Source organism: Microbispora sp. GKU 823 (assembly GCF_002027145.1).
GTDB lineage: Bacteria > Actinomycetota > Actinomycetes > Streptosporangiales > Streptosporangiaceae > Microbispora > Microbispora siamensis.
Map to the genome: position 1 here is coordinate 1 of NZ_MWJN01000048.1, position 56,073 is coordinate 56,073.

Genomic DNA, 56,073 nt, shown 5'->3' on the forward strand with positions numbered 1-56,073 from the left:
CTCGGCCCAGCGCAGCTCGCAGCCCGCCGTGACCACCGGATACCAGTCCCGCAGCGCCGCACCCCGCTCCAGTGCGCCGGCCAGCGCCTCCAGCATCGCGGCATGCGACGGCCAGCCCATCGGGCCGTCGTGCTTCAGCTTCTCCTGCCACGAGGCCTCGCCCACGCGGCCCGTACGCGGCTCGACGAACAACTCCCGGCCGCCGGCGTCACTGCCGATGGCCAGGAGGCTGCCATGCCACACCCCGTGCTCGGGGTCGGCCGCGTCCGGGTCGCCCCTCATCACCAGGTCCTCGCACTTGCTCCCGTTGACGTAGTCGATGTCGGACACCCCGAGCAGGCCGTACGACCGCGGGAGCCGGAACCCCGCCCCGAGGTTGCCGTCGGCGCCGTCATGACGCAGATAGGAGGCGTACAGGTCGTCGGGAAGGCGGCGGCCGTGCGTGGCCTCCCACCGGGCGAGGTCCTGCGGGCCGGCGCCGAACTTGAGCTGCCGCAGCGTGGCCGAGGCGTGCGCGCCCAGCCAGCGTTCGATGCGGTCCCACGCCTGGTTCACCCGCGCGGTGACCGCCGGATCGAGCGTACGAGGGGTGTACGTGGGTTCCCCGTACGCGGGTTCCGTGCTCATGGCGCCGGGCTGCCGCAGCGCATTGGACTTGGGCACGCTCCAGTCGTCCCGCCAACGGATCGGCGGGCAGCCGACCGCCTCCGCCTCCTCCGGAGTGAGCGCGTCGGCCTTGACCTTCGCTTCGAACTCGGGATCACCGCAGGACAGCGACGTAGAACCACCGAAGGATATGGACAGACACCGCACCGTGTCCTCCATCAGGTCCGGCTCGCCCACGAGTCCTGCCATCAGGAGCACGGCAACGAGCGCCGGCCGTACGACACGCGCCCACCGGAGTCCGATCACCCGCGCACTTTATCGATCTTGCTGGTCCGCTCGCAGGTGCCACTTGAGAACGCGCGCGATCCGCTCGCCCAGCGCGTCGTACGCCCGCTCGATCAGCACCGCCAGCTCGTGGCGGAGCGGCTCGGGGGGTCCCTCGTACGCGGTGGCCGCCTGCCGGTCGAGCCAGTTGCGCACGTCCGCCCGCGCCCGCTCGCGGAGCGACTCGTCCGGCCCCGCCAGCAGGATCAGGTCGGCCTTGAGGCGGTTCCACACGTGCGTCCCGGCGAGCAACCGGTAGGCCGCTCGCCGTACGTGAGGCGGGCGGTCACTGTCGAACAAGGGCCACAAGCGGCCCTCGGGCGGGGGCGCGGTGCGCAACGCCTCGGCAGCGCGGCGGACGACGATCGGCGCGGGATCGACGAGCATCGCGGTGAGGTCGGCCTGTGCCCCCAGGCGGGACGCCGCACGTACGGCATCTGCCCGCACGCGGGGGTTCTCGTCGGCCAGGTAAGGCAGGACGGTCGGGGCGTCGGCGGGAGTGCCGCACTCACCCAGCCCCGCGACCAGGTGTCGTAGTCCGTGGCCCGGTCGCTCGTTCAGCAGGTGGCGGTAGAACTCCGCCGGGTCGCCGCCGGCCCGCCGCACCGCCCACTGCGCGGTCAGCCGCACGACCGAGGAGCCGTCGCCGAGCATCCGTTCTCCGTGCTCCGGCGCGCCGAGCCGCACCAGGGCGGTCAGCGCTGTGGCGCGCACCCGGGCCGCCCGGTTCGCCAGCAGCCGCCGCAGCAGGTCGGGACGGTCCAGCCCGGCGACCGTCTCCGCGCACAGCGTCCGGCAGGTCACGTCTTCCTCGCGCTGCGCCGCGTGAATCAGGTCCGCCTCGCTGAGACGCCCGCCGTCGAGGCAGGCCCGGTAGGCGAACCGGCGCGTCGGGATGTCGGCGCTGCTCCGCAGGGCCGCGAGGACCTCGTCGCTCGCCCGCGTGATCGCGTTGCGCACCATGCGGACGACCGCTTCGCCGCGTCGCCGTCCCCCCAGCCGTACGGCGACCGGCGCGACGGTCTCCAGGGCGGCCGCGGTGGGCGCCGCGAGCGCCTGTTGCAGGACGTCCGCCGCCGCCGACCGCACCTCGGGCACCCAGTCGGCGGCCCGGATCACCAGGATCGGCAGCAGCCGCGGATCGTGACGCATGGCGGGGTGCCGGACGGCGCGCTCCCGCTCGTGGCCGTCGTGGGCGCAGGCCGCCGCCAGTACGGCGAGCGAGGTGTCCGGTACGGGGGGCTTGCGACGCAGGCGCCACAGCCCGCGCGGCTCAGGCGCCGTGGCGACTGTGGGTGCTTCGTACCACGTCGCACGCCGCGCGGGGTCGAGCTCGGACCACAGCCAGGGCGGGGCCGCCGCCAGGGCGTCGAGAGCGCGCTCGGCGTGCTCGCGATCGGCCGCCGCCCGGAGCAGTGCCGTCCACAAGTCCCACAGCACGTACAGGTGACCCGGCGCGGCCCTGGCGATGAGCGTCTCGACGGTTTCGACCACCGCACCATGATCCACGCTGTGGAGGTCCTCGCCGGCCGGGCTCGAACCGGCGCCCACCCGGGCCCGAGCCGGGCGCTCTACCGCTGAGCTACGACGAGGCCGCTCCATCGTGTGAGCCCGCCGGCCGGGCTCGAACCGGCGCCCACCCGGATGAGCCGGGCGTTCTACCTCTGAGCCGTTTTACTGCTGCGCTGCGGCGGGCCGGGTACCAGTCTGCTCGACCGTCCCCGGCCACGCCACGGATTAATTCGTCTCCACGATCGGAGGCAGGTCGCCGGTCACGACGCCGCCCTGAAGCCCGCGCAGGGCGTCCGGAGCCAGGTCGGGCCTGACGGTCCGGCCGCTGAACACCCCGGCTCGGCGCAGCAGGGCCGCCCACACCGGATCGGCGACGGCGACCCCGTGGACAAGCTCGGGGGTGGGCCGGAACACCGCGACACGGCGCTTGGGCGCGGGCGCGGTCCAGCCCGACTTCTCCGGGTCGAGCCCCGCCGTACGGCAGGCCGCCTCGACGTCCGCGCGGGTGCAGGACGCCGTGCCGTCCAGCACCTCCCACGGCGGCGGCAGCGCGGCCCAGACCCGGGTGCCGGGATCGACGTCGCCGCCGGTCGAGCGGTGCCAGGCTGCCAGGTCCGCGGCCATCAGCCGCATCGCCTTGCCGGGGCAGGACACGTCCAGCAACTCCAGGGCGTCCAGTGCGGCGAGGCATGCCAGCCACCCGGCTCGGGCGGCGTTGTAGGCCCCCGCGAGAGAGTTCCACGTGCTGGAGTCGTCGCCGGGCCGGACGATCATCGTCGTCCGGTCCATGGCCGGCCGCCAGCGCCGGCCCAGGAGCCGGGCAGTGTGCCGCATGACCGCGGACCACTGACCGAGCAGCCGTCCCCGCTCCCCGTCGGTGAGGCGGTCCAGCACGTCGCGTGTGGGCCGGACCTGCGCGATCATCCACCAGTCCGCGTCGTCTCCGCACCGGCGGAGCAGGACTTCCGCGATCTCGTCGAACGGATTGTCCCGCCCGGAGAGGCTGAACTCGCGGCGCAGTTTGCGGCGCGCCGTGTAGTACGCGACGAAGCAGGCGGCGTCCGGGTCCGCGACGAACCGCTCCAGCGGAACGCGTGCGCCGAAGCCGGTGACAGCGATCAGCAGCAGCCGCCGCTTTTCCCGCTCGACCTCGAGCGTGTCCGCCTTGGCGGCGATGCGGCGCAGCATGCGGAACCGGCGGTTGTACTGCCGCTTCGACAGGTCCATCCCGGCGCCTCCCGGGCCTCACGGTTGAGCCGGTCGGCCAGGAAGTCGGTCCGGTCGGGCGTCCACTCGATGGTGCGCCCGACCGTGCCGGCGTACGCCAGCAGGGAGTCGGGGTCGTCGGGGTCCACCTCCGCCGGAGCGCCGAACAGCCGGGTGGCCGTGGCCACCTGACGCGCTCCGCCGACAGGGCGTGCGTAGTCGCTCGACATCGAGGTGAACCACGCGGAGCCGCGCGAGGAGTGCCGGGCGGCGCGGCCCAGCACGAGGCGCTCACGGACCGACAGCCGTCCGGCCAGCGCCTCGAGGACCAGTTCGGCGACGTCCTCCGGCCGGTAGCGGCGGTCCAGCGAGCCGTGCAGCTCGACGAGCGCGTCCCGGCGGGAGCGCTCGGAACCCTTGCGGTGCTTCATGCCCGCCATGATGGCCGCGTGTCCGCCCGGGAATCGATCGGTTATCCGGCGGCCCGCGAAAAGCCGTTGGGCGTACGGGCTGGGAGGAGAGAGACTTCCACGTATGGAGACCATCTCGGCGGCGCGGCTCACGCTGTGGCCGCTGACGGCGCAGGACGCGGACGAGATGGCGGAGGTGCTGGCGGGGGAGGAGCTGTACGCCTTCATCGGCGGAGCCGCGCCCACCCCGGCGGAACTACGCGCCCGGTACGCCGCGCTCGAAGCCCGCAGGTCCCCGGACGGACGGCAGGAGTGGCTCAACTGGATCATCCGCCGCGACACCGACGGACGGGCGGTCGGCTACGTGCAGGCCACCGTGGCGGACGGCGGGCGGCGAGCCGAGGTGGCGTGGGTCGTGGGGACCGCCTGGCAGGGCCGGGGGTACGCCTCGGAGGCGGCGGCGGCCCTCGCCGAATGGTTGCGTGCGCGCGGCGTCGCCCGCATCGAGGCCCACATCCACCCCGATCATCACGCGTCCATGACGGTGGCCGGCCGGATCGGCCTGCTGCCCACCGAACATTTCGAGGACGGCGAGCGCCTGTGGACCTGGGAACGACCAGGCGGGGTGCGGCGGGAGGCCGGAGTCTGACCTTCGCGCATACGTGCGCCCATTCCGGCAGCGGGTGGCGAAATCGAGCACCCGCTCAGCGGGAACGGAGACCGTCGAGCGCTACCTCGATGTACCGCCGCCAATCGCCCGCGGCGTTGCGGATGACCGCCGCCAGGCCGCAGATGACCATGTTGACGTCCCCGGTCGTCACCTCCCGCCCAACCGTGCCGTGCGCCTGCGCCCGGTCGAGCAGCTCCCCGGCGATGGCGAGCAGCGCCTCGCGGGTCTCTTCCCGCGGCTCGCCCGAGCCCATGGCCTTCTCGATGACCTCGGACATGCCGCGATCGTCCGCCAGCACCTCGCCCACGTGGTGCAGGAGACGGGCCAGGCCGTCAGCCGGATCGTCGGCGTCGGCCAGCCGGCGTGCGGCGGCGATGATGCCGGCGGCCCGGTGCTCGGCGATGGCCTCGATCAGGGCCTCCCGGGTCGGGAACTTGCGATAGAGGGTCCCGACGCCGACGCCCGCCACTCGTGCGACCTCCGACATCTGCACGTCGTGGCCGGACTCGGCGAACAACGCGCGTGCCGCCTCCAGGACGCGATCTCGATTGCGCTCGGCGTCGGTACGCGTCCTGCGCCGCGGCTGCGGGGTTGACATCCCAAACGATCCTCTGCCTAGACTCCGATACGGAATGCGGATTCCTTATTCCGTATTATGCATGAGAGGTCGACACGATGTCGAAGGAGCGTTTCACCCTGCTCTCACCGCATCACGAGCGGTCGACGGGGCGTTCCGGCCGGGCGCTGCTGGTGTGGGGATTGCTGGTGGTGGCGGCGAACCTACGGCCGAGCTTGACCGCTGTCGGGCCGTTGCTGGAGCGCGTACAGGCCGATCTGGAACTGGCTCCGGCCGTGGCGGGCCTGCTGAGCACGCTGCCCTTGCTGGCGTTCGCGGTGATATCACCGATGGTTCCGCGGCTGGCGGCGCAGTGGGGACCCGAGCGGCTCCTCTGGGGTGCGCTCGTGGTGCTGACCCTCGGGATCGCCATCCGGTGGGCGCCGACGGCGATCGCGCTGTTCGCCGGGACCGTGCTGATCGGGTCGGGGATCGCCGTGGGCAACGTGCTGCTGCCGAGCCTGATCAAGCGCGATTTCCCCACGAGAGTGGGCCTGCTGACCAGCGCGTACGCCACGGTCATGGGGGCGGTCGCCGCGGTGGCTTCCGGAGTGGCGGTACCGATGAGCCAGGTCGCCCCTGGTGGTTGGCACACGGCGTTGGGGTGCTGGATCGTTCCCGCGTTGGTGGCTGTCGTGCTGTGGCTTCCGCAGGTGCGGACTTCGCGGCCGGCCGCTGAGACGGTTCGCGGACACCGGCTGCCGTGGAGATCGGCGCTGGCGTGGGCGGTCACGGCGTTCATGGGACTGCAGTCGCTGGGCTTCTACGTCGTCGTCACGTGGTTGCCTCAGGTGTTCCAGGACAGTGGAGTGAGCGCGGCGGCGGCGGGATGGCTGCTGTTCGTGTTCCAGGCGGTCGCGGTGGCGACCAGCCTGGCGGTGCCCGCCGCGCTGCGGTGGGCGCGTGACCAGCGTGCGGTGGCGACGGCGAGTTCGGTGGTCCTGCTCGCCGGCTACCTCGGGCTTCTGGCGGTGCCGGGATGGGCACTGCTGTGGAGCGTCGTCCTCGGACTGGGCGGCGGAGCCTGCCTGGTGCTCGCATTGGCCTTCCTCAGCCTGCGCGCCCAGGACGCGACCGTGGCGGGCGCGTTGTCGGCGATGGCGCAGTCGATCGGTTACCTGCTGGCCGCCGCAGGACCGGTGATTTTCGGGTTGCTGCACACCGTCGGCTCGGGCTGGCAGGCACCGATCATTCTGATGTGTGTCGCCGCGGCCGGCCAGGTGATCGTCGCGATGGTGGCCGGCGGGGCACGGTGCCGCCGGCCGAAGCCCCTTCGCCCGGGCGTTAACCCCGGCGCACTCCTCCTGGTTTGATGGAGGCTCCGGCGGTCCTCGGGGAGGCGGGCATGGAGACGGCGGAGTGGTACCGGTACTTCGCGGAGCGGGAGGTCAGGGGGCACAGCCCGGCCTACGAGGCGCTCGCCCTCGGGATCGCCGCCGACCCCGGGCTGCTCGAACTCATCGACGGTCTGCCGGAGCCGAAGAGACAACCGAACCTGCTGCTTGCCGCCGTGCGCTTCCTCTGCGGGCCGTACGACGAGTTCGGCCGGTTCCGCGAGTGGACCGTACGCCACTGGACCGAGGTGCGGGAGACGATGCTCGCCCGGCGGACGCAGACGAACGAGGCGGGCCGGTGTGCGAGCCTGCTGCCGGTGCTGGCGACGCTGCCGCAGCCGCTGGCCCTGGTGGAGGTGGGCGCCTCGGCGGGGCTGTGCCTCTACCCCGACCGCTACCGCTACCGGTACGACGACGGGCCCGAGATCGGACCGGCAGAAAGCCCCGTTCTGCTCACCTGCCGGACGAACGGGAAGGTGCCGGTGCCGGAGCGCCTCCCCGAGGTCGTGTGGCGGGCCGGGCTGGATCTCAACCCCATCGACGTACGCGACGACGAGGCGGTGCGCTGGCTGGAGTGCCTGGTGTGGCCGGAACAGGCGGACCGGCTCGCGCGGCTGCGCGGGGCGGTGCGGATGGCGAGGCAGGACCCGCCGCGTCTGGTGCGCGGGGACGCCGCGGCGGCCCTGCCCGATCTCGTCGCCGCCGCGCCCGCCGGGGCGACGGTCGTCGTCTTCCACAGCGCGGTTATGCCCTACCTGGACGCCGGGGCGCGGGACCGCTTCGTGGCGCTCGTACGCGGCCTTCGGGCAGGGGGCCTGCCGGTGCGGTGGATCTCCAACGAGGGCTCGCCCCGGCTGCCCTCCCTTCTTCCGAAGCTGACGGCAGACCTGCCGGAGCGGCGGCTGGCGTTCCTGCCCGCGCTCGACGGCGAGCCGCTCGCGATGGCCGGGCCGCACGGCGAGTGGCTGGACTGGCTCGCCTGAGGAACCTCACCAGGTGAGCCACAGCTCCTCCGGCCCCCTGTGGATGAGCGTGGGGGCCATGACCACCGGCCGGTCCGCCGCGAGCCGCAGCCCGGGCAGCCGCCGGGTGAGGATCTCCAGCGTGATCCGCACCTGTTCGCGCGCGAGTTGCGCCCCCGGACAGGAGTGCACGCCGTGCCCGAAGGCGAGATGGCGCCGGGCGCGCCGGGTGACGTCGAAGTCGCCGGGCCGGTCGTGCCTGGCCTCGTCCCTGTTGGCGGAGCCGTACGCGACCAGGACGGTGGCGCCTTCGGGCAGGTCGGTGCCCGCGAGCGTCACCGGCCGGGTGGTGACGCGGCGGAACGCCTGGACGGGGGCGTCGTGCCGGGCGGCCTCCTCGACCGCGTCGGGGATCAGTTCGGGCCGGGCGCACAGCAGCTCCCACTGCTCGCGATGCCGCAGCAGATGCAGCACCACGGTGCAGATCAGGGCCGTCGTGGTCAGGTGACCGGCGATCAGCAGGTTCTGCAGGTTCGACACCAGCTCCGCCCGCTGCTCCCGCGTCAGCGGCCCGGTGCCCGGCGCGAGCGCCCGGACCATCTCGGTGCACAGGTCGTCGCGGGGGTCCTCCCGCCGGCTCCGCGCGTACTCGTCGATCAGGTGCTGCAGCGCGACGACCTCGCGGGCCGCGGCGATCCGCCCCTCCTCCCCGACCGGGAGGAAGAACAGCTCCTCGGCGCGGTAGCCGGCCTCCACCGCCAGGGGGACGTGCTCGGGGTCGAGGCCCAGCAGGCGCCCGATCACCTCCCCGGGCAGCCTCCTGGCGTACGCGCCGATCAACTCGACCGGCGAGGCGAAGGCGTCCACGAGTGACTCGGCGCGTTCCCGGATGAACGGCACGACCGCGGCGACCCGGGCGGGTGACAGCCCCCGGACGAGCGGGATCCGGTAGCGCTGGTGCGCTGCCCCGTCGGAGGTGACCACGACGGGCGCGCCGCCGACGCCCTTCGCGAGCTCGGCGAGCACGGACGGCTCGGGGACGAAGTCGCCGCGCAGCGCGTTGGCCGAGGAGAAGACCTCCGGACTTCGCAGCACCTCGCGCACGTCGGCGTCCCTGGCGACCAGCCAGGCGTCCATCTCGGGAAGGAAGGTCAGCCCGGGAGTCTCGCGGGCCTTCGCGTAGACGGGGTAGGGGTCGCGAAGCAGCGCGTCGGACATGCGGGCCTCCCGTGATCGGAATCCGGTTCCTCCCGCCATACTGATCGGCTCCGGCCGGTACGTGAACGGTTCGCGGCGTACGACGCCGGATATCGGCTTCTCGTCGCCGATCTTCGAGTCCGGGCGTGGGATCCGCACCGCGGGGGGTAAGGACAGACCGGAAGGAGAAGGGCATGCCTGACCCTGCGGAAACGGAGCGGCTGCGCCAGGTCGTGGACGAGGTCTTCCACGACCGCCTCCGCGTGACGCGCCGCGACCTCTACTCCGCCGCCGCCGCGGACATCCACGTGCCGGCCGAGACCCTCGCCCTCCTGAACGAGATCGCCGAGGGCTCCTACAGCCGGCGGGAGATGCTGGAGGCGATCGAGGGGGCCGTACGGGACCGGGACGAGGCGGAGCGGGAGGCGCGGCGACCGGAGCAGATCACCGCGCTGGAGGACACGCCCGAGGCCGAGCATGCCATCGCCGACGACACCACGTTGAACGCGCTGATCCAGGAGTCCTCCGGCCCTCCGCCGGACGCGCCGCGGTTCCGGGAGCCGGGCGAGTGAGACGCCCCTGCGCACGAGAAGGCGCACGAGAAAGAGGAGGGGTGACGCGATGCGATCTGGCCCGGTGACGATGCGGGTGCGGCGCTACCTGCCCGACGGCAATCCGTTACGGCGCCGAACCGACCGCGTCGAGTCCGCGGTCGTGCTGACCTTCCTGATCCTGGCCGTGCTGAGCCTGGTCGCGGCGTTCGCCGTGGGCGCGCCGTCTATCGCGGCGGCGTGACCGAGGAGCGTTCCGGGCGGTGGGTGACGCCACCGGTCACGCGCGACGCGCCGGCGGCCACCTGGGTCGCGGTGGAGGGCACGGCCGCGCGGCTGCGCACGGGTGTCGCCTGGACGGCCCCGGACGGCCGTACGGTCACCGGGCAGGCGCCGGTCCCCTCGGCGGCCAAGGCCGGCACGCCCGTGCGGATCTGGCTGGACCGCGCCGGCAGGCCGGGCGACGGCCCGCGGAGCCGGATCGACACGGTCGCCGACGGCGTCGCGTCCGGAACGGCCACGGCGGCGCTGTCGCTGACGGCCCTGCTGGCGTGCCTCGCTCTCGTCCGCCGCCGTCTCGACCACCACAGGTACGCCGCCTGGGACGCGGGATGGCTCGCGATGAACCGGCGGCGCAAGCCCGAGGACGCGTGAGCAGACACACAGGAGGCGCGTCGTGCTGACAGTCACCGACCACGCCGTTCAGGCGATCCGCGATCTGATGGTGGGGGAGTACCTCCCCGAGGAGGCGGGCCTGCGCATCGCGGCCAAGCCGGGGGAGCCCGCCTCGCTGGAGCTCTCGCTGGTGAGCGCGCCCTTCTCGGGCGATGAGGTGATCAAGAGGGCGGACGTGCGCGTCTTCCTCGACGCGCAGGTCGCCCAGGCCGTCGGCGGCAAGACACTGGACGCCGAGACGGGTCCCGGCGGCCGCCCGACCTTCCGTCTCACCTGAGAATCACTGGTCGCCCTCGTCCTCCTCGTCGTCGGGCGGCAGGCCGGTGCCCGCCACCGTGTCGGCGAGCTGGTCGTCGTCGAGCTCTCCGGTCGGCGGCTGCCCGAACGTTCCTCCTCCGGAGGCGCCGCCGCCCGAGATTCCCTTGCCGCCGACGATGCCTGCCGCGTCCTGGTCCGCCTGCTCCACCGATCCCTGCCGGGTGGCCCGGATGCCCGGCGTCCGGTTCTTGAACCGCGGATCGTCCTGCGCGTTGGTCGCCAGCTCCTCGGCGAGCTGCTTCGGATTCATCTTCTTCTCGTCCATACGGGCGCCGTACCCGGCGGCCCGTATGCCATTCACATGTTCACAGCTCGGATGGCACCCGCTGCGCCGGAACGCTCGCCTCCTGGCGGCTGCGCAGCGCCTCCAGGCCGACCAGGTCGTCGGGCTCGGCGTCCGGGGTCTCCTGGTCGAACCTCGCCAGGGCCGGGTGACGCAGGGCCAGCGTGATCGTGAGCGCGATGGCCAGGCCGCACACGACGTACAGCAGGCCGATGCCGCGGCCCTCGCCGACCCCGATGACCTTGCCGACCGTGCCGGCCAGCGGGCCGTCGGGCCGCATCAGCGGCTCGAAGACCAGCCCCACGAGCCAGGCCTGTACGGCCAGGCCGACCGGCTGGGTCGACAGCGCGAGCATCCGGTTGATCGCGATGACGCGGGCGTGGTAGCGCTGGGGCACCTTCGAGTGGATGATCGTCAGCCAGATGCCGTCGCTGATCGTCATCATCAGCGACATGCCGAAGGCCCCGACCGTGATGAGGACGAGCGACGGGCGCAGACCGGCGATCGCGCAGAAGATCCCCAGCACACCGGCGGCCGACAGCATGCCGAACATCCGGCGGTCGCGCGGGCCGCCCCACAGCGTGATGATCAGGCCGCCGCAGACCGCCCCGATCCCGGCGAGCAGCGCCACCCGCCCGGTGTCGGCCAGCTCCCCGACCGACAGCACCAGCGGCGAGATCATGATGAACCCGGTGAACAGGAAGAAGTTCACGATGAACATCGTGAAGGCCATGGCCCGTAGGCCCCGCCGCCGCAGCAGGTAGCGGAAGCCGTTGCGGATCTCGGCGGAGACCGTCTCGCGGCGCCGCCAGGCCATCGTGGCCGGGAAGCGCACGAGCAGGGTCACGGCGAACGCGATCGCGTAGCAGACCACGTTGGCGGTCAGGATGCCCTCGATGCCGATCAACGCGAGCACGGCGACGGAGAACAGCGGGACCATGAGCTGGGCCACGGCGTTGCCGAGCTGGACGACGCCGCCGACGTGGTGCAGGTAGTGCTTGGGCGCGAGCTGCGGACCGGCCGACTGCCAGGCCACCCGTTGCAGGGTCACCGATATCGACAGCACCACCAGCAGGCCGTACAGCACGGGCATGCTCAGCACGTCGCCCGCCATCAGCGCGAGCAGCGCGGCCTGCACGGCCAGAGACATGCCGTCGGCCGCCAGCATCGCCCGCTTGCGGTCGTACCGGTCGACGAGCGCGCCGATCAGCGGCGCGAGGACGAGCCCCGGCACCAGCCCGATGATGGCGAACAGGCCGAACTGCACCAGCGAGCCGCTCTTCAGGTACGCCCAGATCGGTACGGCGAACTCGGTCATCACGGCGCCGATCATGGAGACGATCTGACCCGTCGCCACCGTGAAGAACCGGCCGAGACTGGGCTGCGGCCCGGAGACGTCGGCCCGCCGGTCGGTGGACAGCGCCTGCCGCCACCACGTCGCCGGGTCGTCGGGCGGGCGCGGCCGCCACTCCCCGGGACTTTCGACGGCGGCGTGGGTGCTCGTGACGATCGCGGCCAGCTCCTCGGTGCGGTATCGGAGGAAGTAGTGGCCGGCCTCGGCCATCACGACCAGCGCCGTGGTCTCCGAGACGCAGTGCCAGTCGCGGTAGCGCTCCTGGTAGAAGTCGGTCAGCGCGTCGCGGTCGCCGACGATCGAGATCACCGGGGCGCGCAGCTGCGGGCTCTGCCGCTCCACGAGCTCGCTGAAGTAGTCCTCGCCGGCCCGGGCGTCCACGCGCATGGTGCGGATGATGTGGTCGACCTGCTCGGGGTCGAGGTCCTGCAGGTCGGCGCCCATCGCGCGGAGCCAGTTGGCGTGCGCGTTGGCGTTGTCCAGCGCCTTGCTGCGGAAGATCCGGCCGAGCAGGCCGTTGAGGCCCTTGGTGGGGGTGGCGAACGGGAAGCTGCCGCCCATGTAGACGGCCTCGACGCGCCGCCCGGCCGCCTCAAGCCGCCGCGCGATCTCGGCGGTCAGCGCGCTGCCGACGCAGTGGCCGTACAACGCGACAGGGCCGCGCACGCGGTCGAGCACCTCGTCGCAGACCCGCTGGGCGGCCTCGTGGAAGCCGATCGTGCTCTCCTCGACGCCCAGCTCATGGCCGGGCAGGGCGACCGCGAACAGCGAGTGGCCGTCCGGGAGCGCGTCGGCCAGCGGCTGGTAGACCATCGCGCTGGCCCCGCCGTACGGGATGCAGACCAGTGACAGCGTGGGCGCCTTGACCGGCCGGGTGAGCTCGACCAGCAGGCCGCGCGGGCCGTCCTCGGCTTCCTCGGGCGCCTGCCGGGCGGCGTCGATCAGCGCGGCCAGCTCCCGCACGGTGCGGTTGGCGATCGCGTCGAGCACGGTGACCTGGTAGCCGTCGGCGGGCAGCGCCTGGCGCAGCTTGGCGACCATGCGGATGAGCAGCAGCGAGTGGCCGCCGAGCGCGTTGAAGTCGCTGTCGATCGAGACGGCCTCGATGCCGAGGACCTCCCGCCAGACCCCGGCGACCACGATCTCGGTCTCGGTCGTCGGCTCGGCCAGGTCCTCGCCCACCTTGACCACCGGATCGGGCAGCGCCTTGCGGTCCACCTTGCCGTTGGCGTTGAGCGGGATGGTCTCCAGCGGCACGAACACCGACGGGACCATGTAGTCCGGCAGCCGTTCCGCGCAGTGGTCCGCGAGCTCGGATAACTCGGGACCTGTGGGGACGTAGTAGGCGACGAGCCGCTTGTCCTCGGACGTGAACGCGTGCACGGTGACGACCGCGTCGCGCACACCGGGGTGGTCGAGGACGGCCGCCCGCACCTCGTCCAGCTCGATGCGGTAGCCGCGGATCTTCACCTGGTCGTCGAACCGGCCGAGGAAGGCCACGTTCCCGTCGCGGGTCCAGGCCACCCGGTCGCCGGTGCGGTACATCCGGCCACCCCCGTCCCCGGAAAGAGGGGTGTACGGATCCGGCAGGAACCGCTCCTCGGTCAGGTCCGGCCGGTTCATGTAGCCGCGCGTCACGCCCACGCCGCCGACGTACAGCTCGCCCGGTACGCCGACCGGCTGCAGCCGCCGGTTGGCGTCCAGGACGTACATCCGCATGTTGGGCAGCGGGCGGCCGATCGGGACGACCTCCACGAGCTGGGCGTCCCGCACGGGATAGATGCACGTGCCGACCGACGCCTCGGTGGGACCGTACTCGTTGATCAGGCGGCCCGGGCCGAGCATCTCCAGCCACCGGTTGGCCATCGAGCCGGGCAGCGCCTCACCCGCCACGACGATCTTCCCGGCGAGCGCGGCGGCCTGCCGGGCGTCGATCTGGTGGCCGAGCACCTCCAGGTGTCCGGGGGTGCACTTGATGAAGCCGTACGGCCCGCCCGCCACCAGCAGCGCGCCCAGTTCGCCCATGTCGAAGTCCTGGGGCAGCACGGTGACGCGCTGACCCGCGACGAGCGGCGCCCACAGGTTGGGCACCACCAGGTCGAACGCCACCGAGCCGAACAGCGGCGCGCCGCCGTCCCCCTGGGACGCCAGGTCCTCGACGGCCCACCAGACGTGGTTCACCAGCCCGCGGTGGGTGACCTGCACGCCCTTGGGCTTGCCCGTGGACCCCGACGTGAAGATCACATAGGCCAGCCGGTCGATGTCGTACGGCACATCGGCCGGATCGGCGGGCCGGCCGTCGAGCACCCCGCTGTCCACGTCCACGACCTCGGGGCCGTCGAACAGGTGCGCGTAGCCCGCTGAGGTCAGGACCAGCGGGGTCGCGGCGATCGACAGCATGTCGCGGACGCGCTGCGCGGGGAACTTGGGATCCATCGGCAGGTAGGCCGCGCCCGCCTTCCACACGCCCAGCAGGCAGGCGATCAGGTCCGGGCTCCGGTCGAGCAGCACGCCCACCGTGTCCTCCGGGCCGATGCCCCGCTCGCGCAGCAGGTGGGCGACCTGGTTGGCGCGGGCGTGCAGCTCGGCGTACGTGGTCGTGCGGCCCTCGAAGGAGACCGCCACCGCGCCGGAGTCCGCGTGGCGCTCCAGTAGCTCGGGCAGGGCCACGTCCGGGTAGGGCCGGGCCGAGTCGTTCCAGGCGCCCAGCACCACGTCGCGTTCGGCGTCGGTGAGCAGCTCCAGGTCGGCCAGCGGGGTGTCGGGGGCGGCGGCGATCCGCTCGGCCAGCGCCCGGTAGTGCCCGGCCATCCGGACGACGGAGTCCGCGTCGAACCGGTCCTTCTGGTAGGTCAGGTAGAGCTCGGGGTCGTCCGTGCCGTTCAGGTGCACCAGCAGCGCGAGATCGTAGGTGAAGTCGTCGACCTCGTGCTCCCACACCGACGCTTCGAGCCCGGGCCAGCGCCCGCGCTGGTCGCGGAAGACGCGCAGCGAGAAGCCGACGGTCGACAGCGAGAAGTTGCGGGCGTCCCGGTCGCTCAGCGCCCCGGCCAGCTCGGAGAATGGCAGGTGGTTGGCGAGCGCCTCGCCCAGCCTGCGCCGCACCCCGGCCGCCGCCTCCCGGAAGGAGGGGTTGCCCGACAGGTCGGCGCGCAGCGGCAGGGCGTTGACGAAGCAGCCCAGCACGGGTTCGAGCTCCACCCGGCGCCGGCCGCCGTCCACCGTGGCGATCGTCAGGTCGCCCTGCCCGGTGTAGCGCGCGAGCAGCATCGAGAAGACGGTGAGCAGGGCCACGAACGGCGTGGTCCCGGGGCCGCCGGCCTCCCGCAGCGCCCGCAGGACCTCGTCCGGCAGCGTGAACAGGTGGCAGTCGCTCCGGTTGCCCTCGGTGGCGGCCTGGCCGTCCCGCGCGATGGGAAGCTCCACCGCGCTCGCGCCGTCGAGCCGTTCGCGCCAGTACGCGAGCCGCCGCTCGCGCTGCTCGCCGGTCAGCTCACGCCGCGACCAGGCCGCGTAGTCGGCGTACTGGAGCGGGGGCGTGCCCACCTCCGGGGGACGGCCCTCGTGGGCGGTCGCGTACACGCTGGTCAGCTCGTCCACGATGATGCCGACCGACCACCCGTCGCACGCGATGTGGTGGCAGACGAACATCAGCACGTGGTCCTCGTCGGCCAGCCGGACCAGCGTCGTACGGTGGACCGGCCCGGTCTCCAGGTCGAAGCGTTCGACGGCGGCCCTGCACGTGATCTCGCGGGCCCGCTGCTCCCGCTCGGCCTCCGGCAGGTCCCGCAGGTCGACGACGTCGAGCGGCGCCGGCCCGGGGTCGAGGACGATCTGCCGGGGCTCGTGCCCGTCGCCCTCGTAGACCGTACGCAGGATCTCGTCGCGTTCGACCAGGCTGTCCAGGGCGACGGTCAGGGCCCGGGTGTCGAGCGGGCCGGTGAGCCGCAGGCCGATCGTGGCGTTCGGCGCCGGGGCGCCCTCGGCGAAGCGGGCGCCGAGCCACATCTGGGTCTGCTCGTAGGAGCAGGGGGCGGGTCCCCCGCCGCGCGGAGTGATCACGTTCGCGGCGGCCGCCCTCGCGGCTCTGGCGGCGAGGAGCCGGCGCAGCGCCTCCTGCCTGCGTGGGGAAAGCGACGCTATTAGAAGCTCGTTGTCAGTCGTCGGCGTTATCGTCACCGAGCGTTCTCCTCTCTGCGCAAACAATGCGCAGGACCAGCTGACCACGCAGAAAAGTGGTTGAACCAGAAAACGCTTGATCGTTGATTCCGCAGGACCTCGCCGCGTATCTCGCCGCCTATATCGCCGTGTTCGAGCAGAGATGCATGGGAGCGCTCCCACGAAAGTGATTATTTTACGATACGGGACGCACGCTGGGTGACGCAAGCCTCACTTTGACCTGCGGTCGAGCGCGAAGAGTATGGGGAAATCGACCTTCCGTCATCGCCTGGGGGTGGCGAACATGAGTGGTCGTCGGCATTGCCGGCGGACACAGGCGTATGTCGGATAATTTGACTGGCGGCGTCGGGATAAACCGGATGAAACATGTTTCTTGCGCGTGACCCGATTCGGGTTCTATGTTGGCCGCCGGAATCTCTTTCCGCAGGGGCGCCGCCTATTCGAGGGCCCGCCTGCCTCCTTAATTCGACTTTTCCCCGTGCTCGGCCGCGGCCGGATCCCGCGCAGAAGGAGGACGCATGGACGACTTCTGGAAGCCCCTGGAAATAACCCCGGACGGCTCCGCCGCCACACCCGGCGGACTGGTGGAACGGCTGCGCGAAACGAACGTGGGCGACCTGCTGGTCCGCGAGAAGGCGCTCGTCTTCCGGGGGTTCGGCGTCACGCCCGAGACCCTCGATCCCGTCATGGACATGCTGCTGCCCAACCGGCTGGCGTACGTGCACGGCAACTCGCCCCGCACCAAGGTGGGCGGCAACGTCTACACCTCGACCGAGTACCCGCCCGAGTACACGATCTCCATGCACAACGAGTTGTCGTACTCCGCCACCTGGCCCTCGCGGCTGCTGTTCTACTGCGAGAAGGCGGCCGAGAGCGGCGGCGCCACCCCCGTCGTGGACGGCGTGCGCTGGCTGGAGTCGCTCGACGACGAGGTCAGGGAGGCCTTCGCCAAGGGCGTGCGCTACACGCAGAACCTGCACGCCGGCCGGGGGCTCGGCAAGAGCTGGCAGGAGACGTTCGAGACCGAGGACCGCGACGAGGTGGCCGGGTTCCTCGACCGCATCGGGGCGGACTGGCAGTGGCGGCCCGACGGCGGCGTACGGATCTCCCAGGTCAGGCCCGCCACCATCCGGCACCCCGTGACCGGCGCCGAGGTGTGGTTCAACCAGGCCGACCAGTGGCACCCCGCGTCGCTGGGCGACGAGGCCGCCGCCATGCTGGCCGAACTCATGCCGCCGGAGGAGCTGCCGCAGTCGGTGACGTTCCCGGACGGCGCCCCGATCCCCGGCGAGTACGTGATCCAGGTGCGCAACCGGGGCCTGGACAACGCGGTGGACGTCGACTGGCGGGAGGGCGACCTGCTGTTGATCGACAACGTGCTGGTCGGGCACGGCCGCAGGCCCTTCACCGGCTCCCGCCGCATCCTCGTCGCCATGTCCGACTGACCGCGCTCTCGGAAGGGAAACGCCGTGAACAAGATCGGGCTCGGGGTCGCCGCGACCTTCACCGCCGAGCCGCTCGGGGACGCCCTGCGGTTCTGGCTCGCGGAACTGGACGTCGAGGGAGACGCCGAGAAGGACGTCGCCTTCGCTCCGTACGGCCAGGTCTTCCCCTCGCTCCTCGATCCGGGCAGCGTGCTCGGCCGGGCCGAGGCCGCCGTCGTGCTGGTCCGGGCCGAGGACCTGGTTGCCGAGGACCTGGTTGCCGGGGATTCGGCCGCCGGGCGGGACGGGCTCGGCGAGGTGGAGGCCGTGGCCACCGACCTCGCCGCCGCGCTGCGGACCTCGGCCCGCGCGTCCGGCAGGCCCCACGTGCTCGTCGTCTGTCCTCCCTCGCCCGAGCACGGCTCGCCCGAGGCCCACGGGCGCCTCACGTCCCGGCTGGTCCAGGCGTTCGAGGGCGATCGGGCGGTCTGCGTGCTCGCCTCCGCCGAGCCGTACGAGCCGGCGCCGGAGGCCGTCCACGACGCCTTCGCCGACCGGACCGGCAACGTGCCCTACACCGACCGCTACTTCGCCGCGCTGGCCGCCGCGGTCACCCGCCGCCTGCACGCCATGACCACCCCGCGTCCCAAGGTCGTCGTCGTGGACTGCGACGGCACGCTCTGGGACGGCGTGGTCGGCGAGGACGGCCCCGACGGCGTGGTCATCGGCCCCGAGCGGATGGAGATCTGGCGGGAGCTGGCCCGCCAGGTCGCCGCGGGCAGGCTGCTGTGCCTGTGCAGCAAGAACGAGGAGAAGGACGTCCGCGAGGTGTTCGCGCGGCATCCGGAGCTGCCGGTCGGCCTGGACGACGTCGCCGCGATGCGCGTCGGGTGGGAGGCCAAGTCGCAGGCGCTGCGCGCGCTCGCCGCCGAGCTCGACCTCGGGCTCGACTCCTTCGTCTTCCTCGACGACAGCCCGGTCGAGTGCGCCGAGGTCCGGGCCGGCTGCCCCGAGGTGCTGACCCTCCGGCTCCCGGCCGGCGCCGCGGAGGCGGCCGCCTTCCTGCGGCACTGCTGGCCCCTCGACCTGGCCGCGGTCACCGAGGCCGACCGCGAGCGCACCCGGCGCTACCAGGAGGAAAGGCGGCGCGAGCAGGCCAGGGGCGATATGTCCCTCGCCGACTTCTTCGCCACGCTCGATCTGCGGGTGACCATCACTCCGGCCGGTCCCGAGCACGAGGCCCGGGCCGCTCAGCTCGCCGAGCGGACCAACCAGTTCAACCTCTCCGGGGCGCGTCGCCTGGACGGCGACGAGAAGTTCGTCGTGGACGTCCGGGACCGCTTCGGGGACTACGGCGTCGTCGGCCTCACCGACGTACGGACGGAGGGGGACACGCTGCGCGCCGGCGCGTTCCTGCTGAGCTGCCGGGCGCTCGGGCGCGGGGTGGAGCACCGCATGCTCGCGCACCTGGGGGCGCTCGCGCGGGAGCGCGGACTGGCCCGGGTCGCCTGGCCTTCCGGGCGACCGAGCGCAACCGACCGGCCAGGGACTTCCTCGCCGCCCTGCCCGCCACGGTGGAGCCGTACGGCGAGGAGGCGGCCTGGTACGTCCTCGACGCGGGCGACGCGGCGGCCGTCGTCCACGCGCCGGGCCCTGCTGAGGAGAGGGCAGCGGGGCCCGCCCGGACCACCGGGACCACACAGGCCACCGAACCGGCGGCCGCTCCCGCGGGCTGGGCGGCCGTAGAACGGATCGCGACCCGGCTGACCGGCGTCGACGCGATCCTCGACGCCATGCGGGCCGCCCGCCCCGTGGCGGAGGTGGCCGGAGCGAGCCCCGTCGAGGCGACCGTCATGCGGATGTGGGCCGAGCTGCTCGACGCGGCGCCGGCCTCGGTGAGCGACGGCTTCTTCCAATTGGGCGGCCACTCGCTGCGGCTGGTGCAGTTCATGGCGCGGGTGCGTGCGGAGTTCGGCGTCGAGCTGCCCTTCGACACGCTCTACACCACCTCGTTCACCGTCGCAGAGGTCGCCAAGGCGATCGAGGAGCGGCAGCTCGCCGACACCGACGAGGAGGAGCTGGCCGGGCTGCTCGACGAGCTCGCGGGCCTGTCGGACGAGGAGATCGACGCGCTGCTCGACTCCGGGAACGGCTGATCCGCATGGCCACGATGCTGCTGAGCACCCACGGCACCAACGGCGACGTGCTCCCGTTCGTACGGATCGGGCGCGAGCTGGCGGAGCGCGGCCACGAGGTCATCGTGATGACGCACTCCTGGTTCGCCGACCGGATCGAGGCCGCGGGTCTCCGGCACCTGCCGATCGACACGGCGGAGGGCTACGACCGGCACCTGGACGACGCCAGGCGCTACATGCTCGATCCGCTGAAAGACCCCGACGGCGTGCTCGCGCTCTACCGGCGCAACGGCCTGTTCGAGCTGCTCGCCGACGAGGTCCGCATGATCGAGGCGCACTACCGGCCGGGGGAGACGGTGGTGGTCGCCCGGCACACCTCGGGCATCGCCGCGCTGATGGCCGCCGAGCTGCGCGGGGTCCCGGTGGCGCTGGTGTCCGTCACGCCCCACCAGTACGTATCGCTGCCGGTGCTCGGGAACCTCTTCCGGCGCGTGCTCGGGCAGGGGTACGACGAGGTCTTCCGGGCGTTCGGCCTGCGCCCGGTCCGCGACTGGGCCGCCTACCTGACGAGCGTCAAGACCCAGCTCGCGCTGTGGCCGGAATGGTTCGACGCGGCGGGCCAGCCGGCGCCGCAGCACGTCGTCCGCTGCGGGTTCGTGCTCGGGGACACGGCGGAGGGGCCGGTCCCCGACTGGGCCGAGCCGCCCGTGCTGATCACCGGTGGCACCGGGCAGGTGCTGCACGATCGGTTCTACGACGTGGCGGCCCGGGCGTGCCGGCGGATCGGAAGGAAGGCCCTGCTGGTGAACCGGCACCCGTCGTTCCTTCCCGAGTCGCTGCCCGACGGGGTGGAGTGGGTGCCCTCGGCGCCGTTCGCCTCGGTCATGCCCCATGTCGCCGCGGTCGTCCATCACGGCGGGATCGGCACGCTCGCCAGGGCGCTGTCGTCGGCTACCCCGCAGGTGCTGCTCGCGCACGGCGTCGACCGTCCGGACAACGCCGAGCGGCTGGACCGCGCGGGTGTCGCGGAGTGGCTGCCGGTGTCGCGCTGGGACGAGGACCGGGCGGCCGCCCTGCTGGTCCGGGCCCTGGACTCCGCGGCCGACGGCGGATATCGGGAGCGGATCGCGGCGCTCGCGGCCGACGCCGCGTCGGGGAACGCCGTGCGCGTCGTGGCCGAGCACGCCGAGGCGCTGATCGGCACCGACGCGGTCATGACGCGGCCGGATCCGCGCGAGCGGCTTGCGCGTCTCACCCCGGAGCAGCGCACCCGCCTGGCCGCCATGGCGCGCGCCCGCCGGGGCGTGTGAAGGAGGGACTCCCGGGTACGCCGAGTTGCCGTACCGACGGAGGGGGACCCATGGGCGGCACGGTGGCGCCGATCTCGCGCTTCGACTACGACAAGGTGGCGATCGTCACCGGGGGCGACTCGGGGATCGGGCGGGCGACCGCGGTGACGCTCGCCGCCCAGGGCTTCGACGTCGGCGTCACCTATCACCGGGACGAGAAGGGCGCGCGGGAGACCGCGGAGCAGGTAGAGGTGCGGGGCCGCCGGGCCGCGGTGCGGCGGCACGACCTGACCGACCCGGTGGCCGCGGCGGCCGTGATCGACGAGCTCGCCGACGAGCTGGGCGGCCTCGGCGTGCTGGTGAACAACGCCGGCACCGGCACGGCCGAGCCGCTGCTGGAGATCGACTACGACCGGTGGCGGTCGGTCCTCGCGGTCGACCTCGACGGGCCGTTCCTGTGCTCGCAGCGGGCCGCCCGCCGGATGATCGAACGCGGCGCAGGCGGCCGGATCGTCAACGTGACCAGCGTCCACGAGGAGTACCCCCGTCTCGGCGCCGGGCCCTACTGCGCGGCCAAGGGCGGCCTGCGGATGCTCAGCCGCACGCTCGCGATGGAGCTGGCCAGGCACGGCATCACGGTCAACACCGTGGCCCCCGGGGAGATCGCGACTCCCATGACCGGGCAGGAGGACCAGCCGCCCCGGCCCGACACCCGGCCCGGCTACCCGCTCGGCCGTCCGGGCGACGCCCGCGAGGTCGCCGCCGTCATCGCCTTCCTGGCCGGGCCGACCGCGTCGTACGTCACCGGCGCGTCGCTGTTCGTGGACGGCGGGCTCGGCCTGATGGGCCCGCAGGCCGCCGGCGACATCGACAAGGACATCTGGGCGAGCGCCTGACGCCCGTCACGCTTCGGGGAGGGCGGCGGCCAGGCCGTCGAGCACCTGCCGCAGTCCGTACGCGAAGAGCCTCTCGTTCTGGTCGGCACGGTGCGGTCCCTCGGCCTCCACCATGATTCGGATCAGCGTGGGGTGGGCGCCCGAGGCGATGATCGAGTCGCCGTACGCGCCCTGGGCGGTCAGCCACGTCTTCGCGTCGTAACCGGCGGCCCGCTGCGCGACCTCGTACGCCACCGAACCGTGCACGAAGATCTGGATCGTGCTCACGGCGGCCAGCATCGCGTCGGGGCCGAGGCCGAGCCCGTCGACCGCGCGCAGCCACGCCTCCAGCCAGCGCAGACTGCCCGGGCCGAGACCGGGCCGCGCCGCCGCGGCGGCCGGAAACCAGGGACGGCGCAGCATGAGCGCGCGCGTCCGCTCGGCGAGTTCGCGCAGGTCCGCGCGCCACTCCCCGGTGGGCTCCGGCGGCGCGTGCTCGCTCAGCACGGCGTCCACCATCAGGTCGATCAGGTCGTCCTTGCTGGACAGATAGCGGTAGAGCGAGGTCGTGCCGGTGCCCAGCTCCGCCGCGACCCTGCGCATGGACACGGCGTCGAGCCCCTCCGCGTCCGCGACCGCCACCGCCGCCCTCGCGATGTCGTCCCTGCTGTGCGCGGGGCGGGGCCCGCGGGCGGCCCGCGCCGGACGGTTCCAGATCGACTCCATTGCGAACAGTGTACGCAGTAGTCTATGATCGGCAACTGCGAACAGTGTTCCCTAGTTTTAGGGGTGATCGTGGACGTCGACGTGGTGGTGGCGGGGGCGGGCCCGGTCGGGCTGACGCTCGCCCGCGAGCTGCGGCTGGGCGGGGTGTCGGTGCTGGTCCTTGAGCGGGAGACCGAGCCCGGGGCGGCTCCACATCGTGGAGTACGGCTCTCCGCCCGCCGACAGGAGCGCGCCGGTCACCGCGGAGGAGATCGCCGGCTGCCTGCGCCGGGTCGCGGGGATCGACCCCGGCATCGTCTCGGTGCGCACCGGCACCAGGTACACCGACGCCACCCGGCAGGCCGCCACCTACCGGGCGGGCCGGGTGCTGCTGGCGGGCGACGCCGCGCACATCCATTCGCCTGCGGGCGGACAGGGCCTCAACCTCGGCATCGGCGACGCGATGAACCTCGGCTGGAAGCTCGCCGCCACCGTACGCGGATGGGCGACGCCTAGCCCGCGCTCGGGCGTCCCGACGCCCGCACGGCGGCGCTGCGGGCCGTGGTCGCCGACCTGCTCGACACCGTGCCCGGCGCGACGTACGTCATGAAGCAGATCTCCGGTGTCGGGCGGCTGCGCGGCCGCGTGGCGCCCGATCTCGTGCTCGACGACGGCAGCCTCCTCGCGGGCCACTGCCGCACCGCCCGCTTCCTGCTCGTCACGCGGGACCCCGGGCTCGCCGCGCGCGCCGAGGGCTTCGCCGACCGTCTCACCGTGCTCCCAGGCCCGGACATGCTCGTCCGCCCGGACGGGTACGTCGCGTGGGCCGGCGAGCCGCCCGCGGACCCGTTCACGCGGTGGCTCGGGCTGAGAGGGCTCGGGCTGAAAGGGCTCGGTGGCTGAGGGGCCTTGTCGCGCGGCCCGGGCGTGGGTGACGATGGCGCCTGAAGACGCGGAGAGTGAGGGCGCCGTGACCAATCCATGGCTCGCGCTTGAGTCCGGGGCCGACGCGGCGGAGCGCACGGGTGAGCTGCGCCGCGCCCATGAGCGCTTCCTGTCGGCCGGGGCGATCGACGGACCGGTACGTTCCCTCGTCGCCGACTCGTGGCGGCGCTCGGCCCGGGCCGTGGACCCGGACGCGCTCGCGCCGCTGGAACTCACCGACGCCGAACTCGAGGAGTATCGCAACGCGCACCCGCTGGTCCAGGTGCTGCCGCTGTTCCGCGACCTGCTGGGCGGCATCGCCGACGACGGGCGGCATCTGCTCGCGGTGTGCGACGCGGCCGGCCGGCTGCTGTGGGTCGAGGGGCATCGCGGGGCGCGGGCGCGGGCCGAGCGGATGAACTTCGTGGCCGGAGCCCGGTGGGACGAGTCCCACGCGGGCACCAACGCCCCCGGCGTCGCGCTCACGGTCGACCATCCGGTGCAGATCTTCGCGGCCGAGCACTTCGCCGTACCGGTGCAGCCGTGGACCTGCGCCGCCGCGCCGATCCACGACCCGCACACCGGCCGCCTGCTCGGCGCGGTCGACGTCACCGGCGGCGACAACCTGGCCAGCCCGTACAGCCTGGCCCTCGTGCAGGCGGCGGCCCGCGCGGCCGAGGCTCACCTCGCGACACTTCCGGCTCCGGCGCTCGCGCCCGCCGTGACGCTCACGGCCCTGGGCCGGGACGACGCCGTGCTCAGCGAGGGCCGCGCCGCATCAGGCTGGGCCCCCGGCACAGCGAGATCGTCGTGCTGCTGGCCTGCCATCCCGAGGGCCTGGGCAGCGACCAGCTCAGCGCGGAGCTGTACGGCGACCGCATGCTGAACCCCGTCACGCTCCGCGCGGAGCTGTCCCGGCTGCGTCATCGGCTCGCCCGCTGCTCGACTCCCGTCCGTACCGGTTGCGGGTGCCGGTGCGGGCCGACTTCCAGGAGCTCGCCGAGCACCTGGCCGCCGCCGACGCCGGCGCGCGCTGCGGGGCCTATCGGGGGGCCGCTCCTGCCCGGCTCCGACGCGCCCGGCGTCGTCTGGCAGCGCCGCCTGCTGGACGACGCGTACGCGACCTGCTGGTGGCCCCGGCGCGACCCCCGCGCTGCTCGAACGGTGGACGCGCACGCCGTGGGGGGAGGGACGACATCGTCGCCTGGCAGGCGCTGCTGGCCGCGCTGCCCGCCGGATCCCCGGCCCGGGGCGCGGGCCGCCCGGCGGGTGCGGGACCTCGACGCGGAGTACGGCCTGCCGTTCAGGTGAGATTCGTGAGCCAGCGGAGGGCGACCGCCGCCGCCAGGCGGGGCGGTACGGTGCCCGCCCCGAGCCCCACGTCGACGAGCAGGTCGAACACCTCGGTGCGGCGGGCGGCGACGGCGATCGCCGCGTCGATGAAGCCGGGGGAGCGGGCGGCCAGGCGGAGCGCGTCGGTGGTGCGCGGTGCCGCCCGAGCGCCCGGCGCAGCCCGTGCCGGTAGGCCCGTAGCGGGTCGTCCGGCGAACCGATCGCCGCCTCGGCGGCCAGCCGCCCCGACAGCAGCGCGTAGTAGATGCCTTCGCCGGTCAGCGGGTTGACGAGGCTCGCCGCGTCGCCCGCCAGCAGCACCCGGCCCGCCCCCGGCACCGGCCGCCCGCTCGACAGCGGCAGGTGATGGGCCCGCAGGTCGCGGACGGGCGACCTGATCTCGCCCAGCAGGGGCAGGAGCCGGGCCAACCGCCCGTGCAGGATCTCGCGCCCCGGCCGGCCGTCTTCTCTCAGCATGGGCAGCAGCAGACCGTAGCCCACGTTGGCCGTGCCGTCGCCCACCGGGAACGACCAGGCATACGCCGGCCAGGCCTCGCTCTGCATGACGATGACCTGCTCGTCGTCGTCCGGCGGCACGTCGGCGTACCCGCGTACCGCGATGGCGGTGTGCCGGTCCGGGCTCGGCGGGACGCCGATCAGCCGCCGTACGGCCGAGTTGGCGCCGTCGGCGGCGACGACCGTGCGGGCGACCAGATGGCCGTCGATCACGACGTGCTCGCCGAGGGCGGTCAGCGTACGCACCCGGTGGCGGCGGACCTCCACGCCCCGCGCCCGCGCCGCCTCGACCAGCCGGGCGTCGAAGACCCGGCGGGGGACCACGTGGTTGGGCCGCGCGACGACGGCCGAGACGCGGGCTCCGCCGGGCGACGTCACCGACAGCCGCGGCGTCGGCCGGTGGTCGTCGAGCAGGCCGGGCAGCCCGAGCCGCGCGAGCTCCTGCCGTGCGTGCGCCGCGATGCCGTCGCCGCAGGCCTTGTCACGCGGGAAGGCCGCCCGGTCGAGCAGCAGCACCCGGCGGCCGGGGTCGAGCTGCCTGGCCCGCAGCGCGGCGGCCGAGCCCGCCGGCCCGGCGCCGACCACCACCAGGTCCCAGACGTCGCTCACATTTACAGACCGTACGTGGAGAAGAGGTTGGTGGTGGGCCAGGACTTCACCGAGTTCGCGGCGGTGTGGAGAAGGGAGTCGATGTCCCCGTAGTTCAGCCCCGAGGCGTCGTCGCGCTGGTCGAACAGCACCACCCAGCTCAGCCCGTCGTAACGCCGGACCATGAGCGTGGAGGTGCCGGCCAGCGACCCCGTGTGCCAGGTGTTGCGGCCTCCGGTGACCGGGCGGACCTGCCAGCCGAGGCCGTAGTACCAGCCGTCGGAGTTGATTCCGATCGACGGCTTGGTGAACGCCTTGGAGATCGACGCCGAGGTCAGCACGCCGGCCGCGTCGAAGAGGGTGGTGAACTTGGCCAGGTCGACGGCTGTGGCGAGCCATCCGCCGTGGGCGGCCATGTTCTCGAGGTTGAACCCGCCGTACGGGAAGGGCACCACGGAGTTGGAGGTGTCGATCACGCTCTTGCCGGTGTACTGGGAGAAGTACGGCACCTCGCCCGATCTGCGGAGGCTCTTCGCGGTCCTGCCGAGCACCATCCGCTTGATCTTGAGGGGTGTCAGCACCTTGCTCTGGACGTAGCTCGCGTACGAGACCCCGCTCGCCTTCTCGATGATCTTCTGCAGGAGGAGGTATCCGTAGTTCGAGTACGCGTACGTCGTCCCGGGGGCGTGGTCGAGCTTGCGGCCGGTGGTGTATTTGATGATGTGCGCCTGGGTGACCGGCAGCGGGACGCCGAGTGCGGCCGCGATCGCCCTGTCGCTGAACATCGGATCGCCCGACACGTCGAGATCCCACCCGCCGAGGTGCTGCAGCAGGTGGGTCACGGTGACGTTGGCGAGGCGCGGGTCGGCGGTCGTGCTCAGCCCCAGCAGCGGCGCGACCTTGGCCGAGAGGCTGAGCTTGCCGTCCTGCGCCAGCTTCAGCACCGCGGCGGCGGTGACCGGCTTGCTCAGGCTCGCGACGCGGAACAGCGAGGTGGGGCCGGCCGCGAACGAGGTGTCCGCCGTCCAGTTGTAGCCCCTCGCGAGCACGAGCTTGCCCTTGCGGACCACGGCCAGGGACGCGTGCGGGATCGTCCGCGCCTGCATGAAGCGCTTCAGCGTGTCGTCGAAGGGCTTGAGCGACGTCGCGCTGCGGCCGGTGACGCTCCACACGCGGGCCGCCGCGCTCGCCGGGGACGCGGGCAGCCCGGTGGCCAGCCCGGCCGTCGCGCCGCCCGCCAGCAGGCGCAGGGCGGCCCTGCGGGAGACGGAAAACGTTTCCGAAGTCATGTCGCGTGATTTTAGGGGAGATTTGACCGCTCATGACCGCTGCTTTGACGGTGCTGCCCTGAGGCTGTGTGCGAAGCGTCTGGAACACGGACGCAACGTGTCGGCAACGTGCCCGCGACTAACGTCCGGGGCGTCAGACCCACACCCTGTCCGGGAGGTCCATCTCATGACCCGTTACGCCGCGCCGGGACAGCCGGACGCCCTCATGGCGTACGAGCAGCGTTACGACCACTGGATCGGCGGCGAGTACGTCCCGCCGCAGCGGGGGCAGTACTTCGAGAACCCCACGCCGGTGACCGGTCAGACCTTCACCGAGGTCGCGCGCGGCACGGCCGAGGACGTCGAGCGCGCGCTGGACGCCGCGCACGGCGCCGCCCCCGCCTGGGGCCGTACGTCCACGACCGAGCGGGCGAACATCCTCAACCGGATCGCCGACCGCATGGAGCAGAACCTGGAGCGGCTCGCCGTCGCCGAGACCTGGGAGAACGGCAAGCCGATCCGGGAGACGCTGGCCGCCGACATCCCGCTGGCCATCGACCACTTCCGCTACTTCGCGGGGGCGATCAGGGCCCAGGAGGGCAGCCTGTCGGAGATCGACGCGGACACCGTCGCCTACCACTTCCACGAGCCGCTCGGCGTCGTCGCGCAGATCATCCCGTGGAACTTCCCGATTCTCATGGCCGCCTGGAAGCTCGCGCCGGCGCTGGCCGCCGGTAACGCCGTGGTCCTGAAGCCGGCCGAGCAGACCCCGGCGTCGATCCACTACTGGATGAGCCTGGTGGCCGACCTCCTCCCGCCGGGCGTCCTCAACATCGTCAACGGATTCGGCGTCGAGGCCGGCAAGCCGCTGGCCTCCAGCGCTCGGGTCGCGAAGGTGGCGTTCACCGGGGAGACCACCACCGGGCGGCTGATCATGCAGTACGCCAGCGAGAACATCAAGCCGGTCACGCTGGAGCTCGGCGGCAAGAGCCCCAACATCTTCTTCGACGACGTGTCCTCCGCCGACGACGAGTTCTTCGACAAGGCGCTGGAGGGCTTCACGATGTTCGCGCTCAACCAGGGGGAGGTGTGCACCTGCCCCTCCCGGGCTCTCATCCAGCAGGGCCACTACCAGCGGTTCCTCGAGGCCGCGGTCGAGCGTACGGAGAAGATCGTCCGCGGGCACCCGCTGGACCAGGCCACCATGGTCGGCGCCCAGGCGTCCAACGACCAGCTGGAGAAGATCCTGTCCTACCTCGACATCGGCCGGCAGGAGGGCGCCAAGGTGCTCACCGGCGGGCACCGCGCCGACCTGGGCGGCGAGCTGTCGGGCGGCTACTACGTCGAGCCGACGATCTTCGAGGGCGCCAACCACATGCGGGTGTTCCAGGAGGAGATCTTCGGGCCGGTGGTCTCGGTGACCTCGTTCACCGACTTCGACGACGCCATCAAGATCGCCAACGACACGTTGTACGGCCTCGGGGCGGGCGTGTGGACCAGGGACGTCAACAAGGCGTACCGGGCCGGCCGGGCCATCCAGGCCGGGCGTGTGTGGACGAACTGCTACCACGCCTACCCCGCCCACGCCGCCTTCGGCGGCTACAAGCAGTCGGGCATCGGCAGGGAGACGCACAAGATGATGCTCGACCACTACCAGCAGACCAAGAACCTGCTGGTCAGCTACTCGCCCTCGAAGCTCGGCTTCTTCTGATGCCCGAGGTGTCCCGCGTGGACCTCACCCCCGCGGCCGCCGACCTCATCCGGCGGCTGCGGGCGGCCCACGGCCCGCTGATGTTCCACCAGTCCGGCGGCTGCTGCGACGGCAGCGCCCCCATGTGCTACCTGGAGGGCGAGTTCCGCACCGGCTCCTCGGACGTGCTGCTCGCCTCGCTGACCGTCGAGGGCGTCGACGAGCCGGTCACGTTCTGGATGTCGGCGAGTCAGTTCGAGCGCTGGCGGCACACCCACCTGACCGTGGACGTCGTCCCCGGCCGGGGCAGCGGCTTCTCCCTTGAGGCGCCCGAGGGCGTGCGTTTCCTGATCCGTTCCCGCCTGCTCACCGACGCCGAACGCGACGTCCTCGACGGCTGACGAACAGCCCACGCCCGCCATCACCCTCTGTGATATGGCCGACACGATGAGCGGCGACTTGATAAGTTCAATTAGCTGTTGGTGGGGCTTATCAAAAAATGCGAGAGGTGGCGCGTGGCGGGCAGAGGCAGGCCGAGCCGGACCACGGTGTACGCACGTCTGGACATGGCGCTCGCCGAACTCAACGACCGGCTCGGCGGCTTGCCCAACCCCCGGGAGGCCCAGGAGATCTGGGACGACATCTGGCATGAAGAGGCTCATCACTCTACGGCCCTCGAGGGGAACACGCTTGTGCTCCGTGAGGTTCGAGCGCTTCTCGACCAGGGCAGAGCGGTGGGAGCGAAAGCCCTCCGCGAGTACAACGAGGTACGTGGCTATGCCACGGCGGCGCAGTGGGTCTACGGACAGGCGCTGGAGCCGGATGCCTGGCACGACGGAAACCTCATCACGATCAACGAGGTCCGGAGGGTACACCATGCGGCGATGACTCCGGTATGGGACGTAGCGCCACATCCGGACGCGACGGATCGAGAGGGGCCGGGAAACTTCCGCGAGCACGACATCATGCCTTTCTCCGAAGGGATGACGCCGCCGCCCTGGCCCTTGGTGCCAGAACAGGTCGGTCAGTGGGTCGCGGACGTGTGTGCTCTAGGCAAGCGGATCGAGGCGGGTGACGAGCTTGAACATCCCCTGCCCGAGGAACTGGCCAGATTGCACAACGGCTTCGAGCGCATCCATCCTTTCCTGGATGGCAATGGTCGTACCGGACGTCTCGTTGTGAATCTCGTTCTCGTCAGGCTTCGCTACCCTCCGATCATCATTCTGAAGCGACAGCGTTCCTCCTACCTTGCGGCCCTGCGGCGAGCGGACAACGGCGACTACGGTGCGCTGGGTGAATTGATCGCACGCGCGATGGAGGACAATCTCAACCGGTTCATCGTCCCGAACATCGCCGGGCCTGCCCGTCTGGTTCCACTGGCGGCGCTCGTCGACGAGGAGTTCAGCCTCGCAGCTCTCCGGCAGGCCGCTCAGCGTGGCCGCCTCAAGGCCGTCCAGGGGTCCGATGGGATCTGGAGGTCCTCACGCAAGTCGGTCGAGGCGTACCGGGCCTCGAAGCACCAGCGGCCGGCGGGGCGCGGATAAGACGCGGTGGAGGCCGCGGCGGGGTGGCCGCGGCCTCCGGGACTTCACAGGGACGTGCCGGTACCTGTGGGTCTGGAGCTAGATCTTGCCGGTGCCCGCGTTGGTGAGGACGTTCGCCTTCACGCCGCTGGGGTTGTCCACCGTGTACGAGTACGGGATGGAGGCGACGCTGCCGGAGGTCTGCGGCGTGCCGGAGTTCACGAAGTAGTTGTTGCGGGCGACGATCGACCCGCCCGGCGACGAGCCCTCGGCGGTGTGGGTGGGCTCGGCGATGTTCTCGAAGTAGTTGCCCTCGACGAGCACACCGGCGCCGCAGGTGGAGGCGATGCCGTAGCTGTAGTCGGTGTAGGACGGGTCCTTGTAGTAGTAGTTGTTGAACACGTGGACCGGGTTGCCGAAGCGCACCCGCGGGTTGCGCTGGGCGCAGGTCTGGAACGCGTTGTGGTGGTACGTCACGCGTAGGTGCCCGGAGTCCTCGGAGCTGTTGCCGTCGCTGTGGCCGACGAGCGAGCACTTGACGTGGTCGTGCAGCTTGCTCCAGGAGACGGTGACGTAGTCGGAGCCGTGCGTGATGTCCAGCAGGCCGTCGTAGTAGTCCGTGCCGTGGCCGGTGTCGCTCGACAGGTCGTTGTGGTCGAGCCACACGCGCTTGGCGTTGTCGAGGTGGATCGCGTCGCCGTTGCCGTTGCCGGCCTGGACCTTCGAGATCTTCATGTTGCGCACGATGACGTTGCTGACGTCACGGATGTTCAGGCCGCAGCCGGTCAGCCCGGAGTTCGCGCCGACGCCGAGGACGGTGGTGTTGCCGCCCACCCGGACGTCCTCGGAGCAGGTGAAGTTGCCGTTCACCTGGACGATCTTCGCGGCGTCGCCCTTCACGGCGGTGGTGAGCGCGGTCAGGGAGGTGACCGTCGTCGTGGCGCCGCCCGCGCCGCCGGTCGTGCCGCCGCCCTGGGTCGCCCAGCCGATCAGCCCCGTGGTGGGCGGGGTGGTCGGGCCGCCCGTGGGCGTGGTGCTCGGCGTGGGCGACGGGCTTCTCGTCGGCGTGACGGTGGGGGTGGACGACGGCTGGGAACCGGCCGGCTGGAGGGTCCACTGCTTGGTGGACACCGAGTCGCAGGAGTTCTGCTGCACCAGCGCGCCCGAGGACGTGGAGTTGTCCTTGGTGTTCAGGCACTTGTCGCTGTTGGCGTTGACCACCTGGTAGTTCGAGCCCGAGGTGGTGAGCTCCCAGGTCTGGGAGGACGCTCCGGTGCACGATTCCTGCTGGACGGCCTTGCCGGCGGAGGTGGAGGCCCCGGCGACCCCGGCGCACTTGCCGCTGTTGCCGGCGGCCACGCGGAAGCCGCTGCCCTGGGACGAGAGGTTCCAGGTCTGGTTGCTCGCGCCGTTGCAACCGGACACCGTGAGCTGCACGCCGTCGGAGGTGCTGCCGCCCGGAACGGTGAGGCACAGGGCGCTCGCGCCGTTCACGATCCGGTAGGCGCCCGCACTGGGCCCCGCACTGGGCGCCGCGTTGGAGACGCCGACGAACACGCCGCCGACCAGGGCGGCGACCCCGGCGAGGGTGCCGATCACCCCGACTCCGGTTCTGGTTCTGGTTCTCAAAGCCGAGCTCCTTGCATGTCGTGCAGGACCCCTGACCGAGGGGGTGACTCCTGGTCCCGCGAAGGGGGCGTTCATCAATGCGAACAGCATTCATGAGGGGGAACAACACGCTACGGACCTGTTAAGCGCCGGTCAACGGATTCGCGCGCGCGGTTTCGAGCCGCCTCGTCGCTCACCCCGGTTGGGCAGGTGGAGGCGGACGGCGGTCCTCTGAGATCATCGTGAAACGTTCACGCCGGACCGTCGGGGGAAGGATGGGCGAGGAGGTGGCATGAGCGAGGAGCGAGGATCCGAGACGCCGTTCAGCGAGTGGCTGCGGTCGGCGAGCGAGCCGGACTGGACGGCGGTGGTCACGCATCCCTTCGCCGCGGGTATCCATGACGGCATCGCCGACATGCGCCGCTACCTTGAGCAGGACTTCCAGTTCGTGGACTCCTTCACGGCGCTGCTCGGCGCCGCGGTCGCGGCGGCCGACACCTTCGAGGCGCGGGTGGCCGTGGGCCGCTTCCTCGGGCAGACCGTCGCCGACACCGAGCACAGCTACTTCCACCGCGCGCTCGCCGAGCTCGGGGGCGAGCAGGCCCCGCCGGAGCCGGTGACGGTCGAGTTCCGGGCCCTGATGGACGAGGTGCGCCTCAGCCAGGACTATCCGCTGATCCTGGCCGTGCTGTGCGTGACCGAGTGGACCTACCTCGGCTGGGCCTCGCGGGCCATCGGGCTCCCGGATGGCTTCGTCCACCGGGAGTGGATCGAACTGCACAGCGGGCCGGAGTTCGAGGCGTGGGTGGGTTTCCTGCGCGGCGAGCTCGACCGGCTCGGCCCCGGCCTCGACGAGAACGGCCGGGCCCGGGTGCTGGACGTCTTCCGCCGGGCGACCACCCTGGAGCGCCGCTTCTTCGACATGGCGCTCGGCTAGACACACAGGGCGGCGAGGCGGCGCAGGGACACGCGCAGGAAGACCGCGCTCACCGGCCCGGCGACCCGCCAGCCGATCCGTCCGGCCAGGCCGAGGGGCACGTGGAGGTGCTCCTCCCAGACGATCCTGCTCCCGCCGCCGGGACGGGGCAGCACGTGGAACCGCCCGACGCCGCGTACGACACGGCCAGTGTGGCGGACCTCCACCTCGTGCGGCGGCCGCCAGCCGGTGACGTCCATCGTGTCCACGAACGACAGCGGGCCGATCCCGGTGGCCGCCGCCAGCCTGCTGCCCCTGCTGTGGCCGTCGCCGGCGACCACCCATGCCCGGGTCAGCAGCATCCACTCGTGCTGCCGGGGCCAGTCGGTCAGCACGGCGAAGACCCGCTCCGGGCTCGCCTGCGCGTCCACCGCCACCGAGAGGATCTCCACCCCGTACGTCCTACCCAGGTGAGCGTCCTATCCCAGGAAGCGGATGTCGCGGGCGGAGGCGTCGCCGGCCGCGAACTCCAGCAGGCGCTCGCCCTCGGCCGCCAGAGCGTCGCGGGTGGCGGCGCCGAGCGGCGCGAACGGCTCGATCTCCAGGACCGCGGTCTCCCCGGCCCGCTCGGTCCGCCGCCGCTCGATCCGCTCCCGTTCGATTCGCCACAGCCCGGCGACGAAACCGTCGACCAGGATCGTCGCGCGGATGATCCCGTTGACCGTGAAGACCCGCAGGCGATGCTCCTCGGCCATCACCCGCGTCCGGTCGGCGTGCGAGAGCAGCAGGTTGTCGAACTCGGGCAGGAACCGCACCGGCGCCTCGGCGTCCGGGCCGGGCAGCGGCGCCCCGGGCAGGTCGAACAGCTCCACCCCGTTCTCGTCCCGGTAGGTGACCAGGTCGAGGCCCTTCACCACCGAGCGCAGCCCGGTCAGGCCCGACCAGGTCTGCATGTCCTTCACCGACGCCGGTCCGAAGGCGCGCAGGTAACGCAGCACCATGTCGCCGGCGGCCGAGCCGTCGCCGAGCGGACGGCCCAGCCATGACTCCGCCGGGACGTGCCGCGCCTGGCCCGAGGCGCCCCACACGCCACGCGGCGGGACCTGCACCAGCGGCACGACCGCGCGTACGGCCTGGGCGAGCGCGTCGCGGCCCGGCCACCGCTGCCCGAGCAGCTCCTCCAGCTCCGCGAAGCTCAGCGGCCGCTCCTCCATCAGGGCGCGGGCGGCGTTCGCCACCTCGCCGAGGTCCACCCCGTCCAGCCGCCTGCCGTACGAGGTGCGCAGCAACCGGTCGAGGAGCGGCTGCATGACCGGGCGCAGGGCGAGGCAGTCGTCGGCGCTGACCAGGTGGATGGTGCCGCGCATCAGCGCGATCCGTACGGCCGCGCGGTCGGTGAGCAGCCCGGCCAGGTCCTCGTGCCGGAAGTCCAGCAGGCGGGTCCACAGGCCGACGTAGGCTGGGAGAGGAGCCTGCGACTGCATGCCCACCAGGTGCTCGATCGCGGCCAGAGCCTTGGCGTCGTGGCGGCGCAGCAGCATCTGGCGGTCGAGCAAGGCGCGGTTGAGTTCGCGTCGGGTCAGCACGCCGCAAACATAACGCCTGGCACCGACAAACCCGGGGGGTGCCGCTGATGATCACCATTGACGTCCCGCTGTGGGCCGCACGGCTGCGGGCGCTGCGCCGCGGACGCCTGTGGAGCCGCCGGGATCTGGAAGAACGGCTGACCGAAGCCGCCGGGGAGACCGAGCCCGGCCTGCCCGCGGACGCGGTGCGCGCATGGGAGGCGGGGGAGCGGCGGCCGGACCCCGGCCACGCGGAGCTGCTGTGCCGCGTGTTCGGCGTCGACGAGGCGGACCTGTTCGTCGGGCCGCAGTCGGGCACCACCCTGTGGCACCACCTGACCGGCATTCCGCTGGTGCCGGGCCTGTTCCCCGAAGAGGAGGAGGAACGGGTCGGCCGGGCCATCGAGCGCCCCTGGCGCGCCGACGCCGGCACGGTCGGCTACTTCGAGCGCGTGCTCGACGCCTGCGCCGTGCCGCACGCGCGGCCGGCCGATCTCGCGGCGGCGCTGCGGCCCGTCTTCGCGGGCATCGAGGCGTTCCGCCATGACGCCCGGCCGTCCGCGCGGGGACCGCTGCTCACGCTCGCCACCCGCGACGCGGAGCTGATCAGCGGGATGGAGCACGAGGCGGGCGACGCGCCTGGGGCACGGGCCTGGTCCGACCGGGCGATCCGCGAGGCGCGCGAGACCGGCGACCCCCTCACCGAGGTCTTCGCGTTGATCCAGCGGGCCGAGCTGGTCGACGCCGCCGAGCCGGGCGAGATCGTCGAGGCGGCCGTGGCCGCCCGGGAGCGTACGGGCGTGTCGGCCGAGGTCGGAACGCTGTCCCGGCGGCGCGAGGCCCGGGCGCACGCGCTGGCGGGCGAGGTGGAGCTGTGCCACCGCTGCCTTGAGGAGTGCCCTGAGGAGTGCTCGGAGGAGCCGGGCGAGACGCGGGCGGAGCTGTGCGCGGGCTGCCTGGTCGACCTCGGCCGGCCGGGCGACGCCATCGAGCTCCTGGAGGGCGAGCCGGCCCCGGCCACACCCGCGTACCTCGCGGCGTACGTGCTGGCCCGCAAGGCGCACGCGTACGCCGAGGCGCACGAGCGGGACCAGGCGGCCGACCTCGCCCGGCGGGCGCTCGCGCTGGCCCGCCGTGCCGGGGCCGCCCGGGCCCTGCGCGAGCTGAGCCGCGTCCATCTGCCGTCCACTCCGGAAGCGCGCAGGCACTCCTTCGTCTGACGGGCGTCAGTGGCCTGTGTGGCTGGTGTGGGCGGGGACGGTGCGGTTCACCCGGCTCTCGGTGCCTGGTTCGACGATCACGAACTGCCCCATCATGCCGGAGTCCTCGTGGCGGAGGATGTGGCAGTGGTACATGTACGGCGAGGCGGGGTCGGTGTGGCCGCCGAACTGGACCGCGAGTCGCACGACGCTCTTGGAAGGCACGTAGACGGTGTCCTTGTAGCCGGTGGCGTAGGCCGGCGGCGCGGAGCCGTCCACCTCCAGCACCTGGAAGGCGACCTCGTGGATGTGGAAGTTGTGGGAGTAGACGTTGTTCTCGATCTCCCAGATCTCGACGGCCCCGGCGGGCACGACCTCGTCGATGCGCGCCATGTCCACCCCCTTGCCGTTGATGGCGTCGTGCCCGCTGAGCTTGAAATGCCGCACCGTGGCGCCGGGGGGTGCGGTGATGGGGGTGCAGGGGGGCCAGGCGGGCGGGGACGGCAGGAGCCGGCTTGAGGTCGGCGGCGGCGACGATCTTCAGTAGGTCGAAGTCGCCCGTGCCGATGTCGACGCCGTTGTCGGCGGTGCGCAACAGCACCTGCTCCCCGGGAGCGAACGCCACGACGATCTCCGCGCGTTCGCCGGGGGTGAGGGAGATCGTCTCGACCTCGACCGGGGCGCCGAGCAGGCCGCCGTCGTTCGCGACGACGTGGAAGCGGCGCTTGTCGGCGAAGACCAGGTTGTACATCCGGGCGTTGGAACCGTTGAGCACGCGGAAGCGCACCCGCTCGGTGGTGACGGTCAGGTGGGGGTTGTAGGTGCCGTTGACGAGGATGTGGTCGCCCAGAATGCCGAAGGTGCCCTTCAGCGGGTCGCCGTCGAAGGAGCCGTCGGCCGCGAACTTCTTGTCCTGCAGGATCAGCGGGAAGTCGTCGACGCCGTAGTCGCCGGGCAGGTCGAGATCGAGGTCCTCGTCGAGGATGAACATCCCGGCCAGGCCCCGGTAGACGTGCTGAGCCGTGGTGCCGTGGGGATGCGGGTGATACCAGGAGGTGGCGGCGGGCTGGTCGATCGTCCAGTGCGGCGTCCAGACGGCGCCCGGCTCGATGGGCTGGTGCGGACCGCCGTCCATCCGGGCCGGCAGGCGCATGCCGTGCCAGTGCACGGTGCTGACCTCGGGGAGCCGGTTGTGTACGGCCATCTGGACCTTGTCGCCGCGGCCGGCGCGCAGGGTCGGGCCGAGGAAGCCTCCGTTGAAGCCCCAGGTGGGCGTCTGCTTGCCGGCGAGGATCGGCGTCCGACCCGCCTGCATGGACAGCTCGAATCGCCGTACGCCGTCCCTGCCCGGCTTGGGGTGGAGCAGCGGGGGCACCCGCAGGGGATTGCGGAAATCGAGGGCGGCCGGGCGAGACGAGGAAGTGGAGTCCGAACCGGAGCTACAGGCGGTCGCGAGGCCCGACAGGGCCGCGATCGTGAGGAATCTACGTCGATGCATGGCGAGCAAACTGTAGTGATCCATCCCGGCCAGGGTTGAATCGCCGGGGCGGGGGAGGCCTTGTTAGGTTGTGGGCGTTTCGCGTGATTCCTCCTTAAGGGGCGCCCATGCCGGCCGGATCCTCGCTGCCGCCTTCCCTGCTCCGGGCGCTGGCCCGGCCGGTCCCGCCGGGGAGTCTGGACGACGTCGAGCACGTCGTCTTCGTCATGCTGGAGAACCGCTCGTTCGACCACTACTTCGGGCGGATGCGCGGGGTGCGGGGGTTCGGGGACCGCAACGCGGTGTCCACCCGGGCCTGGCGGCCGGTCTTCGAGCAGGACGGCGTGCTGCCCTTCTCCGTACGGGAGGCGGCCGAGCGGGCGGGGGCGGACCCGATGCTGCTCGACACGCACGACCACACCTGGCTCGGCACCCAGAACGCCTGGGCCATAGGCTGGAACGACGCCTGGGTGCCCAGCAAGGGGCCCGGCTCGATGGCCTACTACGACCGGCGCGATCTGCCCTTCCACTACGAGCTGGCGGACACGTTCACGATCTGCGACGCCTATCACTGCTCGCTGCTGACCTCGACCACGCCCAACCGCAACTACCACATGACGGGTTACACGGGCTATGAGCCGGGCACCCGGCAGCGCGCGCTGGACAACGTCGCGTCCGAGGGGGCGGAGGGGCATCCGGGCTACGACTGGGGCACCGTGCCCGAGCTGCTGACGCGGGCCGGGCACACCTGGCAGGTGTACCAGGAGTGGGACAACTACGAGTGCAACAACCTCGAGTTCTTCCGGCCGTTCATGGCCGTGATGGACCGGATCGGGCTGGGCAGCATGCGCTCCTTCTACGAGAAGGTCCGGGCGGCGGAGGACCCGGCGCCGCTGCTGGCGGAGCTGGAGGCGCGGGTGGCCGCCCTGGAGCCGGCCGACCGCGACCTCTACGACCGGGCGCTGCGCCGCGCCCCCGCGGGCGGCCTGGCGGAGTGGTTCGCCGCCGACGTGGCCGCCGGGCGGCTGCCCGCGGTGTCGTACGTCGTGCCCTCGCTGGCCGACTCCGAGCACCCCGAGGGGTCGTCGGCCGTGGAGGGCGGACGGGTCGTCTACGAGCTGCTCGACGCACTGGGCTCCCATCCCGAGGTCTGGGCGCGTACCGCCCTGTTCATCACCTACGACGAGAACGACGGCTTCTTCGACCACGTCCCGCCGCCGGTGCCGCCCGACGGCACTCCGGAGGAGTTCGTCGGCGGGCGGCCGATGGGCCTCGGCGTCCGCGTTCCCATGATCGTCGTGTCGCCGTGGAGCGTGGGCGGCCACGTCTGCTCCGAGACGTTCGACCACACCTCGACCGTACGGTTCCTCGAGCGCCGGTTCGGGATCGCGGCGCCCATCGGCGAATGGCGGCGCCGGGTGGCGGGCGACCTCACCTCCGCCTTCGACTTCGCCGCCCCCATGCCCCCGCCTCCCGTGACGGCCGTCGCCGAGCCCCGGCCGGCTCCCGCCGGTGACCGGTGGTATCCGCAGGTGCCCGCCGAGCAGCGGATGCCGGTCCAGGAGCCGGGGGTCAGGCCCGCCCGCGCGCTGCCCTACCAGCCGGACGCCGAGGCGGTCGTGCGCGGGCGGTCCGTGGAGATCGCGATGCGCAACTCCGGCGCGGCCTCCGCCCACTTCATCCTGTACGGCTACCTCGGCGAACTCGCCAAGCCGATGCACTTCGACGTGCTCGGCGCGGCGGAGGAGGTGCTCTACTTCCCCTGCCCGTCGTACGACCTGGTGCTCGTCGGGCCGAACGGGTTCCGCCGGGAGTTCCGCGGCGGGACGGCCGACCCGGTGGAGGTGACCGGCGCGATCGACGCCGCCGCCCGCGCCGTCGTGATCGCCGTGGCGAACCGGAGCGCTTTCCCGGCCGAGGTGTCGGTCACCCCGCTGGCCTACGGCGGGGCGGCGCGTACGGTCGGGATCGCACCGGGAGACACCGCCCGCGTGGAGTGGCACGCGCCCACCGGCTGGTACGACCTGATGATCGGGGTGGCGGGGCACGACGGGTTCGCCCGGCGGCTGATGGGACACGTCGAGAACGGCCGCCCGAGCGTCACGGGGTGACGCCCGGGCCCGGGAAGGCAGGTCAGGCGCGCACGAGCGGCGTGTCGACGAGGTGCTCTGCGAGGAACCACGCCTGCAGTTCGCCCGTGCGGATGACCTGGGAGACGAGCAGGTCGTTGGTGCCGTCGTCGCCCATCTCGTCCGCCCGGGAGGCGGCGTCGTGCGCGGCGACCAGGATCGTCTCGTGCGCCTCCAGGAGCCGGGACAGCATGGCGGGCACCTCCTCCACGCCGTCCGGCGGCCGCGGGATCACGGTCATCTCCGCCACCTGGCGCGGATCGCCGACCGCGACGCCGCCGAGGGTCTGGATGCGTTCGGCGACCGCGTCGATGATCGGCAGCTGCTCGCTCGCATGCTTGTCGAGAAGCAGGTGAAGCTGGTAGAAGGTCGGCCCCCGCATGAGCCAGTGATGCTTCTTGTACAGGCTGTAGAGGATCTGCGTGTCGGCCAGGACCTGGTTGAGCCGCTGGCAGGAGTACTCGCGCGTCTCCCTCGGCAGCCCGACCGGGAAGTCCCGCACGGTACCGAACGCCTGTATCTCGGTGCCCCTCTGGTGGAGCCAGGGCTGGCTGCTCTCACGGACTCTGGAGGAAGGGTTGACGCTCAAGATGTCTCTCCTCGCTCGATCGGTTTATGCCCAATAGGTAGTCTTTCGCCAGCCATGACCTCTAAACACCCTTCTGGGGCCTTTGTCGCCCGGCGACTCCGTCCGGCCCGGCGCGACGGGCCATGATCGGCGGCGGGCCGGCCGGAGGTGATCTCGGTGGCCCGCGGCGCGGCGCCGTGATCGGAAAGGCGTGGCGCCGGAATTCATTCCATTGATTGGTCAAATATTTCCGACATACTAGGTTCGGGGTATTACGGCAAGGAAATACGAATGAATTCATTTGATGGGAGAATCATGGAGTCGCTGGTCGTCGAGCGGGTGGAGACGTTCGTCGTCGAATTGCCCTCCATCAGGTCGTTCAGCATTTCCGGAGGGAGCGTCACCACGGCGGGAAAGCCCGCGGAACGTGTCCTCGTCAAGGTGACGGCCGGCGGCGTGACCGGCTGGGGTGAGGCGACGCCGACGCCCTCCTGGACGTACGAGACCATGGAGTCGATCTCGACGACCATTCACCGTTACCTCGCTCCGGTATTGGTCGGACGGCCGGCGTGGGATCTGGACGGCGCCTGCGCGGCCTACGAAAAGGTGATCAACCGGGGCCTGACGATCGGCTCCCCCATCGCCAAGTCCGCGCTCGACATCGCCCTGCACGACCTGCTCGGCCGGGCCCTCGGGGTCCCCGTCGGCGTGCTCTGGGGCCAGCGCCGCCTCGACCGGATCCGGCTCGGCTGGATCGTGGCCGGGCAGGCCCCGGGCGAGGTGCGCAAGGCGGTCGAGGAGGGGCGGGCCGAGGGCTATCACGCGTACAAGGTGAAGGTGGGCCTGCACGACGAGGCGACGGACGTCTCGATCGTGGCGGCGGTCAGGGAGGCGGCGCCGGACGCGCCCATCTGGGTGGACGCCAACCAGGCCTACACCGTGGACGCCGCGCTGCGCATGGCGCGCCGGCTCGCGGAATTCGACGTGTCGGCGTTCGAGCAGCCGCTGCCCGCCAACGACGTCACCGGGCTGCGCAGGCTGCGTGACCACAGCCCGCTGCCGGTGGCGCTGGACGAGAGCCTGCGCCACCCGTCCGACCTGGCCACGTTCGTGAAGCTCGACGCGGTGGACATCGCCATCGCCAAGGTCCAGCGTTCGGGCGGGCTGACGCTCTCGCGGCGGCTGTGCCAGCTCGCCGAGGACGCGGGGCTGCGCATCATGGGGTCGGGACTGACCGACACCGATCTCGGGTTCGCCGCCTCGCTGCACCTGTTCGCGGCGTTCGGCGTCGACACCCCCGTCGATCTGAACGGACGGCAGTTCGTACGCTCGGCCTATGTCGGGGGGAGCACGGTGGAGGTCGTCGACGGCACCGCTCTGGTGCCGACCGGGCCCGGCCTCGGTGTCGAGGTGGACGAGGACGCGGTGCGCGCCCTCGCCTCGGCGCACTGGAGCGTCTGACGGCGGCTCCGGCCGGTCGCGGCCCGGGGCGGACGACCTGCCGCCCCGGGCCGAACAAACCCGGGCGCCCGGCTCAGCGCAGCCAGTCGTCCAGGTTGGCGGCGACGAAGTCGTCGTCCACCAGCCAGGGATAGGCGGCGCGCACCCGGGCGATCTCCTCGGCCTGCCCCGGGGACAGCCCCTCGCGGGTCGAGGCACCACGTGCCGGCCAGAAGGCCCTGCCCGCGCAGCACCTCGTGGACCCCGGCGATGCAGCCGTGGAAGCCGCCGGCCACGTCGAAGACGGCGCCGTTGGCGTCGGTGAGGTCGGCGGCGCGGCCCAGCAGGGAGCGCAGGACCTCCTCGTCCCCGGCCCACGCGCGCCGCACCTCCTCGAACATGAGCACGGCCGCGCGGGTCCACACCGCCCACTGGCCGAGCAGTCCGCCGACGACGCGGCGGCCCGCGATCGGCGTGAGCAGGTCGGTCAGGATGTTGTCGTCGTTGCCGGTGTAGAGCGCGATGTCGTCGGCCCGTCCGGACGCGGCGACGGCCCGGACCACGTCGACCGTACGGTAGCGGTCGAATGGCGCCATCTTGATCGCGACCAGGGACTCCTGCTCGCTGAGTGAGCGCCAGAAGGACGGGCTCAGCCTGCGGCCGCCCACCGCCTCCTGAAGGTAGAAGCCGATGACGGGCAGCACCTCGCCGACGGCCCTGGCCCGCTCCAGCAGTTCCGCCTCGCCGGCGCCCGGCACCTTCGGCGACAGCAGCACGGCGTGGTAGCCCAGCGAGGCCGCCAGCTCCGCCTCGGCGACGGCCTGGGCGGTGTCGCCGCACGCCCCGGCGACCAGGACGAACGGCCGGTCGGCCTCCTTCGCCACGACCTCGGCGGAGATCTCCAGCACCGGCCGGAGCAGCCCGACTTCGCGGATCTCGAACTGGGTCGTGTGCACGGCGACGGCCACCCCGCCCGCCCCGGAGGCGAGGTAGTAGCGGGTGAGCGCCCGCTGCCGGCGCTCGTCCAGCGTGCGCCCGGCGGTCAGCGCGAGCGGGTGGGCGGGGATGACCGTCCCCGCTCTGAGCAGGTCGAGCGACATCTCAGAACCTCCCGTCGCGCACGGCGAACTTGGTCGGCTTCCCGGACAGCGGCAGCCCCCGCGACAGCCAGCCGGCCTGCCAGGCGATCAGCGTGTCGAGCGGCACCTCCGGATAGCCGAACAGGCCGTGGCAGCGAGAGGCGTCGCTCAGCAGCGCCGTGCCGCTCTCCTCGCCGGTGAAGGTCGCCTCGACGCCGAGAGCGGCGCCGAGCCGGATCGCGATCCGCCGCACCGACGCCGTCTCCGGGCCGGTCAGGTTGAGCGTGAACGCCTCCGGAGCGCGCGCGTGCAACAGCGATCGCAGCGCGACCTCATTCGCGTACCCCTGCCACACCACGTTGACGTGCCCGGTCGTGACGTCGACCGGCTCACCCGCCGCCACCGCGGCGGCGATGTCGGCGATCACGCCGTAGCGCAGATCCACCGCGTAGTTGAGGCGCAGGATCGCGACCCGCGTACCGTACGCGGCGGCGGCGTGCTCGAACACGCGTTCCCTGCCGAGGCAGCTCATCGCGTACTCGCCGACGGGCCCCGGCTGGTCCTCCTCCGCGCAGCCGCCGGAGGCGAGGGGTGCCAGCGGGTACACGTTGCCGGTGGAGAAGGCCGCTATCGCCGAGTCGCGATAGCGCCGGGCGACCGCCGCGGGCAGCGCCGCGTTGACCGCCCACGCCTGGTACGGCGCCGCCGACGTGCCGAACTTGGCGCCGACCATGAAGACGACGTTCGCCGCGTCGGGCAGCCCGGCGAGGTCGTCGCCGCCCATCAGGTCGTGGCGCACCACGTCGACGCCCTCGTCCGCCAGCGCCCGCGCCGCCGCGTCGTCCGACCAGCGCGAGACCGCGTACACGCGGGCGGAGCCGCGTCCGGCGGCGTCCAGCGCGCGCCGGGCGAGCCGGACCAGGCTCGGCCCCATCTTGCCGCCGGCGCCGAGGACGACGAGGTCGCCGTCCAGCCGGCCGGCGTCGGCGACCAGCGCGGCCGAGGGGGTGGCCAGCCGGTCTTCGAGCTCCCGCTCAGAGGTGAACATGTCGCGCTCCTTGGTGGTGTGGCCGGCGGTAACCCACGCCCAGCCGATCGAGGAGCGGCAGGTGGGCGGTGAGCCGCCGGGTGAAGTCGCCGAGGTCCCGGCCGGAGGTCCAGGCGGCCTCGGCGACGGCGCAGAGCCGGGGGAAGGCGTTGTAGTCGAAGCGTTCCCTCGTGGGGAGGTACTCGCCCCAGAGCTGGGCCTGCATCCCGAGGACGCCTTCCCCCGCGTCGAACCCGTAGACGGTCTCCAGCGGAAGCGGCCCGGCGATGCTCACCGGCTCGCCGGGGGCGTCCGACTCGGCGTAGTCCAGGTAGGTGTGCGTGTGGGGCGCCGCGACCACGTCGTGCCCTGTTCGCAGCGCTGCCTCGATCCGGTCCACGCCCCGCCACGCCATGATCACCATGTCCTCGGGCGGGTCGTGGTCCAGCATGTCGTCCCAGGCGACGGCGCGGCGGCCGAGCCCGCGCAGGTGCCCGGCGAGGAGCCGCCCCCACCAGCCGTGCAGGGCCTCCGGGCCGGGGAGCCCGGCGTCCGCCACCCGCCGGGCCGCCTCCGGGCTGGCCGCCCACTCCTCCGTACGGACCTCGTCACCCCCGATGTGGACGAACCGGGACGGGAACACATCGCACAGCTCGTCGAGCACGTCGCGGGCGAACCCGGCGGCGCGGTCGCTCACGTTGAGCACGTGCGAGGAGATGCCCCACGAGGTGCGGACCCGCACGGGCTCGGCGGACGGGTGGCCGAGCCAGGGGCAGGCGGCGATCGCGGCCTGGGAGTGCCCGGGAAACTCGATCTCGGGGACCACGGTCACGCCCCGGGCCGCCGCGTAGTCCACCAGGTCGCGCAGCTCCCGCTGGGTGTAGAAGCCGCCGTGCGGGGTCCCGTCGAACCTGCCCTCCCGGGCGTGGCCGACCGGGGACTCGGCGCGGTGGGCGCCGACCTCCGTGAGCGGCGGGTGCGCCCGCACCTCGAAGCGCCACCCCTGGTCGTCGGTGAGGTGCAGGTGCAGCACGTTGAACTTGTGCAGCGCCAGCAGGTCCACGTACGCGCGCAGGAAGGAGACCGGGCGCCACCAGCGCGCCACGTCGATCATGACGCCGCGCCAGGCGTACCTGGGCACGTCCCGGACGGTCACGCACGGCACGGCGCCGGGCGCGCCGAGCTGGCGCAGCGTCTGGACGCCCCAGCCCAGCCCGGCGGCTCCGGCCGCGGCGATCCTGGCCGTTTCCGGGGTGACGGTGAGCGTGTACCCCTCGTCGCCCAGCGACGGGTCGTCCACGAGGTCGAGGACGATCTCCCCGGGGGCGTCGCCGTCCTCGGGGAGGCCGAGCAGCTCCCGGGCCGCGTCGGCGTGCGGGCCGCGCACCCGGGCGCCCCGGTCGAGCGGGAACCGGCCCTCGCCCGAGATGAGTGAGGTGACCTGGGGAATCACCGCCCGAGCACCTCGCGGAACGCCCCGAGCGCCTCGCCGACGGGCGGCGCGTCCGGATACCACACGCGCTCCCATTCGAGCGCGAGATATCCGGCGTATCCGATGCGGTCCAGCTCGGCGAGCACGCCGGGCACGCCCACCGCGCCCTTGCCCGGCAGCACCGGCGCCAGATCGGTGGGCGACGCCGCGTCCTTGATCTGCACGTGCCTCAGGTAGGGCGCGAGCGCGTCCGCGGTGGCCGGGGCCGCCTCGCCCGCCCGCCACGGGTTGACCACGTCCCACAGCGCGCCGACGCGCGGCGAGCCGACCCCGGCCAGGACTCCGGCGATCGCCTCGCCGGTGAGGAAGACGTCGTGGGTCTCCAGCAGCACGTCGACGCCGTTGTCCGGCAGCCGGTCCGCGACCTCCGCGAGCCTCCGAGTCGCGGCGGCGGCCGGACCGGCCTGCCCTTCGACGCCGCCGAAGACCCGCACGTACGGCGAGCCGAGCGCTTCGGCGATCTCCACGTGACGCAGCACCTCGGCCACCGGGTCGCCGTCCGGCCGCGCCACCCGGGTGTAGGAGCAGACCGCGACGATCTCGACGCCGGCGGCGGCGAACGCGCGCGCGACCTCGCGCAGCTCGCCGGCGGGCGTGTCCGGCGAGATGATCTCGCCGTCGGCGCAGCGCAGTTCCACACCCGCGCAGCCGTACCGGGAGGCCGTGGCGATGACGTCGCCGACGGGGGCGCCGGGCATGCCGAGCGTGCTGAACGCGAGAGGGTTCACAACTGTCCCTTCACAGTGATGGAGGACCCCTGACGGGATGACTCGTAGACGGCGAGGGCGACGTCCAGGACGGACAGCGCGTACTCGGGCGTGACCTCGGGTGTGCCGTTCTCCGCGCAGGCCCGCGCGAAGTCGGCGAGCTGCGCCGCGAACGCCGTGGTCATCTCGCCCGGCTCGGGGGCGGCCACCTGTGTGGCGACCCCTCTCCGGAAGGACCAGACGCCCTCGCCCCGGCTGATCCGTATCGCGCCCTCGCCGCACACGACCTCGGCCTCGTCGGTGAACGGCAGGCCGGTGCCGGTGACGGAGATGGTCGAGCGGGTGCCGTCGGCGTGCCGCGCCAGGGCGACCGCCTCGGTCTCGACCGACCCGCCCGCGGGCGCGGCGGTGTGGCCGGTGACCTCGACGATCGGCGAGCCGACGAGCATCTGGAGCTTGTCGATGCTGTGGGTGCCGACGTTGAGCACGATGCCGCCCCCGGCCATGCCGGGGTCGAGGAACCAGCGGGGTCGCGCGGGGTCGGCGTAGTCGGCGGTCCGCCGCTCCGAGGCCACCACGACGCGGCCCAGCTCGCCCGAGGCGAGGTAGGAGGCCGCGGCGCGCAGCGTCGGGACGAAGCGCAGCACGTGCCCGACCGCGAACACGACGCCGGCCGCGCGGCAGGCCTCGATCATGCGGATCGCGTCCTCGCGCGTCGGTGGCGGATCGGCTTCTCCCAGGAGGACGTGCAGTCCGGCCGCGGCCGCGTCCAACGTGATCGGGGTGTGCAGGGCGTGCGGGACGGTGATCACGACCGCGTCGAGGCCGCCCGCGTCGATCATCGCCCGGTGATCGGTGAAGACGAGGGCCCCTGCCTCCGCGGCCAGCTTCTCCGCCGCCTCGGCGCGCACGTCGCACACCGCGACGACCTGCGCCTGCCCGCCGGTGCGGCGGGCGGCGGCCACGTGGAACTCCGCGATGGTGCCCGCGCCGATGACGCCCAGGCGCAGCGTAGGCAGGCGCAGCCCGGATGTTGTTGTCACGATTTCCTTTCCGGTTCGGATGGGGCGCTTCAGCCCTTGAGTCCCGCGGACATGGTTCCGCGGACGAAATAGCGCTGGGCCAGGACGAACACCACCAGCATCGGCAGCAGGCTCATCATCGCCGCGGCCGTGACGAGCTGGTCGTTCCCGACGAACTGGCCCTTGAGGCTCAGCACGCCGACGGGCAGCGTGTAGTGCTCCGGCGAGGTGAGGTAGATCGTGGGTTCGAGCACGGCCTTCCACGACGTGGTGAACGTGAAGACCGCGAGCGTGGCCAGGGCGGGCTTGGCCAGCGGGAGGTGGATCCGCCAGAACACCTGCCAGGGGTTGGCGCCGTCGAGGCTCGCTGCCTCCTCGAAGTCCTTCGGAATGCCGAGGAAGGTCTGCCGCATCAGGAAGATCCCGATCGGGGTGGCCAGCCAGTACGGCGCGATGAGCGGCAGCAGGGTGTCCAGCCAGCCCAGCGAGCGGAAGAGCAGGAAGTTCGGGACGATCGTGATGACGGTCGGCAGCATCATGGTGCCGAGTGCCATGGTGAGCAGCGCGTCCCTGCCGGGCAGGCGCATCCTGGCGAGGGCGTGCCCGACCATGGCGCTGGTCAGCACGTTGCCGGCCACGGCGAGGGCCGCGATCACCAGGCTGTTGGTCAGGTAGAGCCCGAACGGCGTACGCCGCCACACCTCCGCGTAGTTGTCCCAGTGGACCGGGTCGGGGATCCAGCTCGGCGGCACCTGGATGTACTGCGCGAAGCTCTTGAGCGAGTTGCTGAGCGCGGCCACGAACGGCACCAGCATGACCAGCGCGCCCGCCGTGACCAGGACGTAGGAGATGGTCTTACGCATAGTGCACCCACCTGCGCTGGAGCCGGAACTGCACCAGGGTCAGCGCGAGCACCAGCACGAACAGCACCCACGCGATGGCCGAGGCGTAGCCCATCTGGAAGAACTGGAAGCCCTGCCGGTAGAGATGGAGCACGGTCAGTTCGCTCGCCCCGTGGGGACCGCCGTCGGTCATCACGAAGACCTGCTCGAACGACTGCAGCGTCTCGATCGAGGTGAGCACCAGCACCAGGAAGGTGGTGCCGGAGATGCCCGGCAGGGTGATGTAGCGGAACCGGTTCCAGGCCGACGCTCCGTCGATCTTCGCCGCCTCGTAGCGCTCCTCGGGGATGGCCTGGAGGCCCGCGAGGAAGAGCACCATCATGTAGCCGACGCCCTTCCACACCGCGACCGCCGCGAGCGTGGGGATGACCAGCGCCGGGTCCTGCAGCCAGTTCTCCGACGGCAGCCCGAGGAAGCCGAGCACCTGGTTGGCGAGGCCGGTCTGCGGGTTGAAGACGGCGTCGGCGACGTACGCGACGACCACCCAGGACGAGACGACCGGGACGAAGTAGGCCGCGCGGAACAGGGCCATGCCGCGCAGCCGCTGGTTGAGCGCGATCGCCAGGCCCAGGGCCAGGACCGTCTGGGTCGGCACGAACAGCACCGCGAAGTACGCCGTGTTGCCGAGGGTCCGCCAGAAGACCTCGTCGCCGAACAGCCGGGTGAAGTTGCCGAACCCGACGAACTTCGGCGGGGAGACCAGGTCGTAGTCGGTCATGCTGAAGAACAGCGAGGCCAGCAGGGGCCAGGCGGCCAGCGCGACCAGGTGGAGCAGGTAGGGCGAGGCGAAGGCGAACGCCCAGGCGCGCTCGCCCGCGTGCCGTCTGCCGGACGATGGCCGCGGGTCGGCGGCCACCTTCCCGGCCTTCCTCGTGAGCACCGTCACTGCGTCTGCCCCGCGTAGAAGCGGTCGATGACCTCCTGGGCCTCCTTCTGGCCGGTCGCGAGCGCGGTGTCGACGGGCGAGGCGCCCGACAGCGCCTCGCTGATCCGCTTGGACAGGGCCTCGGTGTACTCCGACCAGACGGCGTTGACGCCGAGGTCGGTGGCCGCGTCGAGCGAGTCGAGGAACGCCTGGCGGCGGTCGGCGGGCAGGGCCGTCGCGGCGACCTTCTTGTTGATCGGGATCGCCTCGCCGAGCTCGGCCCACTTGCGCTGCGGGCCCTCCCCCGAGAAGAAGGTGATCCACTTCCACGCCGCGTCGGCCTGCGCCGGCGAGGCCGACTTGCTGACCACCCACGAGTTGACGATGGCGACGTTGCCGCGGCCGGCCGGGCCCTTCGGCATCGGGGCCACGCCGAAGTCGACGCCCGCGCTCGCCGCGGGCAGGGTGCGGGCGTAGATCCCGTACGACATCGCGACCCGGCCGGTGGCGAACAGCGTGTGGACGACGCCCTTGCCGAGGCCCTCGGTGGTCGCGTAGTCGGGGGCGAACCCGTCCTTGCCCATGGCGCCGAGCATCCATTCGAGCGCGGCCTTCGACTGCGGGCTGTCGACGACCACCTTGCGGTTGCCGTCGGTGACGATGTCGCCGCCGAACGCCTTGATGATCGGCCACCAGCTCTCGGTGAAGCCCGGCGAGTAGGCGCGGAAGCCGTACGTGTCGGGCTTGCCGTCGTTGTTGGTGTCCTTGGTGAGCTTCTTGGCGGCGGCGGCCAGGTCGTCGTAGGTCCAGTCGGCGGTCGGCGCGTCGACCTTGGCCTCGGCGAACAGCTTCTTGTTGTAGAACAGCACCGGCGTCTGGGCGCCCTGCGGGAAGCCGTAGATCCGGCCCTTGGGGTCCCGGTTCAGCTCGATGCCGGAATAGTCGGCGGCGTTGACGGTCTTGACCCGGTCCGTGAGGTCGGCGAGGGCGCCGCGCGCGGCGAACTCCTGCACGAGCACGCCGTCGGACAGCCACACCTGCGGCGCCTGGCCACCGGCGATCTCGGTCCGCAGCTTCTCGAAGAACTTGACGTACGGCGCCACCTCCAGCTGCACCTTGATCGACGGGTTGGCGGCCGTGAACTCCTTGACGAGCTCCCGCATGGTCGTGTCGGCCGGGTCTCCGGCTGCGGCGTAGAAGCCGAGCTTCAAAGTGACGGCTCCCGACTCGTCGGCCGAGCCGCCGCACGCCGCCGTGGCGGCCACGGTGAGCACGGCCGTCGCGGCGGCGGCGAGCATGCGCAGTCTCATTGGGTCCTCCAGCAGGAAGAGGGGAAGGGGGTGAGGATGACGGCCGGCGTCACCGGGGGACGCGGACCTCGACGAGGCTGCCGGAGGCGGCGCCGCAGGAGGCCCGTACGGCCAGCCGTGGCTGCAGCACGACACGGCAGACGGGGGCGGCCGCGCCGAGCTCGATCCGGCGGAGCAGCAGCTCGGTCGCCATGCGGCCCACCTCCGCCTTGGGCGGCGACACCGCGGTGAGCGGCACCTCGGACAGGTCGGCGACCTCGTCGTCGTAGGCGACGACGGCGATGTCGTCGGGGACGGTCAGGCCGACCCGGCGCAGGTAGGGCAGCAGCGCGGTCGCCTCGCGGTCGCCGAGGCACACCACCGCGCGGACCTTCTCCGTCACGCAGGCGTTGGCGTACGCGAGCATGTCGGGTCCGGTCCAGACGGGCTGCCTGGCCACGGCGTCCGGGATCTCCGGCAGCCCGAGGTCGGCCACGGCCTGGCGGTATCCCGCGAACACCTGCTCGGAGGTGGCGGTGCCGATCCGGCCGAGGTAGCCGATCCGGCTCCGCCCGAGCCCGTTGAGGTGCTGGACCGCGGCGTAGCCGCCGCCGTGCACGTCGGTGCAGACGTAGGAGGTCGGGTCGGCCGGCCGGGGGTCCGGCGGCCTGCGCTCCACCAGCACGTACGGCACGGGCAGCTCGCGCAGGCGGGCCAGGTGCGCGGCGGGGTCGGCGGCGAGGTGCAGGTTGGGCACCAGCAGCAGGCCCGCGACGCCGACGTCGACGAGCTGACGGATCTGCGCGAGCTCGACGCCGGGATCGTACTCGGAGCACGCGAGCACGAGCTGGACTCCGGCGGCGGTGGCCGCCCGCTCGATGCCCTGGACGATCTGGGGGAAGTAGTAGGTGTTCGACGGGACGAGCGCGCCGATGAGCCGCGGCCTGGCACCGGTGGTGGTGGCGGCGGTCACGAAGGTGCCCGATCCCTGCCGCCGCCGGACGAGTCCCTCGTCGACCAGCAGGTCGACGGCGCGGCGCACGGTGTTGACCCCGACCGAGTAGGTCTGGGCCAGTTCGGCCTCGGTCGGCAGCCTGCCGCCGACCGGCCAGCGGCCTTGCATGATCTCCTGCCGCAGGCGTGCGGCCAGGGTGCGGAATCGGCGTCCCCTTGGGAGGGAATTCATTCCGTCAGGTGGCTCCATAACGGGATTCTTCTCGTCATATCCGGGCAATGTCAACATAAAGTTATCCCCCTTTTTAAGCTGTTATAGGGAATGAATTCATGCCTCCTTCGGCATGGGAAAGGGCCGCCTCCGGACGGGAGGCGGCCCTCGGCAGAGCCGGTGTCACCAGCGGGCGGTGACGCTCCTGTCCTTGTCGTACGCCCCGGCCCAGTAGCGGCCGGGGGCGGTCAGGCGGTGACCGGCGAACCCGACCTCACCCGTCGGCTGCTTCAGCGCCTCGGAGGTCGCGGTGGCCCAGCCGTCCGCGCCCGCCTTCACCGTCACGTAGCGCCCGGCCGAGAAGGTGAACCGGCCGCGCACGGTCGCGGCCACCGGCTCCCCGCTCTCCTTGTCGACGACCCGCAGCCGCACCCGCGCGACGCCGCCCTCCACCGTGACGGCCATCGAGTCCACCACCATCGGGCGCAGGTCCGTGGTCCCGGTCGTCACCGAGACGGGGCCGGACGCGGGCCCGCGATGCCCCGCGACGTCCACCGGCACGATCCGGTACGTGTACCTGGTGCCGGGCAGCAGCCCGGTGTCGGTGTAGGTCAGGCCGCGGGCCCGGCCCGCGAGCGTGCCCGGCCCGGGGGTGAAGCCCGGTTCGGTCGATCTGTGCACCTCGTAGTGGTCGACCTCGGTGTCGTCGTGGGCCCGGCCGTAGCTCAGATCGACGGTGGCGTGGTCGAACGCGACCGCCTCCGGCGGGGAGCCGACCCCGGTCGGCGGGCCCGAGTCGGCGGGCGGCTCGGGCCACCGCGCCGACGGGCCCCAGATCGTGGGCAGCTCCCGGTAGGAGTCGTAGTGATGCAGCGCCACCCCGGCGAAGGCCGGGCTGCCGGAGAAGGCCTGGTAGACCTTCGCCAGCTCGGCCTCCAGCGCGTCCCTGCCCTCCTCCCGGAAGGTGATGCTGGACGGGTCGCCGCTGGTCGCGATGTCGAGCGTCTCCACCCCGACCACCACCGAGAGCGGCCTGCCGAGCCGTTCGGCGTAGGCGATCTCCCCGGCCGCCTGCGCGATGATGCCGGCCCCGCCGTCCGCCTGGTCGCGGTAGTCCATGATCGCGACGTAGTCCGCCATGTCCTGGATGTGCTCGGCCATCGTCGCGGTCTTCCCGCCGTACGCGATGTCCGTGCAGCAGGCGGAGGTGTCCAGCCAGCGGGGGATGGCGGGGCCGAACAGCAGCGGCTGCCCGGACGCGTCCCGGCGTGCGATCATCGCCCGCAGCGTGTCCAGCCACTGGATCTGCACGTCCGGCTTGGCGCTGTTGAACCACGGCAGGCTGTACGGCTCGATGTCCACGTTGATCCCGTCGAAGCGCTCGGCCGGCGCCGACGAGAGGTTGTAGTCGAGCACCCGCTCCATCTCCCGGACGGCGCGGTCCCGATATCGGGCGAGCGCCCCGAGGTAGGGCGGGCGGGTCCCGGCGGCCACCGTGGCGTGCACCTTCATCCCCCGGCGGTGCGCCCAGGCCACGAGGTCGCGCAGCTCCGGGCGGGCGTCATCGATCATGTCGCGCCCCGCGTACGTGTCCACGCCCAGGTACAGCGTCGAGCCGGGCGCGAGCACGGTCTCCAGCAGGCGGCGCGACCCGGGGTTGAGCACCAGGTTGTAGGAGGCCTTCTCCCACATCCACATCGCCCGGTCCTGCCGGTGCGCCACCGGGCGCTCCTTCTTCGCCGCCCCGAGGGCCACATATGTGCTGGGCGACCTGGACACGTGGCCGCGCGCGTCGACCGCCTCGGCCTCCAGGCTCGCCATCACGTCGCCGTACTTCGCCGGGTTCACCAGCGCGACGTACCGCCCGCGGGCTCCGGCGGCGCGCTGCCACGGGCCGCCGTTGACCCGGATCCGCACCGTGCGGACGTCCGCGCCGGCGACGTTCACCCGCACGAGCGCGGGCCGGGTGAGCCGCGCCCCGTCGGCGGGCTCGGCGATCGACACCTCCGGCGCCCTGGCCCGCGGGTTGTCCACCCGCAGCGTCAGCGGCTCCGACCACGTGCCGTACCGCGTGTCGGCGGCCGTGGCCTTGGCGTAGACCTCGACCTCGCCGTCCATCCCGCTGGTGTCGAGGTCGTAGGACCACGTCCCGATGTCGTCCGCGTCCGGGTCGCTCACCCTGGCGCGCTCGATCCGCTCGCCGTTCACCACCACGTTCACGTCGTACGCGCCGGTGAAGCGCCCGGTGAGCCGGATGACGCCGGGGGAGGACTCGGAGGAGTCGATCACCACCGAGGGCGGATCCGCCGCGGCGGCCGGAACCGCCGGCATGGCCGCCAGGGCGAGCACGAGCGCGCCGGCGGTCCTCAGAAGCCCTACAGGCATGGAAGCCACCTCCAAAGGAATGAATTAATGCCGGATTACGAAACATCCGCACAGCGGAATCCGTGAGATGGCGAAACCATAGCTCCGATATAGAGCGATAAAAATGGAATGAATTGCCTCCCGCTCGCTACTGTGGACCCGTGAATCGCGTACGTCTGCGGGCTGTGTCGCCGGCGCTCGCGCTGGTGCTGGTCGCGGTGGCCGGCTGCGGGGGCGGAAGGCAGACGCTCACCGTGTTCGCCGACACCTCGCTCACCGGGACGTTCGGCTCGCTCGGCAAGGCGTTCGAGGCCGCCCACCCCGGCGTCGCCGTCCGGTTCGATTTCGGCGGCAGCCCGGCGCTGGCGCAGCGGATCGTCAGGGGAGCATCGGCCGACCTGTTCGCCGCGGCCGGCCCGGCGGCCATGCGCCGGTCGGGGGCGCCCGGCCCGCGGGTCTTCGCGCGCGACAGCCTCCAGATCGCCGTGCCGAAGGGCGACCCGGCCCACGTCACGGGCCTGAAGGACCTGGCCGCGCCCGGCGTCAGGGTGGCCCTGTGCGCCGTGCCCGCGCCGTGCGGCGCGGCCGCTCGCGCCGCGCTCGCCGCCGCCGGTGTCACCGTCACGGCGGTCGCGCGGGATCAGGACGGCGGGGCCGCGCTCACCAGGGTGCGCCTGGGCCAGGCGGACGCGGCGCTTGTCTTCCGTACGGACGTCAGGGCGGCGGCGGGAGCGGTGGAGGGCGTGGACTTCCCCGAGGCGGTTAGGGCCGCCGAGGACTATCTCATCGCGACCGTCCCCGGGACCGGGCGCCTCGCCCTGACCCGGGAGTTCGTCGACCTCGTCCTGTCCGACCAGGGCCGCAAGGTCCTCGCGAGCGCCGGCTTCACCCCCGTGACAGGGTGACCTGCGGGCTTTCCGCGAGCCTGGCCGCCGTGCGCTCGGCCGTGGCCCTGGCCCAGCGGCCGGTCGTCAGGAGGGCGACCACCAGCACGATCAGCCCGTAGAGGGCGTTGACGCGGTAGGCCGCGTGCGCGGCCGGGACGAACGCGCTGTTCGCGCCGGAAACGACGGACCCCGCGATCGCCACGCCGAGGGACTGGCCCACCTGCCTGCTGGTCGAGGCGACCGCGGCGGCCACCCCCGCCTGCGCGAGCGGCATCCCGGAGACCGCGGTGTTGGTGATCGGGGGATTGAGCATGCCGAACCCGATCCCGAAGACCAGGTAGATCCCGAGCAGCAGGGGGAGCGGCGTGGTCAGCGTCACCTGGGACAGCAGCGCCCCGGCGGCGGCCAGGCACACGCCCGCGACGATCAGCGGCACGCGCGGGCCGCGGGTGCCGACGAGCCGTCCCGACAGCGGCCCCACGATCGTCGTGGTCGCCGCGACCGGCAGCGTGCACAGCCCCGCGGCGAGGGCGGAAAGCCCGCGATGGCTCTGCAGGTAGAGCGTGTTGAGGAACAGGAACGCCCCCAGCCCGGCGAAGCCCGACACCGCCATGACGGCCGCGCCCGAGAACGGCGCGCTGCGGAAGAACCGCATGTCGATGAGTGGTTCGGGCCTGCGCAGTTCGAAGACGACCAGCGCGGCCAGGGCCGCCGCCGCGACGACGAAGCAGACGGCGCTCACGGCGGGGCCCGCGGCCCGGCCCTCGATGATCCCGTACGTGAGCGTGCCGAGCAGGACGATGACCAGCACCTGCCCGACCGGGTCGATCCTCCGCGCCGAGGGCGCCTTCGACTCCGGGACGAAGCGCCAGGTCAGGAACAGCGCGAGCAGGCCGATGGGCACGTTGATCCAGAAGATGGCCCGCCAGTTCACCGCGTCGGTGAGCAGGCCGCCGACGACCGGTCCGAGCGCCATGCTCACGCCGACCACACCGCCCCACACGCCGATCGCCTGGGCCCGCTCCCTGCGGTCGGTGAACGTGTTCGTGATGATCGACATGGCCACCGGGTTGAGCATCGACCCGCCGACGGCCTGGACGATCCGGGCGGCCACCAGCCAGCCCAGGCTCGGTGCGAGGCTGCACAGCAGCGACCCGGCCGTGAAGATCACCAGACCGGTCTGAACGTGCGGCGGCGGCCCACTCTGTCGGCCGTCGAGCCCGCCAGCATCAGCAGACTCGCGAGCGTCAGCGTGTAGGCGTCCACCGTCCACTGGAGGCCGGAGACCGGCGCGTGCAGGTCGTGCCCGAGCGACGGCAGGGCGACGTTGACGATCGTGTTGTCGAGGGACACGATCAGCAGGCTCATGCAGCAGATGAGAAGGACGAGTATCCGCCGTCGGCGGGTCATTTGCGACACCACACCACACAACCGTACAGATCCGGTCATGGGGCGCTTGCGGCAGGGCAAACCGAATGAAATTCTGCTCGCATGCGTGCGACGGCGAACGGCATCGAGATCTGTTACGAGGTTTTCGGCGAGCCCGGGGGACGTCCGGTCGTCCTCATCATGGGGCTCGGAGCGCAGATGATCAGCTGGCCCGAGGAGCTGATCGGGCTGCTGGTGGAGTCCGGCCACCGGGTCGTCCGGTTCGACAACCGGGACGCGGGCCTGTCCACCCACTTCACCCCGGCGGACGACTCCGCGCCCGCCCCGTCGTACACGCTGGACGACATGGCCGACGACACGGCCGGCCTGATGGACGTGCTGGGCTGGGAGAGCGCCCACGTGGTGGGCGCGTCGATGGGCGGCATGATCGCCCAGGCCCTCGCCATCCGCCATCCCGCCCGGGTCCGTACGCTGACCTCGATCATGTCCACGCCCGGGCCCCGCGTGGGGAGGGCGA

The 56,073-nt window shown here is 72.3% G+C and carries 49 protein-coding genes, 1 tRNA gene and 5 pseudogenes (1 of these 55 only partly in view); 25 read left to right on the plus strand and 30 right to left on the minus strand.

The window, feature by feature from the left end; translation table 11 throughout:
• The 5 genes from B1L11_RS24145 to B1L11_RS47075 form a co-directional block, all read right to left on the minus strand.
• A partial coding sequence (locus B1L11_RS24145) for an SMI1/KNR4 family protein (RefSeq protein ID WP_079316599.1) occupies window positions 1–912 on the minus strand: 912 nt, incomplete at its 3' end.
• 9 nt (window positions 913–921) lie between these two features.
• Window positions 922–2,424 (minus strand): HEAT repeat domain-containing protein, encoded by a 1,503-nt coding sequence (locus tag B1L11_RS24150; protein WP_143737497.1) that lies wholly within the window; start codon window positions 2,422–2,424, stop codon window positions 922–924.
• A gap of 26 nt (window positions 2,425–2,450) precedes the next feature.
• Window positions 2,451–2,522, minus strand: a tRNA-Pro gene (locus tag B1L11_RS24155).
• 145 nt (window positions 2,523–2,667) lie between these two features.
• On the minus strand, window positions 2,668–3,669 hold the full coding sequence (locus B1L11_RS47070) for a hypothetical protein (RefSeq protein WP_179155299.1): 1,002 nt from the start codon (window positions 3,667–3,669) through the stop codon (window positions 2,668–2,670).
• Window positions 3,561–4,079 (minus strand): hypothetical protein, encoded by a 519-nt coding sequence (locus B1L11_RS47075; RefSeq protein ID WP_179155300.1) that lies wholly within the window; start codon window positions 4,077–4,079, stop codon window positions 3,561–3,563. Before B1L11_RS47075 ends, B1L11_RS47070 begins: the two co-directional genes overlap by 109 nt.
• 103 nt (window positions 4,080–4,182) lie before the next feature.
• Between B1L11_RS47075 and B1L11_RS24175 the strand changes: the two genes are divergently transcribed.
• A complete protein-coding gene (locus B1L11_RS24175) occupies window positions 4,183–4,707 on the plus strand; it encodes a GNAT family N-acetyltransferase (protein WP_079316603.1) in 525 nt (174 codons plus the stop codon).
• Window positions 4,708–4,762: 55 nt separating this feature from the next.
• Here B1L11_RS24175 and B1L11_RS24180 read toward each other — a convergent pair whose 3' ends face one another.
• Complete coding sequence (locus B1L11_RS24180; protein WP_079316604.1) at window positions 4,763–5,326, minus strand: TetR/AcrR family transcriptional regulator; 564 nt, start codon at window positions 5,324–5,326, stop codon at window positions 4,763–4,765.
• A gap of 77 nt (window positions 5,327–5,403) precedes the next feature.
• On the opposite strand from B1L11_RS24180, the gene B1L11_RS24185 reads away from it, so the two are divergent.
• Both B1L11_RS24185 and B1L11_RS24190 read left to right on the plus strand, forming a co-directional pair.
• Window positions 5,404–6,657 carry an MFS transporter gene (locus B1L11_RS24185; protein ID WP_079316605.1) on the plus strand — a complete coding sequence of 418 codons (1,254 nt, stop codon included), beginning with the start codon at window positions 5,404–5,406 and terminating at the stop codon, window positions 6,655–6,657.
• Window positions 6,657–7,661, plus strand: coding sequence for a DUF2332 domain-containing protein (locus tag B1L11_RS24190; RefSeq protein WP_218671273.1), 1,005 nt, complete (start codon window positions 6,657–6,659; stop codon window positions 7,659–7,661). Before B1L11_RS24185 ends, B1L11_RS24190 begins: the two co-directional genes overlap by 1 nt.
• Before the next feature lie 6 nt (window positions 7,662–7,667).
• Here B1L11_RS24190 and B1L11_RS24195 read toward each other — a convergent pair whose 3' ends face one another.
• Window positions 7,668–8,858 carry a cytochrome P450 gene (locus B1L11_RS24195; protein WP_079316646.1) on the minus strand — a complete coding sequence of 397 codons (1,191 nt, stop codon included), beginning with the start codon at window positions 8,856–8,858 and terminating at the stop codon, window positions 7,668–7,670.
• Between the two features lie 173 nt (window positions 8,859–9,031).
• Between B1L11_RS24195 and B1L11_RS24200 the strand changes: the two genes are divergently transcribed.
• The 4 genes from B1L11_RS24200 to B1L11_RS24210 are packed head-to-tail and all read left to right on the plus strand — an operon-like array spanning window position 9,032 to window position 10,340.
• Window positions 9,032–9,409, plus strand: coding sequence for a hypothetical protein (locus B1L11_RS24200; RefSeq protein WP_079316606.1), 378 nt, complete (start codon window positions 9,032–9,034; stop codon window positions 9,407–9,409).
• Window positions 9,410–9,458: 49 nt separating this feature from the next.
• Window positions 9,459–9,632, plus strand: coding sequence for a hypothetical protein (locus B1L11_RS47080; RefSeq protein ID WP_179155301.1), 174 nt, complete (start codon window positions 9,459–9,461; stop codon window positions 9,630–9,632).
• The gene (locus tag B1L11_RS24205; protein WP_143737498.1) at window positions 9,629–10,042 is read left to right on the plus strand and encodes a hypothetical protein; all 414 of its coding nucleotides are present in this window, start codon (window positions 9,629–9,631) and stop codon (window positions 10,040–10,042) included. Before B1L11_RS47080 ends, B1L11_RS24205 begins: the two co-directional genes overlap by 4 nt.
• A 22-nt stretch (window positions 10,043–10,064) precedes the next feature.
• Window positions 10,065–10,340, plus strand: a complete 276-nt coding sequence (locus B1L11_RS24210; RefSeq protein WP_079316608.1) for a hypothetical protein — start codon at window positions 10,065–10,067, stop codon at window positions 10,338–10,340.
• Between the two features lie 3 nt (window positions 10,341–10,343).
• Here the strand turns inward: B1L11_RS24210 and B1L11_RS24215 are convergent, their stop codons facing one another.
• A complete protein-coding gene (locus B1L11_RS24215; protein ID WP_079316609.1) occupies window positions 10,344–10,646 on the minus strand; it encodes a hypothetical protein in 303 nt (100 codons plus the stop codon).
• 40 nt (window positions 10,647–10,686) lie between these two features.
• Window positions 10,687–16,080 (minus strand): non-ribosomal peptide synthetase/MFS transporter, encoded by a 5,394-nt coding sequence (locus B1L11_RS24220; protein ID WP_143737499.1) that lies wholly within the window; start codon window positions 16,078–16,080, stop codon window positions 10,687–10,689.
• A 635-nt stretch (window positions 16,081–16,715) separates the two neighbouring features.
• Between B1L11_RS24220 and B1L11_RS24225 the strand changes: the two genes are divergently transcribed.
• Genes B1L11_RS24225 through B1L11_RS24245 form a run of 5 tightly spaced genes read left to right on the plus strand, consistent with a single transcriptional unit; the run spans window position 16,716 to window position 21,941 of the window.
• Window positions 16,716–17,642, plus strand: a complete 927-nt coding sequence (locus tag B1L11_RS24225) for a TauD/TfdA family dioxygenase (RefSeq protein ID WP_079316611.1) — start codon at window positions 16,716–16,718, stop codon at window positions 17,640–17,642.
• Window positions 17,643–17,666: 24 nt separating this feature from the next.
• On the plus strand, window positions 17,667–19,367 hold the full coding sequence (locus B1L11_RS24230; protein WP_079316612.1) for an HAD-IIIC family phosphatase: 1,701 nt from the start codon (window positions 17,667–17,669) through the stop codon (window positions 19,365–19,367).
• 47 nt (window positions 19,368–19,414) lie between these two features.
• Window positions 19,415–19,777, plus strand: coding sequence for a phosphopantetheine-binding protein (locus B1L11_RS45555; protein WP_143737500.1), 363 nt, complete (start codon window positions 19,415–19,417; stop codon window positions 19,775–19,777).
• A 5-nt stretch (window positions 19,778–19,782) separates the two neighbouring features.
• On the plus strand, window positions 19,783–21,066 hold the full coding sequence (locus B1L11_RS24240; RefSeq protein ID WP_079316614.1) for a glycosyltransferase: 1,284 nt from the start codon (window positions 19,783–19,785) through the stop codon (window positions 21,064–21,066).
• Between the two features lie 50 nt (window positions 21,067–21,116).
• Window positions 21,117–21,941 (plus strand): SDR family oxidoreductase, encoded by an 825-nt coding sequence (locus tag B1L11_RS24245; RefSeq protein ID WP_079316615.1) that lies wholly within the window; start codon window positions 21,117–21,119, stop codon window positions 21,939–21,941.
• 6 nt (window positions 21,942–21,947) lie between these two features.
• Here B1L11_RS24245 and B1L11_RS24250 read toward each other — a convergent pair whose 3' ends face one another.
• Complete coding sequence (locus B1L11_RS24250) at window positions 21,948–22,646, minus strand: TetR/AcrR family transcriptional regulator (protein WP_079316616.1); 699 nt, start codon at window positions 22,644–22,646, stop codon at window positions 21,948–21,950.
• A gap of 24 nt (window positions 22,647–22,670) precedes the next feature.
• On the opposite strand from B1L11_RS24250, the pseudogene B1L11_RS55090 reads away from it, so the two are divergent.
• From B1L11_RS55090 to B1L11_RS51755, 4 genes and pseudogenes are all read left to right on the plus strand, one after another.
• Window positions 22,671–22,790: pseudogene (locus B1L11_RS55090) on the plus strand (hypothetical protein); the annotation flags it as partial.
• A 16-nt stretch (window positions 22,791–22,806) separates the two neighbouring features.
• A complete protein-coding gene (locus tag B1L11_RS54130) occupies window positions 22,807–23,235 on the plus strand; it encodes an FAD-dependent monooxygenase (RefSeq protein WP_079316617.1) in 429 nt (142 codons plus the stop codon).
• On the plus strand, window positions 23,187–23,528 hold the full coding sequence (locus B1L11_RS24260; RefSeq protein ID WP_079316618.1) for a hypothetical protein: 342 nt from the start codon (window positions 23,187–23,189) through the stop codon (window positions 23,526–23,528). The genes B1L11_RS54130 and B1L11_RS24260 overlap by 49 nt, the downstream gene beginning before the upstream one ends.
• A gap of 436 nt (window positions 23,529–23,964) precedes the next feature.
• Window positions 23,965–24,174 (plus strand): annotated as a pseudogene (locus B1L11_RS51755) (transcriptional regulator); the annotation flags it as partial.
• A 56-nt stretch (window positions 24,175–24,230) separates the two neighbouring features.
• Here B1L11_RS51755 and B1L11_RS51760 read toward each other — a convergent pair.
• Both B1L11_RS51760 and B1L11_RS24275 read right to left on the minus strand, forming a co-directional pair.
• On the minus strand, window positions 24,231–26,006 hold the full coding sequence (locus B1L11_RS51760; RefSeq protein ID WP_256862836.1) for an NAD(P)/FAD-dependent oxidoreductase: 1,776 nt from the start codon (window positions 26,004–26,006) through the stop codon (window positions 24,231–24,233).
• A gap of 2 nt (window positions 26,007–26,008) precedes the next feature.
• Window positions 26,009–27,274: a serine hydrolase gene (locus tag B1L11_RS24275; protein WP_079316619.1), complete on the minus strand. Its 1,266-nt coding sequence runs from the start codon at window positions 27,272–27,274 to the stop codon at window positions 26,009–26,011.
• Window positions 27,275–27,440: 166 nt separating this feature from the next.
• On the opposite strand from B1L11_RS24275, the gene adh reads away from it, so the two are divergent.
• The 3 genes from adh (at window position 27,441) to B1L11_RS24290 (ending at window position 30,487) form a co-directional block, all read left to right on the plus strand.
• Window positions 27,441–28,964: an aldehyde dehydrogenase gene (gene adh, locus B1L11_RS24280; protein ID WP_079316620.1), complete on the plus strand. Its 1,524-nt coding sequence runs from the start codon at window positions 27,441–27,443 to the stop codon at window positions 28,962–28,964.
• Window positions 28,964–29,344 (plus strand): DUF779 domain-containing protein, encoded by a 381-nt coding sequence (locus B1L11_RS24285; RefSeq protein WP_079316621.1) that lies wholly within the window; start codon window positions 28,964–28,966, stop codon window positions 29,342–29,344. The genes adh and B1L11_RS24285 overlap by 1 nt, the downstream gene beginning before the upstream one ends.
• Before the next feature lie 147 nt (window positions 29,345–29,491).
• Window positions 29,492–30,487 carry a Fic family protein gene (locus tag B1L11_RS24290; protein ID WP_256862837.1) on the plus strand — a complete coding sequence of 332 codons (996 nt, stop codon included), beginning with the start codon at window positions 29,492–29,494 and terminating at the stop codon, window positions 30,485–30,487.
• Between the two features lie 78 nt (window positions 30,488–30,565).
• Here B1L11_RS24290 and B1L11_RS24295 read toward each other — a convergent pair whose 3' ends face one another.
• On the minus strand, window positions 30,566–32,095 hold the full coding sequence (locus B1L11_RS24295) for an RICIN domain-containing protein (protein ID WP_256862838.1): 1,530 nt from the start codon (window positions 32,093–32,095) through the stop codon (window positions 30,566–30,568).
• Window positions 32,096–32,366: 271 nt separating this feature from the next.
• Here B1L11_RS24295 and B1L11_RS24300 point away from each other — a divergent pair, with 271 nt between their 5' ends.
• Window positions 32,367–33,011 carry a TenA family protein gene (locus B1L11_RS24300; protein ID WP_079316623.1) on the plus strand — a complete coding sequence of 215 codons (645 nt, stop codon included), beginning with the start codon at window positions 32,367–32,369 and terminating at the stop codon, window positions 33,009–33,011.
• Here B1L11_RS24300 and B1L11_RS24305 read toward each other — a convergent pair.
• Window positions 33,008–33,442, minus strand: a complete 435-nt coding sequence (locus B1L11_RS24305; RefSeq protein WP_079316624.1) for an SRPBCC family protein — start codon at window positions 33,440–33,442, stop codon at window positions 33,008–33,010. The genes B1L11_RS24300 and B1L11_RS24305 overlap by 4 nt on opposite strands.
• A 27-nt stretch (window positions 33,443–33,469) precedes the next feature.
• Complete coding sequence (locus B1L11_RS24310; RefSeq protein ID WP_256862839.1) at window positions 33,470–34,576, minus strand: winged helix DNA-binding domain-containing protein; 1,107 nt, start codon at window positions 34,574–34,576, stop codon at window positions 33,470–33,472.
• 47 nt (window positions 34,577–34,623) lie between these two features.
• Between B1L11_RS24310 and B1L11_RS24315 the strand changes: the two genes are divergently transcribed.
• Window positions 34,624–35,775 carry a helix-turn-helix transcriptional regulator gene (locus tag B1L11_RS24315; RefSeq protein ID WP_143737502.1) on the plus strand — a complete coding sequence of 384 codons (1,152 nt, stop codon included), beginning with the start codon at window positions 34,624–34,626 and terminating at the stop codon, window positions 35,773–35,775.
• Between the two features lie 6 nt (window positions 35,776–35,781).
• Here the strand turns inward: B1L11_RS24315 and B1L11_RS48545 are convergent, their stop codons facing one another.
• Both B1L11_RS48545 and B1L11_RS55095 read right to left on the minus strand, forming a co-directional pair.
• Entirely contained in the window at window positions 35,782–36,201 is a 420-nt protein-coding gene (locus B1L11_RS48545) for a multicopper oxidase domain-containing protein (protein WP_218671274.1), read from the minus strand.
• Between the two features lie 229 nt (window positions 36,202–36,430).
• Window positions 36,431–37,276 (minus strand): annotated as a pseudogene (locus B1L11_RS55095) (multicopper oxidase family protein); the annotation flags it as partial.
• A gap of 83 nt (window positions 37,277–37,359) precedes the next feature.
• Here B1L11_RS55095 and B1L11_RS24325 point away from each other — a divergent pair.
• Complete coding sequence (locus tag B1L11_RS24325; RefSeq protein ID WP_143737503.1) at window positions 37,360–39,342, plus strand: phosphocholine-specific phospholipase C; 1,983 nt, start codon at window positions 37,360–37,362, stop codon at window positions 39,340–39,342.
• Window positions 39,343–39,364: 22 nt separating this feature from the next.
• On the opposite strand, the gene B1L11_RS24330 is transcribed toward B1L11_RS24325, so the two are convergent.
• A complete protein-coding gene (locus tag B1L11_RS24330) occupies window positions 39,365–39,949 on the minus strand; it encodes a Dps family protein (protein WP_079316626.1) in 585 nt (194 codons plus the stop codon).
• A 270-nt stretch (window positions 39,950–40,219) separates the two neighbouring features.
• Between B1L11_RS24330 and B1L11_RS24335 the strand changes: the two genes are divergently transcribed.
• Window positions 40,220–41,389 carry a mandelate racemase/muconate lactonizing enzyme family protein gene (locus B1L11_RS24335; protein ID WP_143737504.1) on the plus strand — a complete coding sequence of 390 codons (1,170 nt, stop codon included), beginning with the start codon at window positions 40,220–40,222 and terminating at the stop codon, window positions 41,387–41,389.
• A gap of 524 nt (window positions 41,390–41,913) precedes the next feature.
• Here B1L11_RS24335 and B1L11_RS51770 read toward each other — a convergent pair.
• The 10 genes and pseudogenes from B1L11_RS51770 to B1L11_RS24385 all read right to left on the minus strand — a co-directional run.
• Window positions 41,914–42,468: pseudogene (locus tag B1L11_RS51770) on the minus strand (dihydrodipicolinate synthase family protein); the annotation flags it as partial.
• Between the two features lies 1 nt (window position 42,469).
• On the minus strand, window positions 42,470–43,495 hold the full coding sequence (locus B1L11_RS24345; protein WP_079316627.1) for an NAD(P)-dependent oxidoreductase: 1,026 nt from the start codon (window positions 43,493–43,495) through the stop codon (window positions 42,470–42,472).
• The gene (locus B1L11_RS24350; protein WP_179155302.1) at window positions 43,482–44,927 is read right to left on the minus strand and encodes a beta-N-acetylhexosaminidase; all 1,446 of its coding nucleotides are present in this window, start codon (window positions 44,925–44,927) and stop codon (window positions 43,482–43,484) included. The genes B1L11_RS24345 and B1L11_RS24350 overlap by 14 nt, the downstream gene beginning before the upstream one ends.
• Window positions 44,924–45,694, minus strand: a complete 771-nt coding sequence (locus tag B1L11_RS24355) for a sugar phosphate isomerase/epimerase (protein ID WP_079316629.1) — start codon at window positions 45,692–45,694, stop codon at window positions 44,924–44,926. Before B1L11_RS24355 ends, B1L11_RS24350 begins: the two co-directional genes overlap by 4 nt.
• Window positions 45,691–46,716 (minus strand): Gfo/Idh/MocA family protein, encoded by a 1,026-nt coding sequence (locus B1L11_RS24360; RefSeq protein WP_179155303.1) that lies wholly within the window; start codon window positions 46,714–46,716, stop codon window positions 45,691–45,693. Before B1L11_RS24360 ends, B1L11_RS24355 begins: the two co-directional genes overlap by 4 nt.
• Before the next feature lie 29 nt (window positions 46,717–46,745).
• Entirely contained in the window at window positions 46,746–47,558 is an 813-nt protein-coding gene (locus tag B1L11_RS24365) for a carbohydrate ABC transporter permease (RefSeq protein WP_079316631.1), read from the minus strand.
• Window positions 47,551–48,483, minus strand: a complete 933-nt coding sequence (locus tag B1L11_RS24370; protein WP_079316632.1) for a carbohydrate ABC transporter permease — start codon at window positions 48,481–48,483, stop codon at window positions 47,551–47,553. The genes B1L11_RS24365 and B1L11_RS24370 overlap by 8 nt, the downstream gene beginning before the upstream one ends.
• Entirely contained in the window at window positions 48,480–49,772 is a 1,293-nt protein-coding gene (locus B1L11_RS24375; RefSeq protein ID WP_079316633.1) for an ABC transporter substrate-binding protein, read from the minus strand. Before B1L11_RS24375 ends, B1L11_RS24370 begins: the two co-directional genes overlap by 4 nt.
• Before the next feature lie 49 nt (window positions 49,773–49,821).
• On the minus strand, window positions 49,822–50,937 hold the full coding sequence (locus B1L11_RS24380) for a GntR family transcriptional regulator (protein WP_218671275.1): 1,116 nt from the start codon (window positions 50,935–50,937) through the stop codon (window positions 49,822–49,824).
• Window positions 50,938–51,099: 162 nt separating this feature from the next.
• Window positions 51,100–53,301, minus strand: a complete 2,202-nt coding sequence (locus B1L11_RS24385) for a fibronectin type III domain-containing protein (RefSeq protein WP_143737505.1) — start codon at window positions 53,299–53,301, stop codon at window positions 51,100–51,102.
• Between the two features lie 140 nt (window positions 53,302–53,441).
• Here B1L11_RS24385 and modA point away from each other — a divergent pair, with 140 nt between their 5' ends.
• The gene (modA, locus tag B1L11_RS24390; RefSeq protein ID WP_079316635.1) at window positions 53,442–54,185 is read left to right on the plus strand and encodes a molybdate ABC transporter substrate-binding protein; all 744 of its coding nucleotides are present in this window, start codon (window positions 53,442–53,444) and stop codon (window positions 54,183–54,185) included.
• On the opposite strand, the gene B1L11_RS24395 is transcribed toward modA, so the two are convergent.
• Both B1L11_RS24395 and B1L11_RS51775 read right to left on the minus strand, forming a co-directional pair.
• Window positions 54,166–55,338, minus strand: a complete 1,173-nt coding sequence (locus B1L11_RS24395) for an MFS transporter (protein WP_256862841.1) — start codon at window positions 55,336–55,338, stop codon at window positions 54,166–54,168. The genes modA and B1L11_RS24395 overlap by 20 nt on opposite strands.
• Entirely contained in the window at window positions 55,335–55,535 is a 201-nt protein-coding gene (locus B1L11_RS51775; protein WP_256862842.1) for an MFS transporter, read from the minus strand. The genes B1L11_RS24395 and B1L11_RS51775 overlap by 4 nt, the downstream gene beginning before the upstream one ends.
• Before the next feature lie 219 nt (window positions 55,536–55,754).
• Between B1L11_RS51775 and B1L11_RS51780 the strand changes: the two are divergent.
• A pseudogene (locus B1L11_RS51780) lies at window positions 55,755–56,073 on the plus strand (alpha/beta fold hydrolase); its annotated part runs 92 nt beyond the window's last position; the annotation flags it as partial.

What these genes read in the sequence shown, in the direction of transcription:
- B1L11_RS45555 (WP_143737500.1), top strand. Translation starts at nt 19,415, where the DNA reads ATGCGGGCCGCCCGCCCCGTGGCGGAGGTGGCCGGAGCGAGCCCCGTC.
- B1L11_RS24245 (WP_079316615.1), top strand. Translation starts at nt 21,117, where the DNA reads ATGGGCGGCACGGTGGCGCCGATCTCGCGCTTCGACTACGACAAGGTG.
- B1L11_RS24335 (WP_143737504.1), top strand. Translation starts at nt 40,220, where the DNA reads ATGAATTCATTTGATGGGAGAATCATGGAGTCGCTGGTCGTCGAGCGG.
- B1L11_RS24215 (WP_079316609.1), bottom strand. Translation starts at nt 10,646, where the DNA reads ATGGACGAGAAGAAGATGAATCCGAAGCAGCTCGCCGAGGAGCTGGCG.
- adh (WP_079316620.1), top strand. Translation starts at nt 27,441, where the DNA reads ATGACCCGTTACGCCGCGCCGGGACAGCCGGACGCCCTCATGGCGTAC.
- B1L11_RS24365 (WP_079316631.1), bottom strand. Translation starts at nt 47,558, where the DNA reads ATGCGTAAGACCATCTCCTACGTCCTGGTCACGGCGGGCGCGCTGGTC.
- B1L11_RS24175 (WP_079316603.1), top strand. Translation starts at nt 4,183, where the DNA reads ATGGAGACCATCTCGGCGGCGCGGCTCACGCTGTGGCCGCTGACGGCG.
- B1L11_RS24225 (WP_079316611.1), top strand. Translation starts at nt 16,716, where the DNA reads ATGGACGACTTCTGGAAGCCCCTGGAAATAACCCCGGACGGCTCCGCC.
- B1L11_RS24195 (WP_079316646.1), bottom strand. Translation starts at nt 8,858, where the DNA reads ATGTCCGACGCGCTGCTTCGCGACCCCTACCCCGTCTACGCGAAGGCC.
- B1L11_RS24325 (WP_143737503.1), top strand. Translation starts at nt 37,360, where the DNA reads ATGCCGGCCGGATCCTCGCTGCCGCCTTCCCTGCTCCGGGCGCTGGCC.
- B1L11_RS24200 (WP_079316606.1), top strand. Translation starts at nt 9,032, where the DNA reads ATGCCTGACCCTGCGGAAACGGAGCGGCTGCGCCAGGTCGTGGACGAG.
- B1L11_RS47075 (WP_179155300.1), bottom strand. Translation starts at nt 4,079, where the DNA reads ATGAAGCACCGCAAGGGTTCCGAGCGCTCCCGCCGGGACGCGCTCGTC.
- B1L11_RS24180 (WP_079316604.1), bottom strand. Translation starts at nt 5,326, where the DNA reads ATGTCAACCCCGCAGCCGCGGCGCAGGACGCGTACCGACGCCGAGCGC.
- B1L11_RS24385 (WP_143737505.1), bottom strand. Translation starts at nt 53,301, where the DNA reads ATGCCTGTAGGGCTTCTGAGGACCGCCGGCGCGCTCGTGCTCGCCCTG.
- B1L11_RS51775 (WP_256862842.1), bottom strand. Translation starts at nt 55,535, where the DNA reads ATGAGCCTGCTGATCGTGTCCCTCGACAACACGATCGTCAACGTCGCC.
- B1L11_RS24380 (WP_218671275.1), bottom strand. Translation starts at nt 50,937, where the DNA reads ATGAATTCCCTCCCAAGGGGACGCCGATTCCGCACCCTGGCCGCACGC.
- B1L11_RS24285 (WP_079316621.1), top strand. Translation starts at nt 28,964, where the DNA reads ATGCCCGAGGTGTCCCGCGTGGACCTCACCCCCGCGGCCGCCGACCTC.
- B1L11_RS24250 (WP_079316616.1), bottom strand. Translation starts at nt 22,646, where the DNA reads ATGGAGTCGATCTGGAACCGTCCGGCGCGGGCCGCCCGCGGGCCCCGC.
- B1L11_RS24275 (WP_079316619.1), bottom strand. Translation starts at nt 27,274, where the DNA reads ATGACTTCGGAAACGTTTTCCGTCTCCCGCAGGGCCGCCCTGCGCCTG.
- B1L11_RS24185 (WP_079316605.1), top strand. Translation starts at nt 5,404, where the DNA reads ATGTCGAAGGAGCGTTTCACCCTGCTCTCACCGCATCACGAGCGGTCG.
- B1L11_RS24300 (WP_079316623.1), top strand. Translation starts at nt 32,367, where the DNA reads ATGAGCGAGGAGCGAGGATCCGAGACGCCGTTCAGCGAGTGGCTGCGG.
- B1L11_RS47070 (WP_179155299.1), bottom strand. Translation starts at nt 3,669, where the DNA reads ATGGACCTGTCGAAGCGGCAGTACAACCGCCGGTTCCGCATGCTGCGC.
- B1L11_RS24190 (WP_218671273.1), top strand. Translation starts at nt 6,657, where the DNA reads ATGGAGGCTCCGGCGGTCCTCGGGGAGGCGGGCATGGAGACGGCGGAG.
- B1L11_RS47080 (WP_179155301.1), top strand. Translation starts at nt 9,459, where the DNA reads ATGCGATCTGGCCCGGTGACGATGCGGGTGCGGCGCTACCTGCCCGAC.
- B1L11_RS24240 (WP_079316614.1), top strand. Translation starts at nt 19,783, where the DNA reads ATGGCCACGATGCTGCTGAGCACCCACGGCACCAACGGCGACGTGCTC.
- B1L11_RS24315 (WP_143737502.1), top strand. Translation starts at nt 34,624, where the DNA reads ATGATCACCATTGACGTCCCGCTGTGGGCCGCACGGCTGCGGGCGCTG.
- B1L11_RS24375 (WP_079316633.1), bottom strand. Translation starts at nt 49,772, where the DNA reads ATGAGACTGCGCATGCTCGCCGCCGCCGCGACGGCCGTGCTCACCGTG.
- B1L11_RS24345 (WP_079316627.1), bottom strand. Translation starts at nt 43,495, where the DNA reads ATGTTCACCTCTGAGCGGGAGCTCGAAGACCGGCTGGCCACCCCCTCG.